General features: G+C 56.9%; 53 protein-coding genes (2 of these 53 cut by a window edge). 29 read left to right on the top strand and 24 right to left on the bottom strand.

The genetic code is table 11. From position 1 onward, the window contains the following. From HKD32_RS12850 to HKD32_RS12795, 12 genes are all read left to right on the top strand, one after another. A protein-coding gene (locus HKD32_RS12850; RefSeq protein ID WP_010503712.1) for a hypothetical protein crosses the window boundary here: on the top strand, positions 1–70 show its 3' portion. Its footprint begins 356 nt before the window's first position; only the last 70 of its 426 coding nucleotides appear in the window; its start codon lies off the left edge, out of view; its stop codon occupies positions 68–70. Then, entirely contained in the window at positions 67–387 is a 321-nt protein-coding gene (locus HKD32_RS12845; protein ID WP_061930613.1) for a hypothetical protein, read from the top strand. Before HKD32_RS12850 ends, HKD32_RS12845 begins: the two co-directional genes overlap by 4 nt. A gap of 355 nt (positions 388–742) precedes the next feature. Continuing rightward, the gene (locus HKD32_RS12840) at positions 743–1,456 is read left to right on the top strand and encodes a hypothetical protein (RefSeq protein ID WP_194258172.1); all 714 of its coding nucleotides are present in this window, start codon (positions 743–745) and stop codon (positions 1,454–1,456) included. A gap of 17 nt (positions 1,457–1,473) precedes the next feature. Then, positions 1,474–2,391: a hypothetical protein gene (locus HKD32_RS12835; RefSeq protein ID WP_062502898.1), complete on the top strand. Its 918-nt coding sequence runs from the start codon at positions 1,474–1,476 to the stop codon at positions 2,389–2,391. Between the two features lie 6 nt (positions 2,392–2,397). Further along, complete coding sequence (locus tag HKD32_RS12830; protein WP_194258171.1) at positions 2,398–2,607, top strand: hypothetical protein; 210 nt, start codon at positions 2,398–2,400, stop codon at positions 2,605–2,607. Further along, on the top strand, positions 2,604–3,668 hold the full coding sequence (locus HKD32_RS12825) for a hypothetical protein (protein WP_194258170.1): 1,065 nt from the start codon (positions 2,604–2,606) through the stop codon (positions 3,666–3,668). Before HKD32_RS12830 ends, HKD32_RS12825 begins: the two co-directional genes overlap by 4 nt. Continuing rightward, entirely contained in the window at positions 3,665–4,291 is a 627-nt protein-coding gene (locus tag HKD32_RS12820) for a baseplate assembly protein (protein ID WP_228119023.1), read from the top strand. Before HKD32_RS12825 ends, HKD32_RS12820 begins: the two co-directional genes overlap by 4 nt. Next, complete coding sequence (locus HKD32_RS12815; protein ID WP_194258169.1) at positions 4,288–4,647, top strand: phage tail protein; 360 nt, start codon at positions 4,288–4,290, stop codon at positions 4,645–4,647. The genes HKD32_RS12820 and HKD32_RS12815 overlap by 4 nt, the downstream gene beginning before the upstream one ends. Before the next feature lie 42 nt (positions 4,648–4,689). Continuing rightward, the gene (locus HKD32_RS12810) at positions 4,690–5,829 is read left to right on the top strand and encodes a baseplate J/gp47 family protein (protein WP_061930597.1); all 1,140 of its coding nucleotides are present in this window, start codon (positions 4,690–4,692) and stop codon (positions 5,827–5,829) included. Positions 5,830–5,874: 45 nt separating this feature from the next. Then, a complete protein-coding gene (locus tag HKD32_RS12805; RefSeq protein WP_061930594.1) occupies positions 5,875–7,113 on the top strand; it encodes a hypothetical protein in 1,239 nt (412 codons plus the stop codon). A gap of 2 nt (positions 7,114–7,115) precedes the next feature. Beyond that, positions 7,116–7,802, top strand: coding sequence for a hypothetical protein (locus HKD32_RS12800; RefSeq protein ID WP_061930591.1), 687 nt, complete (start codon positions 7,116–7,118; stop codon positions 7,800–7,802). After that, positions 7,802–9,058, top strand: coding sequence for a glycine-rich domain-containing protein (locus tag HKD32_RS12795; RefSeq protein WP_061930589.1), 1,257 nt, complete (start codon positions 7,802–7,804; stop codon positions 9,056–9,058). The genes HKD32_RS12800 and HKD32_RS12795 overlap by 1 nt, the downstream gene beginning before the upstream one ends. 55 nt (positions 9,059–9,113) lie before the next feature. Here the strand turns inward: HKD32_RS12795 and HKD32_RS12790 are convergent, their stop codons facing one another. The 9 genes from HKD32_RS12790 to HKD32_RS12750 all read right to left on the bottom strand — a co-directional run bounded on the left by HKD32_RS12790 (position 9,114) and on the right by HKD32_RS12750 (position 19,789). Continuing rightward, the gene (locus tag HKD32_RS12790; RefSeq protein ID WP_061930586.1) at positions 9,114–10,433 is read right to left on the bottom strand and encodes a c-type cytochrome; all 1,320 of its coding nucleotides are present in this window, start codon (positions 10,431–10,433) and stop codon (positions 9,114–9,116) included. Next, complete coding sequence (locus tag HKD32_RS12785) at positions 10,430–12,208, bottom strand: GMC family oxidoreductase (protein ID WP_061930583.1); 1,779 nt, start codon at positions 12,206–12,208, stop codon at positions 10,430–10,432. The genes HKD32_RS12790 and HKD32_RS12785 overlap by 4 nt, the downstream gene beginning before the upstream one ends. Before the next feature lie 12 nt (positions 12,209–12,220). Next, positions 12,221–12,931 carry a gluconate 2-dehydrogenase subunit 3 family protein gene (locus HKD32_RS12780; RefSeq protein ID WP_061930580.1) on the bottom strand — a complete coding sequence of 237 codons (711 nt, stop codon included), beginning with the start codon at positions 12,929–12,931 and terminating at the stop codon, positions 12,221–12,223. Between the two features lie 137 nt (positions 12,932–13,068). Further along, a complete protein-coding gene (locus tag HKD32_RS12775) occupies positions 13,069–13,884 on the bottom strand; it encodes a hypothetical protein (protein WP_228119022.1) in 816 nt (271 codons plus the stop codon). 24 nt (positions 13,885–13,908) lie between these two features. Further along, on the bottom strand, positions 13,909–14,973 hold the full coding sequence (locus HKD32_RS12770) for a hypothetical protein (protein WP_061930574.1): 1,065 nt from the start codon (positions 14,971–14,973) through the stop codon (positions 13,909–13,911). Beyond that, complete coding sequence (gene hslO / locus HKD32_RS12765; protein ID WP_061930685.1) at positions 14,970–15,851, bottom strand: Hsp33 family molecular chaperone HslO; 882 nt, start codon at positions 15,849–15,851, stop codon at positions 14,970–14,972. Before hslO ends, HKD32_RS12770 begins: the two co-directional genes overlap by 4 nt. A 47-nt stretch (positions 15,852–15,898) precedes the next feature. Beyond that, on the bottom strand, positions 15,899–16,828 hold the full coding sequence (argF, locus tag HKD32_RS12760) for an ornithine carbamoyltransferase (protein WP_061930679.1): 930 nt from the start codon (positions 16,826–16,828) through the stop codon (positions 15,899–15,901). A 41-nt stretch (positions 16,829–16,869) separates the two neighbouring features. Continuing rightward, a complete protein-coding gene (locus tag HKD32_RS12755) occupies positions 16,870–18,072 on the bottom strand; it encodes an aspartate aminotransferase family protein (protein ID WP_061930682.1) in 1,203 nt (400 codons plus the stop codon). Between the two features lie 151 nt (positions 18,073–18,223). Next, on the bottom strand, positions 18,224–19,789 hold the full coding sequence (locus HKD32_RS12750) for a D-aminopeptidase (protein WP_061930572.1): 1,566 nt from the start codon (positions 19,787–19,789) through the stop codon (positions 18,224–18,226). A 63-nt stretch (positions 19,790–19,852) separates the two neighbouring features. Between HKD32_RS12750 and HKD32_RS12745 the strand changes: the two genes are divergently transcribed. The 8 genes from HKD32_RS12745 (at position 19,853) to HKD32_RS12710 (ending at position 26,667) form a co-directional block, all read left to right on the top strand. Further along, positions 19,853–20,461 (top strand): regulatory protein RecX, encoded by a 609-nt coding sequence (locus HKD32_RS12745; protein ID WP_061930676.1) that lies wholly within the window; start codon positions 19,853–19,855, stop codon positions 20,459–20,461. Then, complete coding sequence (locus HKD32_RS12740; protein WP_061930569.1) at positions 20,458–20,928, top strand: CHAP domain-containing protein; 471 nt, start codon at positions 20,458–20,460, stop codon at positions 20,926–20,928. Before HKD32_RS12745 ends, HKD32_RS12740 begins: the two co-directional genes overlap by 4 nt. A 71-nt stretch (positions 20,929–20,999) precedes the next feature. After that, a complete protein-coding gene (locus HKD32_RS12735; protein WP_194258168.1) occupies positions 21,000–21,257 on the top strand; it encodes a twin-arginine translocase TatA/TatE family subunit in 258 nt (85 codons plus the stop codon). After that, entirely contained in the window at positions 21,257–21,883 is a 627-nt protein-coding gene (locus HKD32_RS12730; RefSeq protein ID WP_061930561.1) for a methylthioribulose 1-phosphate dehydratase, read from the top strand. The genes HKD32_RS12735 and HKD32_RS12730 overlap by 1 nt, the downstream gene beginning before the upstream one ends. A gap of 3 nt (positions 21,884–21,886) precedes the next feature. Further along, a complete protein-coding gene (locus HKD32_RS12725) occupies positions 21,887–22,441 on the top strand; it encodes a 1,2-dihydroxy-3-keto-5-methylthiopentene dioxygenase (RefSeq protein WP_061930558.1) in 555 nt (184 codons plus the stop codon). A 9-nt stretch (positions 22,442–22,450) separates the two neighbouring features. Continuing rightward, positions 22,451–23,131, top strand: a complete 681-nt coding sequence (mtnC, locus tag HKD32_RS12720; protein ID WP_061930556.1) for an acireductone synthase — start codon at positions 22,451–22,453, stop codon at positions 23,129–23,131. After that, complete coding sequence (locus HKD32_RS12715) at positions 23,128–24,051, top strand: bifunctional riboflavin kinase/FAD synthetase (RefSeq protein ID WP_061930553.1); 924 nt, start codon at positions 23,128–23,130, stop codon at positions 24,049–24,051. Before mtnC ends, HKD32_RS12715 begins: the two co-directional genes overlap by 4 nt. Before the next feature lie 222 nt (positions 24,052–24,273). After that, the gene (locus tag HKD32_RS12710) at positions 24,274–26,667 is read left to right on the top strand and encodes a TonB-dependent receptor (RefSeq protein WP_061930551.1); all 2,394 of its coding nucleotides are present in this window, start codon (positions 24,274–24,276) and stop codon (positions 26,665–26,667) included. Positions 26,668–26,711: 44 nt separating this feature from the next. On the opposite strand, the gene HKD32_RS12705 is transcribed toward HKD32_RS12710, so the two are convergent. Together HKD32_RS12705 and HKD32_RS12700 are read right to left on the bottom strand one after the other, a co-directional pair. Then, on the bottom strand, positions 26,712–27,464 hold the full coding sequence (locus HKD32_RS12705) for a tetratricopeptide repeat protein (protein ID WP_061930673.1): 753 nt from the start codon (positions 27,462–27,464) through the stop codon (positions 26,712–26,714). Between the two features lie 86 nt (positions 27,465–27,550). After that, complete coding sequence (locus tag HKD32_RS12700) at positions 27,551–28,561, bottom strand: TraB/GumN family protein (protein WP_228119021.1); 1,011 nt, start codon at positions 28,559–28,561, stop codon at positions 27,551–27,553. A 213-nt stretch (positions 28,562–28,774) separates the two neighbouring features. Here HKD32_RS12700 and ileS point away from each other — a divergent pair, with 213 nt between their 5' ends. The 5 genes from ileS (at position 28,775) to dld (ending at position 36,560) form a co-directional block, all read left to right on the top strand. Beyond that, complete coding sequence (ileS, locus tag HKD32_RS12695) at positions 28,775–31,621, top strand: isoleucine--tRNA ligase (protein ID WP_194258167.1); 2,847 nt, start codon at positions 28,775–28,777, stop codon at positions 31,619–31,621. After that, positions 31,621–32,133: a signal peptidase II gene (gene lspA, locus HKD32_RS12690; protein ID WP_082778436.1), complete on the top strand. Its 513-nt coding sequence runs from the start codon at positions 31,621–31,623 to the stop codon at positions 32,131–32,133. The genes ileS and lspA overlap by 1 nt, the downstream gene beginning before the upstream one ends. Before the next feature lie 49 nt (positions 32,134–32,182). Then, positions 32,183–32,758 carry a DUF3035 domain-containing protein gene (locus tag HKD32_RS12685; RefSeq protein WP_062504067.1) on the top strand — a complete coding sequence of 192 codons (576 nt, stop codon included), beginning with the start codon at positions 32,183–32,185 and terminating at the stop codon, positions 32,756–32,758. A 35-nt stretch (positions 32,759–32,793) separates the two neighbouring features. Beyond that, positions 32,794–34,662, top strand: a complete 1,869-nt coding sequence (mutL, locus tag HKD32_RS12680; RefSeq protein WP_194258180.1) for a DNA mismatch repair endonuclease MutL — start codon at positions 32,794–32,796, stop codon at positions 34,660–34,662. 182 nt (positions 34,663–34,844) lie between these two features. Continuing rightward, positions 34,845–36,560, top strand: a complete 1,716-nt coding sequence (gene dld, locus HKD32_RS12675) for a D-lactate dehydrogenase (protein WP_194258166.1) — start codon at positions 34,845–34,847, stop codon at positions 36,558–36,560. 40 nt (positions 36,561–36,600) lie between these two features. On the opposite strand, the gene HKD32_RS12670 is transcribed toward dld, so the two are convergent. From HKD32_RS12670 to HKD32_RS12655, 4 genes are all read right to left on the bottom strand, one after another. Then, positions 36,601–38,763, bottom strand: a complete 2,163-nt coding sequence (locus HKD32_RS12670) for a TonB-dependent receptor (protein WP_194258165.1) — start codon at positions 38,761–38,763, stop codon at positions 36,601–36,603. 154 nt (positions 38,764–38,917) lie between these two features. Beyond that, a complete protein-coding gene (locus HKD32_RS12665) occupies positions 38,918–39,814 on the bottom strand; it encodes an EamA family transporter (RefSeq protein WP_061930539.1) in 897 nt (298 codons plus the stop codon). Positions 39,815–39,816: 2 nt separating this feature from the next. After that, positions 39,817–41,832, bottom strand: coding sequence for a DNA topoisomerase IV subunit B (gene parE, locus HKD32_RS12660; protein WP_061930536.1), 2,016 nt, complete (start codon positions 41,830–41,832; stop codon positions 39,817–39,819). A gap of 78 nt (positions 41,833–41,910) precedes the next feature. Then, the gene (locus tag HKD32_RS12655) at positions 41,911–42,471 is read right to left on the bottom strand and encodes a hypothetical protein (RefSeq protein WP_026017579.1); all 561 of its coding nucleotides are present in this window, start codon (positions 42,469–42,471) and stop codon (positions 41,911–41,913) included. 199 nt (positions 42,472–42,670) lie between these two features. Between HKD32_RS12655 and HKD32_RS12650 the strand changes: the two genes are divergently transcribed. Continuing rightward, a complete protein-coding gene (locus HKD32_RS12650) occupies positions 42,671–43,333 on the top strand; it encodes a hypothetical protein (RefSeq protein ID WP_061930530.1) in 663 nt (220 codons plus the stop codon). A 132-nt stretch (positions 43,334–43,465) separates the two neighbouring features. On the opposite strand, the gene HKD32_RS12645 is transcribed toward HKD32_RS12650, so the two are convergent. From HKD32_RS12645 to gltX, 9 genes are all read right to left on the bottom strand, one after another. Next, the gene (locus HKD32_RS12645) at positions 43,466–44,614 is read right to left on the bottom strand and encodes an OmpA family protein (protein WP_010503656.1); all 1,149 of its coding nucleotides are present in this window, start codon (positions 44,612–44,614) and stop codon (positions 43,466–43,468) included. 141 nt (positions 44,615–44,755) lie between these two features. Continuing rightward, the gene (locus HKD32_RS12640) at positions 44,756–45,094 is read right to left on the bottom strand and encodes a DUF1491 family protein (protein WP_034880894.1); all 339 of its coding nucleotides are present in this window, start codon (positions 45,092–45,094) and stop codon (positions 44,756–44,758) included. A gap of 28 nt (positions 45,095–45,122) precedes the next feature. Further along, entirely contained in the window at positions 45,123–46,829 is a 1,707-nt protein-coding gene (locus HKD32_RS12635) for a S41 family peptidase (RefSeq protein ID WP_061930527.1), read from the bottom strand. 148 nt (positions 46,830–46,977) lie between these two features. Continuing rightward, a complete protein-coding gene (gene topA, locus HKD32_RS12630; RefSeq protein WP_061930524.1) occupies positions 46,978–49,683 on the bottom strand; it encodes a type I DNA topoisomerase in 2,706 nt (901 codons plus the stop codon). 20 nt (positions 49,684–49,703) lie between these two features. Next, positions 49,704–50,891 carry a DNA-processing protein DprA gene (gene dprA, locus HKD32_RS12625; protein WP_194258164.1) on the bottom strand — a complete coding sequence of 396 codons (1,188 nt, stop codon included), beginning with the start codon at positions 50,889–50,891 and terminating at the stop codon, positions 49,704–49,706. A gap of 41 nt (positions 50,892–50,932) precedes the next feature. Then, entirely contained in the window at positions 50,933–51,562 is a 630-nt protein-coding gene (gene plsY / locus HKD32_RS12620) for a glycerol-3-phosphate 1-O-acyltransferase PlsY (protein WP_061930520.1), read from the bottom strand. After that, positions 51,559–52,833, bottom strand: coding sequence for a dihydroorotase (locus HKD32_RS12615; RefSeq protein ID WP_061930516.1), 1,275 nt, complete (start codon positions 52,831–52,833; stop codon positions 51,559–51,561). Before HKD32_RS12615 ends, plsY begins: the two co-directional genes overlap by 4 nt. After that, a complete protein-coding gene (locus tag HKD32_RS12610) occupies positions 52,830–53,771 on the bottom strand; it encodes an aspartate carbamoyltransferase catalytic subunit (RefSeq protein WP_061930513.1) in 942 nt (313 codons plus the stop codon). Before HKD32_RS12610 ends, HKD32_RS12615 begins: the two co-directional genes overlap by 4 nt. After that, on the bottom strand, positions 53,764–55,167 hold the full coding sequence (gene gltX, locus HKD32_RS12605; RefSeq protein WP_061930510.1) for a glutamate--tRNA ligase: 1,404 nt from the start codon (positions 55,165–55,167) through the stop codon (positions 53,764–53,766). The genes HKD32_RS12610 and gltX overlap by 8 nt, the downstream gene beginning before the upstream one ends. Positions 55,168–55,379: 212 nt before the next feature. Here gltX and HKD32_RS12600 point away from each other — a divergent pair, with 212 nt between their 5' ends. The 3 genes from HKD32_RS12600 to HKD32_RS12590 form a co-directional block, all read left to right on the top strand. Continuing rightward, a complete protein-coding gene (locus HKD32_RS12600) occupies positions 55,380–55,967 on the top strand; it encodes a hypothetical protein (RefSeq protein WP_061930667.1) in 588 nt (195 codons plus the stop codon). Continuing rightward, entirely contained in the window at positions 55,964–56,689 is a 726-nt protein-coding gene (locus tag HKD32_RS12595; protein WP_061930507.1) for an NADPH-dependent F420 reductase, read from the top strand. Before HKD32_RS12600 ends, HKD32_RS12595 begins: the two co-directional genes overlap by 4 nt. A gap of 158 nt (positions 56,690–56,847) precedes the next feature. Beyond that, positions 56,848–57,671, top strand: the start of a protein-coding gene (locus HKD32_RS12590) for a ComEC/Rec2 family competence protein (protein WP_061930664.1). It continues 1,255 nt past the right edge of the window; the window shows 824 of its 2,079 coding nt (coding positions 1–824); the start codon lies at positions 56,848–56,850; its stop codon lies beyond the right edge, outside the window.

Genomic DNA, 57,671 nt, shown 5'->3' with positions numbered 1-57,671 from the left:
GTGGCAGTCTGATCAGATGGTTCATCAGACAGTTCAGTTCTTTGCTTCTACGAGGACAAAAATTTCGTGAGTATTCTTCCGGAAACTGTATCTCTTTCGGATGGTCGCTGTCTTGCGCTTAAAGAGATTGATCCGGCTGATATGTTGGATTTGATCGAAGCAGCAGGGTCGGCGGTCAATGGTCCTGCTGCGGCAACCTGGCTTGGTTATGCGGAAATGATCTGCTCTGTCACAGCAATTGATGGAGTTCCTGTACAGATGCCTGCAACAAAAGAAGAAATTCGTGAACTGGCACGCCGGTTAGGGAAAACTGGGGTGGCGGCGCTTCATCCTTTTTTCCAGCAAGGGCAGGATGAAGAAGAGATGGTTGCTACAGCAAAAAACTAAGCAGGCACTCTGCGTTCCAGGAGATGCTTTATCTTCTGGATCATGGAGTGCCGTGGAATATCCTGACATCGTGGTCACGGGCTCGGCGCATGGCAGCGTGTATTATTACAGCAGAACGCGACGGCCATATATTTGACTGGAGTCAAAGGCAATATCGGGAATAGAGATGCTTACATCTACAGTACAAGGAGGGGCGTTTCGGTTAGGTTTGCCAGTGGCACGGTATGTCTTCAGTGGTCGGTCCATAACATCGAGTGCCTCGTTTGTCCCCTTGCAGAATAGATACAAAAACTTGGTTCGGTTCGTTAAGACAGATCGTCCGAGATATTTGTCAGACACAGTGGCTGGTGCGAGTGTGATGGAGGCAGATGAACGGAATGGAATTCTGTCCAGAAAAGATAAAAAAATTGGTGCGTTGTCTGTCAAGCTGGAGCAGATAAATCCTAACAGCTTGGAAAATAACCAACCCAGCATGCAGGTAGCGAGAATTTTGCCAGGGGTGCTGGCTGAAAAATATAATTTTTCGCACCTAGATCAGGGTGAAAAGCGGTTTCCAAAGTTGGATTCTGTATTTTCTGAACGAAAAAGAGCGTTAGTTTCCCAGCGCTCTTTTGAACTTGTTTCTGCAGTAATACAGCCTCCAAAAAAAGAAGCAAAAAGACTCACGACCTCTCCGAAATGGAAGGTTATCCGGAATATTATTCCTTATCCGAACAGGAAAATTTTTCCTGTATCGCAGGAAAATACCCGCCTGAATTTCGGAGGGCATGCGCATGCTCCGATTGGAAGCAGGAGGGGGCTGGCTTCGGAAAAGAGTATGGCTCCTCCGCCGGGGATAAGAAATAGAAGTCTGGAAAATGCGATGCAGGAAAAAAACAGTCTGCATCAAGTTGGAAATGAAGACATCTCTCATGGTGACTTCAAAGCACAGTTTTCGTCATTCCGTACGGGATTATCTGTACGTCATGACCCTGAAAGAAATTCGAGGATCTCGGCGCGTCAGGGGCACGGAGGTGTCGATGAACTCAGGTTTCCGCAGTATCCCGGTCGAAGCATTGGAATAAGTTAAAATATAGGAGAGCATTGATGGGCTTGACGCTCTCTGCGATTGAAAATGCTATTGGATCTGTTGGGCGCTTGGGAGCAACGGCTCCGGTAATGCTTGGGGATCTTGTGCTAACCGGGATTGAAGTTCCGGATCGTCTGCAGGTCGGGGGACGGCAGATGATGGTGGTTCATCGGCTTCCTGGTGGCGGGCGTGTTGTGGATACGCTTGGCAATGATCCGGGGCGTCTGGAACTGGCGGGTAAATTTCTTGGGCCTAACGCCCAGACGCGAGCTCAGACCATTGAAAAAATGCGTCTCCGTGGTGTGCCTGTTGTATTTTCTGTGGCTGGTATGGCTTTGCAGGTCTGGATTGTACGCTTTGTCTATTCATACGAAGCGAAGGGTGCACTTTGTTCGTATGAACTGACTCTTGAAAGACCTGCGGAAAGTGTTGTGTCTCCCGATATGGGAAAGACGCTTTCGAATGTTCTAGGCACTGATGTCGCCAGTGGCTTAACGCAAATCAGCAGCGTTATTTCTGATGTTTCTGACGGTTTGTTTGTTGAAAGTGGGCAGGTTGGCTCGATTGTGGGGCAAATCATGCCTTTGGGAGCTTTGCTCGGTGTGGGTGGGCCTCTTGCAAAGGTTGGTGAGGCACTTACGACAACGAGCACTTTAAGCCAAAGTGTCACGAATTTGGCGGGAACATCTACAGCCCTTGAAAGTCTGTCTCAGCAACTCAGCGTTTCTGGGCAAGGGTTGATGTCAGCACTCGAAGTGTCTGGCCAAAATATTGAAAATATCCAGATTGGGAACGCCGCGTCTCTCTCTGCTGTCGTCGGAAATGCCGCGATACAGAGCACAGGAGCAGATGTGGGAGGGCTTGTTAACCGGTCAAATGCCTATGTGGGGCAGACACAGGGGCTTACCTCGCAAATTCCGCCAGTTCATTCGTGAGGATTCATGAAAGATATTATCGTAACCTCGGCGGATAGGTCTCTCTTTCATCTTGCCGCACGAGAATTGGGTGATGCCTGTCAATGGTGGAGGATCGCGGAGTTCAATGGGCTCAATGATCCTGATTTGTCATGGATTGAGACTGTTCTGACACTGAAAATTCCAGGAATCATATCGGAAAGTTCGTCAGGTCTTCCTGATGATAAAGGACAATGATAGATCGCCAACTGCAAGTTCGTATTCTGTGGGACGGTGTAGAAAATTCGATAATTTCTTTGAAGAAATTTGAAATTGATTCCCATAGATATGAAGGGTGTGACACAGCAGTTCTGACTTTTGTTCGTAACAACGTTGCAGAGAACGGTCCTGCACTTTGGTTTGAACAGAGTATTCTCAATAGCCCCTGGGTATCTGTGGAAATCCGGGATCTGAAAGAAAATAACGCGGCGTGGACCATGATTTTTTATGGGCTCGTTGATCATGTTCGTGTTTTTTCACAAAATTCCGTTGTGGAAATGGAATGTAGAGACGCCCTTGCTCGACTTATAGATTTGCGTATGCAGGATTCCTGGTTGAATCATACGGGGGCCGATCTCCTTTCTGTGTTGGCCAAGGCGTCCGGTTTGGGCGCTCGAGTGTCTTTTCCGGCTCATATGCCTGACCATATGTTGGGTCAGTTCTGGCAGATTGAGCATAAGCGTGGGTGTTTTCTGTCTCAGCATCGCTTTCAGACTGCAGCTGATCTGGCATTTTCTGTTGCCCGGGAAGCATTGTGTGATTTGTATGCAGACGGATCAAACCTGGTCTGTGAACCGATACAGAGTTCATACCAAAATCAAGATTTCATTGATGTGCGAGGAATGGTTTTTGATACGGATTTCGCTCGAGATTTGCAGCTATTATCCGGAATTATAGTGCATCTTGCGTCTTGGGATTCACGGCAGCGCAATAGTACGCATTTATATTACGATGGGAAAACATTTTCCGAGAGTGCACCTGTAACAGAGAAAACACTTCATACTTTCAGAGTTCCAGGGCGTCGAATGGAGGATCTTCGACGATTGGCGCGTGGGAAATATGAACGAATAGCCGCTCATGCCGTCTGTGCCCGAGTGTCGATGCCCGGTTTGATTGGGCTTGGCCCACGCCAGTTTATGAGAGTTGTAGTGGGGCAGACAGAGGAAATTCTTGGAGTGGATCAGGTTATTTCGCGATTTTCTCTGGAGGAAGGTTTTGTTCAGCATGTCGTGTTACGCAGAAGGGGAGGGCAAACATGACGCAAGGGCAAATAGCCACTGCGGCTTTGGTCAACAGGAGCGCTCACGCTGTTTTTGGGGTGGTTTCTGCTGTTGATCCTGTGAACCATGCCATCAAGGTTAGAGTGCAGCCTGATAATATTGAAACGGGCTGGATTGCAGATATTGGTGGTGTCCAGGCTGGAGATCTCAGGATTGCGTGCCCCTCCGAACCCGGAACGCATGTTGTTTTGCTTCCGATTGAAGGAGATGCGGAGCATCTTGTCGCGGTTGGCGCGGTCTTCGATACTGTTGTAACGGCGCCTGTATCGCCTCTTGATGGAAGTGTCATTCAACCGGGTGAGCTTTTGATCCGTGCGGGGTGTGGTGAGCCGCCTGTTGAGAATACGTTATCGGTTCCCGTGCAGAAAAGTGCGGAAGCGGGGTGGTGTCAGATTGACCGACAGGGCGTGACACTGGGAGCTGGTAATTCAAGGTTTATTATTTCTCAGGATCAGATTGTTTTGACGGTTGGAAATGTTAGGGCCGTTTTGTCCGCTAGTGGTTTGAAGGTTTTTTCTGGCGATATTCAGACTGAGGCTCATTCACTGGATAATCATATTCATCTGGTAGGAACACAGTCCACGGGAGGGCCGATAGGATGAGTTCCGTTGGTCATTTTTACGGTGGTGATCTGCTGCTTGCAGATGGCGGATTGGCTGTTGTTTCCGGTTCGGAAGAGGTTCGGCAACGCCTTTTGAGACGATTGTTGACCAACGTCGGTGATTATCTTTGGCAGCTAGATTATGGCGTTGGTTTGCAGGGCATGATTGGTAACGTCATTGTGCCATCAACAATGCAGGCTGAAATCAGGGTTCAGGTCCAGAAAGATGCAGGCGTAGATCCTTACTCTCCTGTGGAAGTCGAGATTAGCTCCGGCTCCGATGGGGTGTGTCTGTGCAAGATTTCTTATGTGGATGCTGAGACTGGGCAGCAGCAGACCTTGGATTTTTCTTCGTAAAAAGGATGTGCCTGTTTCAGTCGGGTGTATCTGGAGGATGTAATGTCTCTTTCTCTTCGCTCGTTCACCACGACGGTGTCTACCGCCGTGGTAACGGCGCAATCTTCCTGTACGCAATTACTGGATGTTTCTGTCGGGTCTCCGGTTCGTGCGCTGATGGAAAGCGTAGGGGGTATCGGATTATGGTTGCAATATCTGGTGTTACAGATTTTGCTTCGAACCCGTTTGGCAACATGTACTGCTGAGGATTGTGACAGTTTCGTCCAGGATTTTGGGATGTCACGTCTTCCGGGTACGGCCTCAAGCGGAATGGTCATTATGTCGTCGTTCTCACCTGCACAGCAATCGGCTGTTGTGGTGCCCGGCACGATTGTACGAACTGTTTCCGGCCTCTCTTTTGTTGTTGTGAAGGAGAGTATGCTCTCGGGGTGGTCGGAAACGGCCGGAGGCTACGTACGGACAGCTGGCATGTCGAATATTTCGGTTCCGGTTCAGTGTCAGAGTGCTGGAGGAATTGGGAATGTCCCGGTGGGTGCGATCTGTCTCATGGGTACAGCCATTTCTGGTATCGATACAGTGACCAATCCTGTGGCGTTCCTGAATGGTTCAGATCAGGAAACCGATGCAGAGTTGCGAACCCGCTTTCCATTGTGGTTGGCGGCAAAAGCATCTGCCAGTCGAGCCGCCGTGGGGAATGCCATTTTGGGTGTTCAGACGGGTCTTTCCTATTCGTTGCGGGACGGATTGGCAGCGGATGATACGGCCCGCTCTGGATATTTTACGGTCGTTTTGAATGATGGCAGTGGGGCTCCGGCAGATCAGTTGCTAGAGCAGATTTACGACGCAGTGAATGAGGTTAAGGCGCTCGGGGTCGGGTTTGGCGTGCGGGCGCCATCTTTGCTGATTCTGAATGTTTCCATGACTGTTGTGGTGCCTTTATCTGTCGGAATACAGCAGGCGACGACTGCCATTCAGAATGCCATTACGCAGGATATTGCAGGAACGACTGTAGGCAGTGGGTATGCTTTCAGTAGACTCTCCTATCTGGCTTATGTGGGCGCGGGCGTCACCGTTACGTCCGTTCTTGATGTGCGCCTCAACGGCAGTCAGTTGGATATTTCTGCGAACGGCGACCAGGCTTTGGCGGTTGGTAGTATTCAGATCAGCGTCATTCAAAACTGACAAACAGGCCTCTTGCATGAATATTTGCGGAGGATGGGGAAGACTATGCCTGTTTTTAATAGATATCCAAAACTTGAGGCGCTGACTGGAAACGAGGTTCTTGTCCTTGCCGATGCCAGTGGTCAACATACGGTTACGGCAACTGCATCGCAGATTGCCGGTGCACCTGCGGTTTCGACGCCGACAGGAAGCTTTTACGAGGATAAAGGGGCAAAAATCAGTCGGTTTGCGGATCGGGTTCTGATTGGAGATGCTGCGTCTAATCCTGGCTTGAGTGATCGTGACGCGGCATCAAAAAAGGACTGGCTTTCCCGCACGATGGGAGAGACGTCTATTGGGCCATGGGCATTACAGGACGCTCAGTGTGCGTCGGTTGCGCAGTTTGGTAATAGTGCTTTTGTCGCAGCATCCCGCACATCCGATGCAAAAACGGCACCTGCGACACTTGGTTTCCAGCCAAGTTCGATTGGCGTAGCGTCCTGGGGTGTTGCCGATGACACCTCTACCCCGACAACCACGACTGCCTATGCATATTATGGAGAAGCATGGCGTCTGGCAGGCGTGAATTATCAGCCGACATTCGTCATGGAACTGGAAGCCGTCAATTTTGGTGGGTTGGCTATTGGCCAGTCCAATCCCTACGCTCCTAATGTGGGCGGCGGTGTCTACGGTATTCAGCTTGGTGTAGGCGGAGGTCAGACGGATGGCACGTCGGATGCGGCTGCTGGAATCGTTTTTGTTTCGAATCCGAATTCGTGGCAGACGGGAATTGTTTTTGGTGCCACGTCCCTTAGTGGAACGGATGGAACAGACGACGGTTACGCCTCGGCACTTTCTCTGGCGCGTAATCATGCCATGGAGTGGCATACCCCAGAAGTAGTTTCGGGTGCTGTGGGTAGCAATGTCGGCGCCTTTGTACGTTCTACGGTTACGGAGCGCGCAAAAGGAGTACGCCAGGATTTTGTCGATAACGAGATTCTTTTCAGTAATATCGAAGGACATACTCTTTTTTCAGTTGGGAGCATCGCGGCCCCCAATAATGCTCTTCAGGTGCAGGCGGGTGCAGGAAGTCAGGCGGCTGGCCTCTATGTACAACAGGGTGCAAATGGATCCGCCAATCTGGGACTTTTTCCAGCAGAGGGTGGTGAATTGCAGATATCCTCTCCTGTCAGCGGTGAAGGGATGACCTTGCCGACAACTGCTGATGGCGGATTTTTGCATATCAACATCAATGGATCTGATTATCGTATTCCGTTGATGAGCCCGGCTCAGGTTGGAAGCTGACGATGGGTACGCTTTATGACGAAGAAGGGTTAGTTCTCCAGGCTACGGATGGAAAAGCCCTTTTGGATACCGGGCCAGTCCCGGGCTCTATTGAAGATTTTACGGCCCGCTTGCGTGCGCTCCTTCCCACTGGTTGGTTCCCGACCCCTCCTCAGGGGTTGCAAGAGGAAGAAGCACCGGTGCTGGTGGCTCTTCTGACAGGGTTTTCCACGGTTCTTTCTGGAATCTGGGCTCTTATGGAGAAATGCCGCAATCAGACGCGCCTTTCGACAATGAGCGATGCCTTTCTGGATATGCTGGCGGCAGATTATTTCGGTGTGGACGGGTTGCCGAGGAGAGTCTCGGAAAGCGACAGCGATTATCGCAAACGGATTGTGAGTTCTCTGGTCGCGCCGCGAAATACCCGGCAAGCCGTCAGAGATGCCCTGGTCGCTGTCACGGGTGTGGAGCCCGTTATTATTGAGCCTTTGAATGCAGCAGATTGTCATGCACAGGCGTCTTTTGCCTCACCGTCCTGTGGCGGAGGTTTTGGATATGGCTGTGCTGACTTACGGTATGGCAGCCAGTCTGGAGGGCAGTTTTTTCTGGAGACTGCTTTGGGTCAGGCTTCTGATGCACAGGCTATTTATCAAGTTATTGAACGGACCGCAGCCGGCGGTGTAACGGGCTGGGTTCGGGTGGAGCAGTAATGGATCGGGCGATTGTATATGCGGGGTCTATCCCGCTGGACACGGACCTTTTGCGTGTTGGAAAGTATGGCAAGGCTGCAATAGGCCATATGTCTGACATGTTATATGGCCGGGGTGTTATTGCGGCTTCCGGGCTTGGTTGTACGCCATCTTCTTCTTCTTTAGCCGTAACGATTGATCCTGGATCCATTACGGCTCCAGGGGTGATGGATGCGGCCCCTCTTGGAGGCGCTGGCGGTGGTTATCGCGCTGACCCGACACAAACCACCTGCCAGTATTCAAGTGAGACGGCAGTAACGGTTACTGTGCCGGGAACGGGGGCAAACTATACTGTTTTCGCAGTTTGTTCCGAACAGGATATTGATCAGACAGTTCTGGCATTTTTCAATGCTTCCAATCCGTCCCAGACACAGGCGGGGCTAAACAATAGCGGCAACGTACTTCCTACCCGTCGCTGGGCTGGAATGTCTTTTGTGATTGCAACGGATGCGCCTTCCGCTCCAGACGGTGGGACTGTGGTTCCGCTTTATACACTGGCAATTCCGCAAGGTGTGGCATCTTTGGCTGGTGTTCAGCCTCAACCGGGGCAGGCTTTCTGGCCAACAATTCCCGAACTTGCGACGCAGACATTGCTTCGTGCCATTGCAGAACCAATGCAGCTTGTGGCGAATGACACGTCTCTTTCCGTTCCGGCATGGGCAAGCCGCGTCGAACTGCGCGCGATTGGCGGCGGCGGCGGCGGGGCATCGTCGAGTTCCACAGCATTGACGGGGTCTTTTTCCGGTGGTGGAGGCGGTGGAGGCGGCGACGCATGGGGTATTTACACCGTTAGCGCCGCCAGTGGAGGCGCTTTGGGTGTCACCATTGGCCAAGGAGGAACGGCAGGGCAGACAGGAGGAACCTCTCTTGTCAGCTACAACGGTCAGACGCTTTTGCAGGCCAGTGGAGGCCATGGCGGATTTTTCTACGACAATACCGGCTCTGCCGGTGGTGATGGTGGGACCGCCTCCGGAGGAACGATCTGGAATCAGACTGGAAGTTGGGGAGGAGACGGGCAGAGTAACGCTTCGACCTTTGGCGGCTATGGCGGCGGCGGCCCATGGGGTGGCGGTGGCCGTTGCGGCAATCAGGTAGGGCGCGACGGAACCCGCTTTGGCGCGGGTGGTGGTGGTTCGTATTCTGCTGCTGTTGATGGCACTCCCACCACAGCTGGCGCAGGCTTTTCAGGCTGCGTAATGTATCGATTTTTACCTTGATATTCAGGGCATTAGGGAAGGAGGAGGATTATCTCCTTCCTTCTCCCGTAGACTATCAGTTTAGTGAAATCTCACCGTCCGCCATATTGCGTGGCGGCATATCTTTCCGAAGTCTCGCAACGTCTTCCGCACTGACAGCGGGAGCGTTGTTGCCCCAGGCGTGACGGATAAATGTCACCACATCAGCGACTTGCTGATCGTTCAGACGATGCATGAAATCTGGCATCGTAAAGGCAGACGGGGCTGTCTCGGTTTTTGGTAATGTTGCTCCGACCTGGACAATATGCACCAGAGACGCCGGATCTTTTCCCATGACAACAGGATTTCCCGCCAGAGGCGGGAAGACAGCCGGATAACCCTTTCCATCTGTACGATGGCATGCGGCACAGTTATCCACATACAGTTTTGCTCCGCGTGCAGAGACGTCTGCTTTGCGAAGAGCGTTGGTTGCAGTCGGATCATAGACCCAGTTTGTCTGTGTTCTATCGAAAGGTTGAAGCGCCCGCAGATATTTTGCCATGGCATGGAGGTCAGAGTCTGACAGGTGCTGTGTGCCATGTACAATGGCGGAAGTCATTGCACCAAAGCTCTCGCCTTGCATGTTGCGGCCGGTTTTCAGGAAATCGACAATATCCTGCTCACTCCATCGCCCCAACCCCGTTCGGTTCTCCTGGCGTAGGGATGTTGGGATCCAGCCGTCAATCAAGGCACCCCCCGCAAGAAAAGACGGGCTGTCTGAGGCGGTCAGCGCTTTTTCCTGCATGGCCAGACCGCGAGGAGAGTGACAGGCCCCGCAATGCGCCGGGCCTTCTACGAGATAAGCGCCTCTCGCCATCTGGGCATCAGCAAATTCGCGCAGGGTTTTCTCCTGCGCCTTTACTGGGGCAGGAGAAAAAGCCCATCGCCAGAACATGAGCGGCCAGCGCATCGAGAAAGGCCATTGAATACCATTTTCCGGCGTCGGAATGGCTGCTGCTGGAACACTTTCATGAAAATAGGTGTAAAGGGCATGAATGTCATGATCCGTCAGGCGTGCATAAGATGGATAAGGCATTGCAGGATAGAGCGTTGAGCCGTCCCGCCGAACGCCTTCACGCAATGCGCGTCCGAATTCCGCTTCGGTATATTTTCCGATGCCGTGATCCATGTCTGGTGTGATGTTTGTGGAATAGATGGTTCCAATCGGAAGTGTAAAAGATACGCCACCGGAATATTCTGGCTTATTTTTGATTGAATGACATGCTGCACAATCGGAAGCCGCTGCGAGATATCGGCCTTCCTCTCTCAGAGTGGTCTTGTCATCATTAGCGGATGCTGTTTGGTGGCTTAGAGCAAAGATGCTGCAAGCAAAGGCCAGGATTGGGAAAATCTTCATGCCTGCACCAGTGGTCCGGGAGATTTCAGGTAGGTTGTACGAATGTGGTAGGACGCCCAATAGGCAAGGGCTGCAACCATACCTGTCGGATTATAACCCATCCCTTGTGGAAAGGCATTTGATCCGATAACGAAGACGTTCGAAACATCCCAGCTTTGCAGATAGCGATTGAGAGCACTGGTTTGAGGATCAGTGCCCATGATGGCCCCTCCACCAAGATGCGTTGTCTGATAGTGGCGGGTATCAAACGGTTGGCCCGCATTCAGATGCACAAGATTGGCCTTTGTCGCTCCCATCGCTTTGGCAATGGGTTCAATCTTGCTGACAACATATTGGTTCATTCGAATATCGTTGTCTTTCCAGGTAAAGGTCATCCGGAGGAGGGGTTGCCCGTAAGCATCTTTCCATGTCGGATCTAGATCCAGATAGACGTCCCGGTAAGCCATGTTACTGCCATGGGCATCAACACCGATCGAGTGTTTATATGTGTCGATCAGCGCACCTTTGTAGGCTGAACCCCACCGCGGTGTGCCACCACCGCCTGTCCCGATAGCGGCGGCAATGGGTTTGAGACCTGCCTGATTCACCCAGACCGGTGAACCGCCAACAAAGCCAAGTGGCCCATGATCGAAATTCATACTGTTGAAGTCATCTATGGCAACACCAACGCCACCAGCACCGATGAACTGGTTGGTGTACTTGGATGGCGGCAACCAGATTCGGGAAGAGGTGATGGTCTGATAGACGAAATTACGTCCTATTGTGCCCGTATTGCTGACAGGGTCGTAAGGCTTTCCAATTCCCGACAGCAGCATCAGATGAACGTTATGGAACTGGAACGCACTTAGGATAACGAGATCTGCAGACAGGGAAACTTCCTTCTGCGTTTTGGTTTCCAGATAGGTGACGCCTGTTGCCTTGGAGCGTGTATCATCCAGATCCACACGCAGAACATGCGCATCTGAAATCAGCGTAAAGCCCGGATCCTGCCGCAGAGCAGGCAGAACATTCACATTGGGAGAGGCTTTAGAATAAAGGTAGCAGTCATATCCGCTACAGTACCCACAAAAATTACACGGCCCCATCTGGCAGCCATAGGGGTTTGTATATTGGCGAGAGGCATTTGCAGCCGGCAGGGAATAGGGATGGTATCCGGCTTCAGTCGCGGCTGCCCGGAATGTGGATGCGGTGAACGTATCCTTCATGGCGGGGAGTGGGAAATTGTCGGACCGGTCTCCATCAAAGATATTACCGTTTCCGACGATTTTTCCGTTTACTTTGTATGCCTCACCAGAGGTTCCAAAGACTTTTTCAGCCTTGTCGAAAAACGGTTCCAGCTCGGAATAGGTGACGCCGTAATCCTGAAGGTTCATACCTTCAGGGATGAATTTCTCGCCGTACCGCTCTACCACGGAACTGCGAAGACGCAGATCTTCCGGGGAAACCCGAAAATGAACGCCGGACCAATGAAGACCAGCCCCTCCAACCCCTTCGCCGGGCAGGAAGGCTGCCAGTTGCCGGTAAGGCAGGGCTGTCTGGTCAATCGTATTGCGAACAGTCACCGTCGTTTGGGACAGATTCTGGAACAGACGTTTGCGAATGGCACCTCGAAGTTCGTCAATGGATTCCGGATAAGCGCCTTCGACGGCAGTGGCGCGTTCCGAGCCGCGTTCCAGCATGATGACGGAAAGGCCGGCCTCCGTCAGTTCTTTGGCAAGAATGGAGCCAGCCCAACCTGCGCCAACAACAATGGCATCTGCATGTTTTTTGGTCATGATCTGTGCTCCTCAGGCCGTCTCACCCGAGATCGAAATCGGGCCAAAGGGATACGCCTCTCCGTCCTGATTGACCCAGTCCATGAAATCGGCGCGGGCACCCGGAAAGCCGAGCATGAGCCAGCCCCCCAGCCCTTTATTGCCGCCATAAAGAGGGTCGGCAAAAGCACCCTCCATCGTATTCGTGCGTAATTGCTCAAAGAAAACACGTCCCGGAACGTCGCCAAGTGGGACAGACCCGCCTTCAAGTGCTGTCAGAATTTGCTCTTGTGCGGCCAGGGGCAGATCGGCAAAAACTTTTCCATGCTGCTGATGAGTATAGGCCTCCAGCCCTGCGATACCTTTCCGGTACAGATCACGAGGGACAAAGGGGAGTTGATACCCAAGATTGGCCGGTCCCTGTACAAAAGGGGCGGACATGTACCAGTTGTCTCCATGCCCGTACGGAGACTCCATCTGTCGATCAATAAATTCGGCGACACCTAAGGCGCGTGCCCCTGATCCGTGCTGATCCTGTGGGAAAAGACGTTCCGTCGCAGCTTCCAGAAAACGGTATTCATCAGGCGTGAAGAACGTGGGCTGATAAGGCTTCTGTGCTTCCTGCGCCAGAGCCTCAGCCCAGTGGGAATGTCCACTCACCATCCAGAATGACGTAGAGCCCAGAAGGCCTTTGACAAAACTACGGCGACGGGGGCGCGTCAGGGTTGGTTCCTTCGGGGGCACAGTTGTCTCCAGAACGAGGGTGGGGCCATGTTCGGGAAATGAACATATCCGAAATGAGTAAGGGCATGACCCCATAGAATAAGCGTCAGGTCTGACGCCAGACCCTACGCGATCACAACCCCACGAGGAGGATGATTTTAACCGTTTGAACCAGAGGTCTGCGAGGAGGACGGTAATTGCAGAGTTCCCATGGGAGGGGATTTCTGTTTGGGAGCAGGAACCACGGACGTGCCATCATCGCCTGAGCCAGTCGGGAAAATGGCATCTGGCACACTGGGCTGAGTTGAGACGGGAGCTGCCTGCGGAACGCTGGTGGTCGTGGGCGGGGTTGTGACGGAGGGTACAACTGCCGGAGAGGCCACAGTACCCGGCGTGCCAAGAGATTGCTGTTTGACCCCGCCATCAACGAGTGGATTCCCGATGGCATCCGTCATCCAGCTCATCAGCTTCTTGCGGATCTGAAACTCCAGTTCGACATTCATGTCCTGCATCATCTGATTGGTCAGTTCATACAGGGAGGCACGTGAGGTGGCGCTCCTGGAGCCGGTGTCGAGTTTGCGGCTGATCCGGGCATGAATATAACCTGTGTGCAAGTTACCCGCATCCGCAACATTCAACTGCACATCCATCGCGCCAGAAATGGCATTCTCTCCTGTAGCAGAGATATAGGCCTGCTTGATGATGAAATCCGCCTGTCCGGTCTGCCCGCTGGCAACAAGACGCTGGCTGGCCATCTGTTTGAGCGCCTGATCAGGCGGAGTAGGGGCTTTGGCGCTCAGTGTGCCTGGGGAGGGAACGGCCTCGTCCTGAATATTGATCGTAGCAACATTCAGGTGAAGCTGGGACAGATAGCTATAATCGGCTGGTGGGAATGTCTGCGCAGGCTCATCGTCTGCACATCCCCCAAGAGCAAGGGAAAAAGCCAGAGCACTTGCTCCGATCCAGCGTCTCATACCCATCACCCAGTCTCCCGAAACCTACTTGCTATGGCGGTCCAAAAGGGATTTCAGTCGTCCGAACAGCCCCTTTTTAGGCTCTGACTTTAATACCGGAGCGGTCTCCAGTGGAAGCTCCGGTAAAAAGGATCTTTGTGGAGCCGCCACAGGCTCTGGCGCGGTCTGGGCCTCTGTGGGGTCAGGTCTTGAAGACGTACTGACAGAGTGTGCAGCCTCTGTAGAAGCAAGCGGAGCGGCGGGTCGATCATCCCGAGGGATTTTGGGGGTGCGCAACGACGACGCCTGACCTACTCCAAAATCTTCCGGAAGAAACGGACGCGCTGAACGGATTGTCTCTGCATGATCTGAATGACTGGCAAACCATTCCAGAATCCAACCGGGAAAGAGCGGTCCGGAAGGGGCATCGCTGATTAGCAGCGGGCCTTTGGGATAATAGAAAGACGGTCGACGGTCCGGCGCTGTTTCATCCCAGATAAGGTAGAAGACAGTGTTCTCGGCTTCGTCATAAAACCGGTAGGCAGTCGCGGAAACCCCCAGTTTCATCTCAATCTGGGCACGAACAGGCAAGGCCGAAAACGGCGAAGACACAATCAGTGCACCACCACTGCGCTTTGCAGAAAGCAGGGCTTTCATCCGTCCTTCTGCGACGGGTTTTCCGTCCGGGCAGGTCAGGGCTTCCCCGCTATCCGCATGGCCTGCCGCGATGAAGATGGCATGAGGGGCATGGCGTCCCAGCCAGGCCCCTGAAAGCTCACGAAAGGCAACTTCGGGAAGATCCGTTCTGAAGATGCGTGCATCTTCCCTGATATCCTCTCCCAGAACGCCTTCCGCCAAAGGCCAGAACAGAGGATCCATCGCGGTCAGAAGATCGTTCTGAACAGGTGGAGCCAAGGCCAGAACATGGCTACCCCTGTAAATTCCGTTCTCCAGCCACCAGCAGGCCTGTCTGCGACTGACCTCGTCTTGAAAAACAACAACTTCGAACTGCCCGACGACCGGCTGACGTTGGATTGCGACCCATCCGGGATAAAGCGCCCCGGCAGGCGCACCATCAATCTCGATACCATCCAGCAGCGAAGTCGTCATTCAGGCTTGTCTCCCAGTTCGTCGCGGGTGAAGCGGAAACCGACATTACAGAACTCACAGTTCATCGTGATGGCTCCGTCTTCAACCATATGGTCCAGATCGCCCGTGCTGAACCTGTCGAGTACCGCCGCAAGACGGGCGCGCGAACAGCGACAGCCATAAGCCAGAGCGCGGGGGGTCGCGATCTGCACATCCAACGTCCCGAACAGACGATAGATCAGATCCCCACTGCCTAGATCTTCATCAAAAATTTCAACAGGCTGGAGTGTTTCGGCAAACGTACAGGCCGTTTCCCACGCATCGTTATCCTGCGCGGTGGCTTCAATGCCACCTTCCGCAGCAATGCGTTCCAGAACCAGCGCACTGGCCCGCCAGCCTTCCAGCGTCTTCGTGCAGAACAACCGGATCAGACAATCATGCTGCTCGCTGGTCTGGAAGTAGTGCATGGCCATGCCGGAGAGTGTGTCTCCCGTCAGTTCCACGATGCCCTGATGGCGGTCCATATCCGCCCCCTGATCAATCGTGAACGCCATGAACCCATTGCCCAGAAGCTCGGGCGTTGTCTGCGGAAGATTCTCTGGATCCGCGTCTTCTGAAAGACGTGCCATAAAGCGCAGATCACCAGTATCCGTCGCATCCGCCAGCAGCATCGTGACCGGTCCATCGCCCTTGATCTGCAGGGAGAAAGAGCCTTTGAACTTCAGGGCAGAAGCCATGGCCGCCACAAGGGCCAACGCCTGACCGCCCAGTTCCAGAACAACGTCCGGCAGGTCATGACGGGCGAGGATAGCGTCAGCCAGTTTCCCCAGCCTGACAAGGCGCCCCCGCACCGGCGAGCGCTCCAGATGGAAGGGAACAATCCCTCCGGAAACAACCATGTTCGGGACGTTGGGACGGTCCCTGTCAAGAAATGGAGGTGTATCGATCACCCGTTTTCTCTCCCAAGGGCCCAGAGAAGCAGGCCCTTCTGCGTATGAAGCCGGTTTTCCGCTTCATCAAAAACAACCGACGCCGGGCTTTCGAAAACATCCGCCGTCACTTCTTCCCCGATATGGGCAGGGAGGCAGTGAAGGAACAGGGCCTCAGGCGCAGCTTTCGCCATAAGGGCAGCATCCACCTGGTAAGGGCGGAAGGCTTCAAGGCGTTCTTCGCGGTCCTTGTCCCCCATGCTGACCCAGGTGTCTGTCAGAACAGCATCTGCTCCGGCAACGGCTTCAGCCGGATTATGGAAGATTTCGATGGAAGCGCCATTTTCGCGCGCCCATCGTACCGCACGCTCACTGGGTGCAAATCCGGTAGGTGTTGCCAGACGCACATTGAATTTCAGCAGAGCCGCAGCTTCCATCAGCGAGGTCGCAACATTGTTGCCATCGCCAATCCAGGCCAGCGTCTTGCCGGTAATCGGGCCGCGATGCTCTTCAAACGTCAGAACATCGGCCAGAATCTGGATCGGATGGGACACCGGCGTCAGACCGTTGATAACTGGCACAGTGCTCCACTTTGCCAGTTCGCGCAGGTTTTCATCCTTGCCCGTTCGCAGAACAATCACATCCAGAAAGCGTGACAGAACGCGCGCGGTATCCGCAATCGTCTCCCCGCGCCCGAGTTGCATGTCCCCTGGCGACAGCACCGAAACCTGCCCGCCAAGCTGACCCATGCCGACTTCGAACGATACACGTGTCCGGGTGGAAGGCTGTGCGAGCATCAGGCCAAGGGTCCGACCTTCAAGGGGGCGCTCCGGATGAAGGGGGCGTGCACGATTGTTCTGCAAGGCTTTGACGCGTGCCGACAGATCAATGATCTGTCGGATGACATCTCCGCTGAAATCTCGAATATCAAGAAAATGCCGTGGCATCTGCTGTTCCGTTCCAACCGTCCGGGGGGCGATAGCCAGACTCACGACACTGTCTCCTGTTCCAGTTTCCCGGCAGCCACAAAGGCTTCGGCTGCCTCAATCAGTTTGTTGCACGCAATTTTGCAGTCTTCTTCCGTCACGATCAGCGGCGGCACAAGACGCAGAACATTGTCCCCCGCTCCAACCGTCAAAAGACCAGCCGCCGTTACAAACGGCATGACCTCACCGACCGGGGGCACACAGTGCAGCCCACGCATCAGGCCCATGCCGCGCACATCGTCAAACACCCCGGAAGAGCGTTTCACAACGTCCTGGAGCAGGGCGCCAAATGTTTCTCCAACGCTCTGAACGTGGTTCAGAAAACCAGGGCTGAGGACTTCTTCAAGAACGGTTGTCCCGGCCGCGCAGGCCAGCGGATTGCCGCCAAACGTCGTGCCGTGAGATCCCGGCGTCAGGTGCTTGGCCAACTCTTCCGTCGCCAGAACAGCCCCAAGCGGGAAGCCGCCACCAATCCCCTTGGCAATGGAAATGACGTCCGGCTTGATGCCATACCACTCATGCGCGAACAGCTTGCCCGTCCGGCCAACCCCTGTCTGAACTTCATCGAAGCCCAGATAGATACCGTGTTCGTCACAAACTGCACGAAGGGCCTTCATGAAGACTTCCGTCGCCGGCTTGATGCCGCTCTCACCCTGAATTGGCTCGACGATAATACCAGCCGTCTCCGGTGTGATGGCCGCCCGCAGCGTGTTCGTGTTGTTGAACGGCGCGTGGTCAAAGCCTTCGACAACAGGGCCGAAACCCTTCTGATAGGCGGGGTTCCCTGTGGCGGAAATCATGGCCAGCGTCCGACCGTGGAAAGCGCCGTCAAAGCACAGAACACGCGTCCGTTCCGGATGGCCGTTCTCAAACTGGGCGCGGCGAATCATCTTCACCATGCCTTCGTTGGCTTCCGCGCCCGAATTGCAGAACAGGACAGAGTCCGCGAACGAATTCTTCACCAGAAGATCCGCCAGTTTTTCAGCCTGCGGAATGCGATAAAGATTCGAGACATGCATAACCTTCGCAGCCTGATCCGCGATGGTCTTCACCAGCTTCGGATGTCCATGGCCAAGGGAGGAGACGGCAATGCCAGCCCCGAAATCCAGATATCGTCGCCCGTCCGATGCCGTCAGCCAGACGCCTTCGCCCTGCTCGAAAGCAAGGTCGGCACGTTTGTAATTGGGCATGAGGGCGGAGATCATGATGATCGACGATCCTGAATCGGGGTGAATGAAAAGCTGCAGAATCGGAAAACCCTGCCCCGGTCGCCCGGGGCAGGGCCAAAGATTCCGCAGACACATACTGTGCGGCAGAAATGCGATCCGTCAAACCCCTTGCGGGGAAAGAACGGCTTCAGGCACGCCTGTAAACGAGATCCCGGGCCAGCCAGCATCCAACGCGAAGCGCATTTACACCTGCGGCATCCCGCTCGAAGGCCAGTGTCCAGTCTCCCGGGGCAGTATGATCCAGAGCGCGCGGACAGGGCAGAACCCACACATCCTTCGCCAGTCTCTGGAGTGGCTCCATACGTCCATTTCCGAGAATGCCTGAGAAACCGCCGTAAACGACACCATTTGTCAGTGTGATGGTGACTTCTGCCTCATCCAGCTCTTCGCAGCGATAGACACCTTTAAGAGCGTCAATATCCTCGCCCGGCGTTTCATCACACGCCGTTAGAATACCGACCCGGTTCTCACCGGGACGCTCCATGCGAACTTCGTCGCCCTGACGCACCACACGGACGGTCTGCGTTTCTGCCCGTGAAGGAGCAACGCCTTCCAGCATTTCAGGAACCATCAGATAGCGAAGCTGCGCACCACCCGGTGCTGGTTCGATTCGGGCAGACAGGCCCGTTTCCTGCTCAAGATACGTCCCGTAAAGTTCAAGTGGCTGCTGGGTCGTCCGCTCCGGCTCATAAGGAACACCAAGGGCGGCGGCCAGAATCTGCGCCGCGGCTACTTGAGCGGGTGCCATGTGATTGAACATCACCACCACGGACAGTCGCTCCGATGCCACATGCAGACGATGCGAACGCCAGCCTCGCAGGGCACCGCCATGCATCGTCATATCCCGCCCGAACATGGAGGTGCGTTGTAGTCCAAAACCATAGGGGGCAGTTGTACCATCCAGAAAGGTCACCGGGCTTGTCAGGCGATTGTAAAGCCCTTCCGGATCGTTACGGGTAGCGTCAATGAAGCGCTCCCAGGCAATCATGTCATCCAGCGAGGCACCAAGTCCGGCATCGCCTGTCCACAGAACATTGTTGATCGCCGGTCGGAAGCCGCTTTCAACAGTGCCTTCATAGCCGACCGTCCCGTCCGGCATGGCGCGGGTCTCGGCCGCCAGAATGGCACGTTCCATACCGGCAGAATTGAACACGGACGTCTGAAGCAGTTCCGCAAAGCTCCGTCCCGTCCTGTCTTCCAGAATATCGGATAAAAGGCGGAAGTTCTGGTTCACATAGGAGTAGGACGTGCCTGGCTGGAACTGGAGGGTGCGTGTTCCATCAATAACGCGGCGCGCTTCCCGGTCTCCGAAGTCTCCTTCGATCGGTGCGCCATGCAGCATCGCCACGGCCCAGTAATCCCGCAGGCCTGACTGGTTATGTGCCAGATGCAGTGCGCCCGGAGCAGGCTCATCAAGCTGGGGCAGGCGGTCATCCACATCCCCATCCAGTTCTGTGGGGTCCTGAAAAAGATCCAGCATCACACCGCAGGTAAACTGCTTGGTGATCGAGCACATGCGGAACAGGGTAGAGGGCGTAAACGGAAGCCGCCGTTCCGCATTGGCGTATCCCCAGGTATGGCGCACCAGAACTTCGCCGTCCTTTACAACGGCAACAGCCCCGCCGGGGCCGGGATAGCGGGCAGGAATGGCGGAGACGGCCGCCTCGAGACGGGCTGAAAAAGAGTCGCTCATGGGGCGATGATGGCCTCATCCGATCTTGCCGTAAATGCCTACTTGGCAGCATACTCCCTCTCTATGGAGGACATTCCAACCGCTCCCGATTTCAAGGTGTTGCGTGAAACGGCTCTGGCTCATCTGGCCCGTTTCGCCACAACCGAACACGGCCTGCGCCAGATGCTGGACCGGCGTCTGCGCCGCTGGGCAACACGCGCTGTTCGAGCCGGTCTGCCTGAAGAAGAGGCTGAAGCTACGATCGCTTCCCTGCGTCCTGCCGTAGATGATGTCGTCTCCGCCATGACAGAACTGGGCGCAGTGGATGATGCCGGATTTGCACGTTCCCGCGCCCTGAACCTGACGCGCACCGGACGTTCCCGCCGTGCCGTCGCTGCCCATCTGGCGACCAAAGGCGTCGATCAGAACGTGACACAGGACGCGCTCAACGAATCGCTGGGCGAACGATCTGACGATTCCGCCCATGAGGCCGAACTCGCCGCCGCACTCGTTCTGGCGCGCAAGCGTCGTGTTGGGCCTTTCTGTCGTCCGGATCGACCGCAGGAAGACCTGATGCGCGTCATGGGAATCTTCGCCCGTAATGGCTTTTCACGAGACGTCGTGCAGGCAGCCCTTGAAATGGACCCTGAGGAAGCAGAAGACCGGATCATCGCATTCCGGAGCCGCCCGTGAAGAAACTTGCGCTCTGCCTGCTGTTATCCCTCACGGCCTGTGGGGGAAGCCGTGAATTCAGCCGCGCCAGTTTCAATGGTCCCCTCCAGTGCGCACCTTATGCCCGCTCCCGAACTGGCCTCCAGCTTCGGGGAGACGCAGCCTCATGGTGGCGTCAGTCCGCCGGGCACTACGCTCGCAGTCATAGTCCCATAGCGGGCTCGGTTCTGGTCTTCCGCGCGACGTCGCGCGTACCCAGCGGACACGTTTCCATCGTGCGACGACAGATTTCTTCACGTACGATCCTTGTGGACCATGCTAACTGGGAACCGGGACGCATTGATCGCAATGTTCCCATTACGGATGTTTCACCCGATCATGACTGGACGCTCGTTCGCGTCTGGTGGGCACCCATTCACGGCCTGGGACGCAGGGCCTATCCAACCTACGGCTTCGTTTCGGCCTCCGGTCCGGATGATGCGTCCTGAGCGAACGCTTGCACAAACGCCCAAGCCTTGCCACATGAAGGTGTAGCCTTGGCTTTTCGGAGTAATACATTATGGGCAGCATGAGCCCCGTTCACTGGCTGATCCTGGCGGTCGTCCTGCTCGTCGTATTTGGCGGCGGTGGAAAGATCAGCGGCCTGATGGGAGACTTCGCGAAGGGAATCAAATCCTTCAAGAAGAACATGGGCGAAGACGAGAGCATGACGCCGCCTGAAAACACCCAGCCGCCTGGTCACATCTCGCCTCCCAACCAGTCGCCCGGCTACAGCCAGACGACCACCAACAGCGATACGCACCGTACGCAGGTCTGATGTTGAACGCGACGTCTGATACGGCATGGACCGAGGCCGCCCGGCAGATTGTCCGGGCTGGCCAGCGGATGGATCAGCGCGGTTGGGTTCCGGCTACGGCTGGCAACCTGTCCATGCGTCTGGACGATGGCCGTATCGCCATCACACGTTCTGGGGGCCACAAGGGCTTCCTGATGGAACAGGACGTGATCCAGATCACTCCTGAAGGCGTGCCGCTCGACCCCGCCAATCGCGCCAGCGCCGAGACTCTGCTGCACACCCAGCTTTACGCGCATGATCCGTCGATCGGTGCTGTGCTGCATGGTCATTCCGTTGCGGCCACCATCCTGTCCATGGATGAGCCAACAGACGCCATCACATTGGCAGGTTATGAGGTTCTAAAGGTCTTTGAAGGCCAGACGACTCATGAGACCAGCCTTGATTTGCCTCTGTTTCACAACGATCAGGATATTGCCCGGCTTGCGACAGTTGTTGCTCCGAAGCTGCCGGATATGCGTCTGGGCTACCTGATCCGCGGGCACGGTGTTTACGTTTGGGGCAAGGACATGTTCACGGCTCTCGCACGTCTTGAGGGCCTGGAGTTCCTGCTCGCCTGTCATCTCGCCCGTCTTCAGAAGGCACGCTGAACCATGAGCAGACTGACCGTCTATCGGGACGATAGCCCCGACACGATCCTTCTGGACGTAACGTCTCCTGGCGAAATCGCGGAGACGCTGCGCCCGCACAACATCCGTTTCGAACGCTGGGCGGCACCTGTTACGCCCCCCAAGGATGCGACGACGGATGAAGTACTTGCCGCTTACCGCCCGTATCTTGATACCCTGATGGGCGAGACGGGCGCAGGCAGTGCGGATGTCGTACGTATCAACGCCTCCACACCCAATCTGCCGGAACTGCGCCAGAAGTTTCTCTCCGAACACACGCATAGCGAAGATGAAGTCCGTTTCTTCGTGCACGGTCAGGGCGCGTTCGTTCTTCATATTCATGGCCGGATCTATTCCGTCCTGTGCACCGCCGGAGACCTGATCTCCGTGCCGGAAGGCATCCCGCACTGGTTCGATGCCGGCCCGTCGCCTGATGTGGTCGCCCTGCGTGTCTTCACCGATACGACCGGCTGGATTGCCAAATATACTGGGGACGACATTGCCGAGCGTTTCCCCGCAGATGTCTCACCGGCCTCCTGAAAGCCCAACATGATCCGTCTCGTCCTGCTTGATATCGAAGGCACAACCCTGCCGATCTCTTTCGTGCGGGACGTCATGTTCCCTTATGCGGCCAAGGCGTTGCCAGCCCTGATCGAAGACCATACGAACCCACAGGTTGTTGCTGCGCGGGCAGACATCGCGATCTCCCATCCCGGCGAAGACCCGCTAAAGGTTTGCCAGGACTGGATGGCAAAGGACGAGAAAGCCGCCCCGCTTAAGACGTTGCAGGGCATCACGTGGCGGCAGGGCTTCGAAGATGGCACCCTCCGGGCGGATCTTTACAAAGACGTGCCGCCAGCCCTGAAGGCATGGTCCAAAGGCGGTCTGCGTCTGGCGGTGTATTCTTCGGGCTCCGTTCCATCCCAGAAGCTTCTGTACGGCTATACGGAACAGGGTGATCTGACGTCTCTGTTCGACGGTTTTTTCGATCTGTCGACAGGCGGCAAGAAAGATGCCGCGTCCTATACGGAAATCGCCAAGGCCTGCGCTCTGAAGCCAGAAGAAATTCTTTTCCTGTCCGATATCGGCGCAGAATTGGACGCCGCGAAAGAGGCTGGACTTCAGATCTGTCAGCTTGTGCGCTCGCAGGATAAAACCGTCCCCCATGAGGGTGCGCCTCACGCGGCTGACCTGAACGACGTCACCCAGAAGTTCAGTCTCCCCGTATGACCCTGCATACGGACTGGCGATCCATACCAGAAAGCGCGCGCGGGACCGTCGCAGCCCTCGGTAATTTTGATGGTGTCCACCGCGGGCATGTTCATCTGCTGCACGCTCTGCGCGCTGCCCGCCCGGATCATCCGCTGTCGGTCGTCACGTTCGACCCGCACCCAAGAGAACTGTTCCGTCCGCAGGACCCTCCCTGTCGCCTGATGCTCCCGTCCGTTCGGGCGCAGACGCTGGAAGAGCAGGGCGTTTCTGAAGTTTTCCAGATTCCGTTCGATGAGGCTTTTTCACATCTGAGTGCTGAAGCCTTCGTAGAGGATATTTTGCTCCGCCATCTGGGTGTTGTGCATGTTGCCTGCGGGGCGGATTTTGCTTTCGGGCACCGTCGGACAGGAAATACGGAGACTCTCGAAGCCCTTTTGTCCCCCCATGGGGTTGGACTCACGATCGTGCCTCAGCTTACGGATGAAGGTGGTCCCATCTCTTCCAGCAGGATTCGTCGCCTGCTCCAGGAAGGCTATCCCGAACGCGCTGCTCAGGAGCTGGGAAGACCTTGGTCCATTGTCGGTCCCGTCATACACGGGGACCAGAGAGGCCGTCTTCTCGGTTTCCCAACGGCCAATATCCCTCTCGGGCAGCATCTTGAACCCGCTCGGGGCGTCTATGCGGTTCGCGTGACCTTGCCTGACGGACGCATCATTCCCGGCGTCGCCAATCTTGGCCGTCGGCCAACGATCAATGATGGTCAGGAAAGCCGGCTGGAAGCACATCTGTTCGACTTCTCAGAAGACCTGTACGGCAAGACTCTCAGCGTTGCTCTGATCGCCCTGCTGCGTGAAGAAAAGCGCTTTTCCGGTTTGGATGAACTTAAAGCCCGGATCACTCAGGACGCCGAGGAGGCTCGGGCTCTCCTGTCCGCTTGATTCGCGCGTCGTCATGATACTGCTTTAGAAAGCCGCTTCTCATTTCGAGAGCGGCTTTCTTTTTTGCGCTCTCCCGCTCAGCTCAAGCCTGCGTGGTAAATATGTCACTTAATTTCTATATTATGATTTAATGTGTAAATAAGGCCATTCGCTATATTGCGAATAATTCGCATTATCTCTCTAAGGAAGTCGCTTTTATCCTCACGACAGGATCCTGATGCGATGTCCTCGAAACACTCTAACCGCCCTCTGGGGGCCGTTTCCCTCGCGGCAAGCCTAACTCTGGTCTCTTCTGCGGCCTACGCCCAGAGCGGTTCGCCACATCATAAAGTCAAGCATCCGCAAGGACGTCGCCATCAGGCTGTTGTGCCTCCTGCACCTCAGAAAACCCAACCTGAACCCGTTGTGCAAAAGCCAGTCTCCACGCAGGCGAACAGCATCGAAGCTGCCGCTGCCGAGACAGAGCATCTGCATGTTGTCGGTTCTCCCATGAACATTCTGCAATCGCCCCTGGGCATCAGCCGCATGCCTCAGGACGTTCTGCATACACCGCAAACCATCAACGTGGTCCCCAAGGCCCTGATGGAGCAGCAGAACGTGAAATCCCTGGATGAAGCCCTGCGGAATGTCCCGGGCATCACAGCGTCTGTTGGGGAGGGCGAGGGCGGAATGGCGGGAGACCAGTTCCTGATCCGCGGTTTTCAGGCCCAGAACGACATCTACGAGAATGGATTGCGTGATTTCGGCGTCTACACACGCGATAGCTTCGATTACGACCACATTACCGTCATCAAGGGACCATCTTCGGAAGTCTTCGGCAATGGTACGACCGGTGGCGCCATCAATATCACCACAAAAGTCGCGCATCTGGGGGACAGCTACGGTGCCAGTCTTTCAGGTGGATCTGGCGACTATGCGCGTGGAACGCTCGATTTCAACAAGCAAATTGGTGAGTCCACAGCCATCCGCATTACCGGCATGGGAAACGAGAACAATACGGTTGGCCGGAACGATGTTTATTCCCACCGGTGGGGCATAGCGCCCTCCATTGCATTTGGCCTCGGCAAGCGAACGACGTTTACGCTCGAATATTTCCACCAGACCGATAACCGTATTCCGGATTACGGCGTTCCAGTGATTACAAAACCGGGAACAGCCATTGCGAAGCCTGCTACGGAATATGGCCTGAACCGGAACAACTGGTATGGAACGAGTTATGATCAGGATGTCTCGAACGTGGACATGCTGACCGGCCGCCTCAAGTTCGATCTCAGCAAATATATCACCCTGTACAATGATTTGCGCGGCGGACTGTACAGTCGGTATTTCTCAGCTTCCCAGCCCGGCTGCGACACGACCTGCGCGGCTGAATTTTTCACAAACCCTGCTGCTGGCCAGGTCAATCGTCGTGGACATCTTGGTGGGCCGGAGCCCTACCAGCAGAATGACTGGTCCGTGCAAGATGTGTTTTCTGGCGTCGCAAAGTTCTCGACCTGGCGCCTGCGTCACGAGATCATTGCCGGTGTGGATATCGAGCATGTGTATGACCGGCGCACGAACCAAGCCTATAATTTCAATGGCCAGAACGGCACGCAGAAAGACACCACAAGCCTGCTGCACCCATCGTCCACACAGCCGGGACTGCTGCTTGGGTCGGTCGGGCAGTATAGTGGAAATCTCGTCAATATTTCCGGTGTCGGACATGCGCTGTACAAGACAGGTGACGCCACGGATGTCGGCGCGTTCTTCTCTGACCAGATCTGGTTGACGTCCTGGTTCTCCGTACGAGGCGGCTTCCGCTGGGATCACTGGGACAGCCACTACTCGGCCAACGGCGGAACGACCGGGGCAGGCGTGTCCTACGGGCAGACGCAGGATACTTTCAATCCGACTGTCAGCCTCATGTACACGCCGACCAGTAACATCATGGTCTATTTTAACTGGGCACAATCTACGACCCCTATGGGCCTGTATGTGACCAACAGTTCCGAGCCTCTGAAATCCTCCACGCAGGGATTCAGCCCGGAGCGCAGCAGCCTTTATGAACTCGGCGCCAAATATAATGCGTTTCAGGGGCGTATGGGATTCGCAGCCTCGGTGTTCCGTCTTGAAAAGGGGAATGCCCTCATGACGGACGCCTCTACGGGCACCGTTTCCTCATCCAGCGACAGCCAGCGCAACCAGGGCGTCGAACTCAGTGTTTCAGGCGAAATCCTGAAGAACTGGACCATGATCGGCACCTACGCCTACTACGATGCGACCACCGTCAGTTCCCTGACGGCAGCAAACGTGGGTAAGCGGATCCAGTATGCTCCCAAGAACTCCGCGACCATTTGGTCCACCTACACAATCGCGCCCAACAAGCCCTGGAATCTTACCTTCGGCGGTGGGCTGACATGGCGTGACGGGGTGTGGCTCAACGCGGCCAATACAGCGCGCGTGCCTGCGACGATGGAGTGGGATGCTGTTATTTCCCATAATTTTGGCAAGCACTGGCGTATCGCCATGAACGGCTACAACCTCGATAACCGTCTCAACTACAGCAATCTTTTTTCGGATCGTGCGACGCCGTCTGTCGGTCGCTCGTTCCTCGCGAATATTTCCGCAACATACTGATCTGAAACATCAGGCCGGGTCATGCCGGCCTGATAACCGAACGGTTAGGGCGCGGGAATACCAAGTTCCTGCAGCCGTTTTTGGACTTGGGTTTCCAGCGCCGTATCGCGCTTTTCCCCTAACAAAACGAGCTTCTGGTTCATCGCGAGCAGAATGTCAGACGTGGCATCCACAACAGCCTTGCGCCACCAGTCCAGAGCCTCATCAATCTTACCCGTATCCGCGAGTGCCGTCGCGAAGTTATGCTGTCCCCGGTAATCCCCGCCTTCAGCGGACTTCCGATACCAGTCCAGAGCCGCCGCACGATCCTGCGACACAACCCAGCCTTCCTCCAGAAAGCGCGCATACAGGTTCATGGACTTTGCATGGCCGTTCTGTGCTGCTGTTCGGAACAGATCGAGTGCCTTGGGCAGATCCTGAGGCTGACCGATCCCGCGCATGGTTAGAATGCCCAGATTGTATCGGCCCCACTCATCCCCAGCTTTGGCCGCTTCTTCATAACAGCGTGCCGCTTCGGTCAGATTCTGGTCGCATCCCCATCCAAACTGGAAGCACCGGCCTCGCATGTTATGGCCCGGCCCAAACCCTGCTTTTGCAGCAATCGTAAACCATTCCAGCGCGCCAGCGGGATCCTTGGGAACATACACACTGTCCAGCAGAACCTGCCCCCACTGCACAATTTCCAGATGATGCCCTTTCAGGGCTTTCTGCCGGATGTCCTCAATATTTTCAGGCAGCGGCGGAACTGGAGTTGGCTCTTTCCGAAGCGGAAAAACTTTTCTGAAAACACGCTTCATGTCGAACTCATCCATGCCAGCCGAAGCAGAGGATACTGCGAGCTCAGTGTATCCTCTGCGTCAGGTCTGGCAAAGCCGGTATCAGGTTAAAGCGCGCTGGGACCAGTCGCGGCTGGAACAACCTGCTGGATGTTAAAACCATCCTGTTTCAGCAGAGCCGGAAGACCTTTGGATCCCGCCATGTGCAAGGAACCAACGGCAACGAACAAGGATTTCCCGGATTCGTGCAGCGACAGGATTTTCCGTGCCATCTCAATGTTCCGGTCATCCAGAAGACGCTTGGTTTCGGCCCGCTCTTTGGGGGTGCGAAGGCATTTGCACCATGCATCGTAGTGCTGGAGCTGTGTCACATCGCTTTGCCCCCATATCTCGACGATGCGTTTCTCATCCGTGCGGGCTTCGCCAGAAGAGATATTTTTGATGGTGGTATCAATGAAATCGTCTTCATCGGCCTGATTGGCAGCAATGACCAGATCGCGCTGGGTCTGGGCCTCTTCCAGCGCAATGAGATCTTTCTTCATGCCGCCTGCTATGCCTTGAATCACAAGATCAGCAGCATAGTCCGGATAATATCCGTCCACACGCCCCACGGCTGTACTCAACCCGGCAGCCTCCAGCCCCACAGCCGTTTTCGAGAAATTGGCGACTGGCAGGCATAGCGTTTCCGCCAGATCATCCAGCTTCTTCTTCCGCCCTGTCTGGATCAGATGTTGCAGGCGGTCTGGATCTTCTGGTTTGCGCAACGTTGCAAGCGTTGCCGGGTCCTGAAGATTCAATTCCAGAGCAACGATATTACTTTTCATCATGGCCATGCGTGTCAGGGGGCCGGGCAACATCCATTCCTGCCGGGAGGCATGAATGGTCCCATAGAGCCAGGAAGAATGACCATCTTTTGTGATTTTCCAGAGAAAGCCACGATCCTGCGCTGTCATCAGAAGGTGCAGAAGTTCAGACTTTGGGGGGACGGAGGTCGGTGCGGGGCAGCGCGACGCCTGAGCCATTGCCTGCATGGGAACCGCAAAAAGAAGGGCGGCCAGCCAAAGTCTTTTCATCAGAATGCTTTCAACGCAGAAATAATACGGTTTGAAGCCCACCATGACGGCCCTGCCAAAACAATCCAGCGGAAAGTTTTTTCACGGAACTGCCGCATTCGCCGTGAAATTTGCTGAAAAAGCGTCTCCGGCACACATAAAGACGTCTTTCCGCTGTTTGGAAGCAGGGGTTTCCTTCGAGAAGACTTGACCGCATCCCCGCCCAATCTCCATATGGTCCCCCTTATTTTGTGTGAATGACCAAAGTTGGCCCGTCCCATGTCCGACAAGTCCGATACGACCTTTAAAGAACAGCAGGATCGCTATCGCGACACCGTGTTCCTGCCGCGCACCAGCTTCCCCATGCGGGGCGGCCTGCCGAAGCGCGAGCCTGAAACGCTGGCTCGCTGGGCCGCCATGGACCTGGACGGCAAGATCCGTGAGGAAGGGAAGGGACGCCCGGTCTTCACGCTGCATGACGGACCGCCCTACGCCAACGGGCACATTCACATTGGCCATGCGCTCAATAAGGTGATGAAAGACGTCATCAACCGCGCGCATCGTATGTCTGGTTTCGAAGTCCGCTATCAGCCGGGCTGGGACTGTCATGGTCTGCCGATCGAATGGCGGATTGAGGAACAGTATCGCAAGGCCGGCAAGGACAAGGATCAGGTGCCCCTGCTCCAGTTCCGCGCGGAATGTCGCCAGTACGCCGCCGAATGGGTGAGCAAGCAGGCGGAAGACTTCAAGCGGATCGGCGTTCAGGCGGAATGGGCTAACCGTTACGTCACGATGGACTTCAGCTCCGAAGCCAAAATCGTGGCGGAAATCGGCAAATTTCTGCTGAACGGCGGTCTGTATCGTGGCCTGCGTCCCGTCATGTGGAGCCCGGTTGAAAAGACCGCTCTGGCCGAAGCCGAGATCGAATACCACGACGTCGACTCCACCACGATCTTCGTCGCGTTCCCGATCCTGAAAGACCCGACCCCCGGCGATGCGCTGGAAGGCGTCTCAGCCGTCATCTGGACCACGACGCCCTGGACCATTCCGGCCAACCGTGCACTGGCTTACGGCCCGGACATCACCTATGTGGTTCTGCGTGCTGACGAGATCACGGAAGCCAGCGTTGTGCCGCAGGGCGCGCGTCTCCTGATCGCGGAAGACCGTGTCGAGGCGTTCTGTGCCGAAACCGGGATCAGTGCTCATCATATCCTCTACACGCTGCCTGGCAGTGCGCTGGAAGGCGCCATCGCCGCCCATCCGCTGCGTGGCCGTGGCTACGAATATGATGTCCCGATGTTGCCGGGCGATTTCGTCACGACAGACGCTGGTACGGGCCTTGTGCACATGGCGCCGTCGCACGGTCAGGATGACTTTATCGTCTGCCGCCAGTTCGGCATCGAAGTACCAGAACTGGTGCAGGATGACGGTCGCTACGCCTCATGGGTGCCGCATCTCGAGGGTATCCATGTCTTCAAGGCCGCCGATCCAGTCTGCGATCTGCTGACGGAAGCCCGCCAGTCTGCTGAACATGATGACGCCCCTGCAGCCGGCCTAATGGCCCGCAGCAAGATCCGTCATTCCTATCCGCATTCCTGGCGCTCCAAAGCTCCGATCATCTTCCGCGCTACGCCTCAGTGGTTCATTGCGATGGATGGCGAAACCAAGCTGCGCGAGAAAGCCCTCAAGGCGCTTGATCCCGTCACGTTCGTCCCGGAAGCCGCCCGTCGCCGTCTGACCTCCATGGTCGAACAGCGTCCGGACTGGTGCATCTCCCGTCAGCGCGCCTGGGGCGTGCCGATTGCCGTCTTCGTCGAGAAGCGGAGTGGCGAAGTCCTGCGTGATACAGAAGTCATGGGCCGTATCGTCAAGGCCTTCAACGAAAAGGGGGCGGACGTCTGGTACGATACAGACCCAGCTGTTTTCCTCGGCCCTAACCGTGATCCTGCGGACTACGAACAGGTCTTCGATATCGTGGATGTCTGGTTCGAATCCGGCTCATCACACCAGTTCGCGCTGGGTCAGGAAGGCCTGAATTTCCCGGCAGACCTGTATCTTGAAGGCTCTGATCAGCATCGCGGCTGGTTCCAGTCGTCCTTGCTGGAAAGTGTCGGCACCCGCGGCGTCTCCCCTTACAAGGCTGTTGTGACGAACGGCTTCGTGCTGGACGAGCAGGGCCGCAAGATGTCCAAATCCCTTGGCAACGTCATTGCTCCGGCAGATGTGACGGACTCGCTGGGCGCTGACATTCTGCGGTTGTGGGTTCTGAACTCCGACACCAACGAAGATCTGCGGATCGGTAACGAGATCCTCAAGCAGCAGGGCGAACTCTATCGCCGCCTGCGCAACACCCTGCGCTGGTTGCTGGGCGCGCTGGATGGCTTCACGGAAGAGGAAGCTGTCTCGTATGCCGAAATGCCGCCGCTTGAGCAGTATATCCTGCACCGCCTGTCTGAACTGCGTGGCCTGATCAGTAAGGCGGTTGAAACGCACCAGTGGGTCGGCGTCTACCCGGCGCTGCACGGCTTCTGTACAACAGATCTGTCGGCCTTCTATTTCGATATCCGCAAGGACGCGATCTACTGCGATGCGCCGTCTGACCCAACGCGCCGTGCGGCCCGCACGGTTCTGGACATCCTGCACCGCGCGCTCTGCACATGGCTTGCTCCGGTGCTGGTCTTCACAGCGGAAGAAGCCTGGAACGCCCGTTTCGGTGAAGAAAGCAGCATCCATCTGGAGCAGTTCTTTGAACCGGATGCTGAGTGGAATAACCCGGAACTTGGTGCAAACTGGGACGAAATCCGCGCCTATCGTCGCCTTGTCACGACAGAGCTGGAAACAGCCCGCCGTGACGGTACGATCGGAGCTTCCCTCGAAGCCAGTGTCACTTTGCCGATCTCGCAGGAAGAAGCCGCGTCTCTCACGGGGGTCGACTGGGCTGAACTGCTCATTACGTCCCATGCAGAGATCGAACTGCTGCCTGGCGAGACGGCTCACGGGGGGCCGCAGGTCGAGCGTGCGCCTGGTCACAAATGTGCCCGCTGTTGGAAGGTTCTGCCTGATGTTGGTGAAAACACTGAACATCCGCATCTGTGCAACCGCTGCGTCAGCGTGGTGAGTGCCTGATGTCCCTCTGGCAGGAAGGTATGAGCCGCATGGGGCGGCTTGTTCTGGGGCTTGCCCTTCTGGTTCTGGTCCTCGTTCTGGATCAGGCCAGCAAGGACTGGATTCTCTACGGCTATAATTTGCCAGAGAAAGGGTCCGTCCAGATTCTGCCATTCCTGAACTTCACCATGGTCTGGAACCATGCCGTGACGTTCGGAATGTTCGGTGGCTTGGGCAGCAAAGGCCCACTGGTCTTCTGCACGGTTTCGCTGCTGGCTGTCGGCCTGCTGGTCTGGACCATGACGAAGACCCGCCGCACGCTGGTGGCCGGAGCCTGTGGCGCCATTGCTGGCGGTGCTATCGGCAACGTCATTGACCGTCTGCGCTATGGCGCGGTCGTGGACTTTCTGCACGCGCATGCGTTTGGTTGGTCCTGGTATGTGTTCAACGTGGCGGATGCCGGTATCGTCTGCGGCGTGGCCGTCTGGCTGATCGACTCCCTTCTTGCTGAACGTAACAGTCAGCCGCGCTGAACAAGCGGAGCTTGCCCCCACGCGGCGCGGACTGTAGGACTATCCCATCATGATCGCGTCCCAGGGTCCCTCAATGCGCCGTAACCGTCTTCCAGTTGCCCGTCTCAGCGTACAGATGGGTGCAATCGCTTCATTTGGCCTGATGCTGTCCGGTTGCTCAGGGAGTGATCTGGAGCGCGCCTTCGGCATGGAACGCTACATGCCGGACGAATACACCGTCACGACGCGTGCACCGCTCTCCATGCCGCCTTCAGAGAAAATGCAGCTTCCGGGCGCTGATGATGCCCATCGCCCGGACGAGAGCCCGCGTATGCAGGCGCTGGAAACCCTCTCGCCTGATACGGCTCTCCACCCGATCACAGGTGAGAACAGCAGCGGTCAGTCCGCGCTGGTTGGTCAAGCGGACAAGGCCTCCAATGCGCCGAACAATGCGGAACTTGGAGCAGCCGACGCTGGTTTCGTTGATAACCTGATGTTCTGGAAGGGCGGTCAGGCTGGTTCTGTTGTGGATGGAGACGCCGAAAACCGTCGTATCCGTGAGAACTCGGCTCTGGGGCGCAATCCCGCTACAGGCGCCACACCGACGGTCAAGAAAAAGGCCACGCATTTTCTGGGCGTGCTGTAAGACAGCACGTTCCTCCAGGATCGTGAGACACAGTCCTGTCTGAAAAATCGTCAATTCTTCGCCCTGTTATCCGCCGCCTCTCAGGTCATGTCGTTGACCTGATTGCGGCCGGTGAAGTCATCGAACGTCCTGCGGCGGCACTCAAGGAGCTTGTCGAAAACGCGATTGATGCCGGGGCCACGCGCCTTGTCGTCGCATTACGCGCAGGGGGCACAGACCGTATCGACGTGACCGATAATGGTTGCGGCATGACGCCTGAAGAGCTGGAAATGGCTGTTCAGCGTCACTGTACCTCCAAATTGCAGGACGAACGGCTTGTCCAGATTCGTACGCTCGGGTTCCGCGGGGAAGCACTCCCTTCCATCGGCGCCAGTGCCCGGCTGTCCATAACCTCCCGCACGTCCGAGGCCGATACGGCATGGTGTCTCCGTGTCGATGGCGGCATCATCACGCCACCACAGCCGTCTTCTGGCCCCGTCGGGACGCGGATCGTGGTGACAGACCTCTTTTTCGCCACACCCGCCCGTCGCAAGTTCCTTAAAAGCGCACGCGTCGAGAACAGTCACGCCGAATCCGTCATGCGGAGACTGGCTCTGAGCGCACCGCAGTGCGCCATGCGGGTTATTCTGGACGACAAGCTTCTGTTCGATCTGCCAGAACAAAGCCCGGTCGCCCGGGCCGCTGCGGTTCTCGATACAACGCCTGACACACTGATTCCGCTGGACGAAGAACGGGGCCATATCCGCCTGTCCGGCTTTGCCTGCGGCCCGGCAAAAACCCGTGCGACCGGATCGGGCCAGTTCATTCTCGTGAATCATCGCCCGGTGACAGACCCTATGCTCCGGACGGCGATCCGTGTCGCCTATCGTCCTGTCATTGAGCGTGGCCGCTTTCCCGTGATGGCGCTCCACCTCAAGGTGCCGCTGGAACGGCTGGACGTGAACGTCCATCCCGCCAAAACGGAACTGCGCTTTGCAGACGAAGCGGAAGTGAAGGCGTTGGTGATTGGCGGACTGGGCCGCGCCCTGGGACATGGTTCCAGCGGTGGCGGCGGTATTCATGCCAGCTTCGGCATCCGTCCTTCGCGCCCATCCATTTCCTATCCGCCCCGTTTGGACGTGCCGGTCAATCCGCCTGTTCGCGCTGATGCTCCGGCCACACTTCCTTTTGCTGCTCCTTCACTTTCTCGCCCTTCTACTTCATCGATACCGCAGACTGAGCGTTCAGGGTTTGCAGAGCAGGACGCCGGATTTACCCCTGCCGCGCGTCCGCCTCAGCCTGTTCCGGAACATCTGGACCCAGCCTTTCCGCTGGGGGCCTCCGTCGCACAGGTTTTCGATACCTACATCATTGCCGTCGCTCCGGATGGTGATCTTGTTCTTGTGGATCAGCACGCCGCGCATGAACGTCTGACGCATGAACGTCTGCGGGAACAATACGCCAGTGGAGCGCTTCGTTCGCAGGCGCTTCTTCTGCCGGAAGTCATTGACCTTCCCCGCCGTGAGGCAGAGGCGCTGCTGGCACGTTCCGAAGACCTGTCCCGACTGGGAATGGATCTGGAGTCTTTCGGACCGGGGAGCGTATTGCTGCGCTCCGTTCCCGCCCTTTTAGGGACGAAGGATGTTCAGGGCCTTCTGCGGGATGTCGCGGATGAACTGGCCAATGATCCAGACCTTGAGGCTGGCAATACGGACAGCTTCTCCAACCGGTTGGATGCTATTCTGGCCCGCATGGCGTGTCATGGCAGTATTCGGGCCGGACGACGCCTGAAACCTGAAGAAATGGATGCGCTCCTGCGGGAAATGGAACGCACGCCCCGCGCCAATACCTGTTCTCATGGTCGCCCAACCTGGTTGAAGCTGACGCGGAGCGAAATCGAGCGGCTGTTCGGGCGTATCAAATAGCGGCCATAATCCTCTCTTAATCGTGACATGCGTCTTTGACCTGAGGCATGGACGATACGCGTTGCAGAGGCTTGTTTTGTGGCTTTGCCTTTCGACAGATGTTTACCTCTGAACTCAACACGCCCTGACAGCCCTGTGGTTAATTCTACGGGGCTGTCTGTGGCATAAGGAACATTCCAGACATGTCGACCACGTCCAGCGATAACGCGGCTTTCCTCGACACTCTTCGCTCGGTCGTGGGCCGACGCCACGTTCTCACCAAGCCCAACGCGACATACCGTTTTCGCAAAGGTTACCGTTTCGGCCTTGGAGACGTTCTGGCCGTTCTTCAGCCGGGAAATCTTGTCGAACTCTGGAAAACCTCCAAGCTCTGTGCGGAGAGCGGAAAAATCATCATCATGCAGGCCGCTAATACGGGTCTGACAGGTGGCTCTACGCCGGACGGGAATGATTATGACCGCGAGATCGTCATCATCAGCACGAACCGACTGGATGGTATCCATTTGATCGGTGAGGGCAGGCAGGTTGTTTGTCTGCCAGGCTCCTCCTTGCACGCTCTTGAAGAAAAACTTGCCAAGATCGGTCGTGAACCGCATTCCGTGATCGGGTCTTCCTGCATCGGTGCCTCCGTTCTGGGGGGAGTCAGCAACAATTCCGGTGGCGCCCTTGTCCAGCGTGGGCCGGCTTTCACGGAAATGGCCCTGTTCGGTCAGATGGGAGCAGATGGAAAGCTGCATCTCGTCAATCATCTGGGCATCCGGCTGGACGGTGATCCAGAACAGATCCTGTGCGCCGTGCAGAACGGGCAGTTTCCTGAAAATGCCATCGACTGGAACGCGGGTCGCGGTCATGACGCGGGCTATGCCCAGCACGTCCGGGACGTGGATGCCGAAACCCCAGCGCGCTTCAATGCGGACCCGAACCGCTGGCATGAAGCCGCAGGATGTGCAGGCAAGCTGGTGGTCTTTGCTGTTCGCCTCGATACGTTCAAGGCCAACCGAAACCCGGCCGTGTTCTACATCGGCACCAACAGCACGCATGACCTTGAAGACCTGCGCCGTCATATCCTGACCAGCTTCGATGAACTGCCGATTGCGGGCGAATACATTCATCGCGATGCGTTCAACATCGCCGAGGTGTATGGCAAGGATACAACCGCCATCATTCGCTATATGGGGACGCGATTCCTGCCGACGTTCTTCGGCATGAAATCCCGGTTCGACATTGCCGTACAGCGTATTCCCGGTATTTCTGGCCATCTGAGCGATCTGCTGCTTCAGGCATTCAGCAAGATCATCCCCAAGCAGCTTCCCGCCCGGATGTGTGAGTTCCGGGACCGCTTCGAACATCATCTGATGCTCAAGGTCTCTGCCGAGCTGGCCGCACCCGTGAAAGCCTATCTGGAAAACTGGCGCTCACAAACGGGAGGGGATTTCTTCGCCTGTACGCCAGAAGAAGGAAAGCTGGCCTTCCTGCATCGTTTTGCAGCAGCCGGAGCCGCCATCCGCTATCGGGCCATCCATTCAAAGACGGCAGAAGACATTGTGGCGCTTGATGTGGCACTGCGTCGGAATGACCAGGACTGGTTTGAGGCGCTGCCTCAGGACATCGAAGACAAAATCATTGTCAAACTCTATTACGGTCACTTTTTCTGCCATGTGATGCATCAGGATTACGTGGTGAAGAAAGGCTACAATGCCATGGCCGTGGAACATTCCATGTTGCCAGGGCTGGACGCGCGCGGGGCACGATATCCAGCCGAGCATAACGTCGGTCACCTCTATGACGCACCGGAAGAAATGATAGAGCATTATCGCAGTCTCGATCCCTGCAACTGCTTCAATCCTGGCATTGGCAAGGCGACCAAAAAGCGGAACTGGGTCGCCGAGAGCGTTTGATCGGACTATGATCTGGTGTGGTGAACACACCAGATTTTCTTTAGAAGCCGACTTCAATCCCGACATGGACGGTTCGGCCCTGCCCCCATGAAACGCGCATGGGCGTACCTGCCGTAGAGACAAAATAGGCTTTGTTGGCAAGGTTGGTGGCATTGACCTGAAGAGACGTGTCGTGACCCAGCAGGCGCCCCGTATGCCACGATGCAAAAGCATCAACCGTTGTATAGGCTGGCAGCCAGAACGTGTTGTTCAGATCTCCCGCCCGTCGACCGACATACCGAGCCCCAGCGCCAATGCGCATGGTTGTCTTGAGCCAGGGAAGAGGCGTTTCATAAGTCAGGTATCCACCTCCCGTATGCTTGGCAACATTGGCGACAAGCTTTCCTTCATCCGCCGGTGTATCGCGTAGGATGCGGGCATAAGTGAAAGCGTAGTTGGCAAGAATGCTCAGATGACGGGTCAGCTTTCCTGTCATGCTGGCTTCAATGCCCTTGGACCCAACCAGTCCAGCCAGGCGCTGGATTGTGTTGCCGGAGTCATCCAGTCCGGCAGACTGCTGAACGTTCTTTTTGTGAATGTTGTAGAGTGCGACATCAGCCGTCAGGAAACGGTTCTGGTAACGGGCACCAACTTCAAACTGACGCCCCATGGTCGGCTTGTACCCGCCTTCCAGGATACTTCCGGCATCAAGCTGGTTTGGGATGAAGGATTGGGAATAATCTCCGTAAAATGAGACGTTTTCCCCAAGCTGGTAAACCAGTGCCACGAAGGGCAGGGGTTTCGTGTAGGAAGAATCGGTCGTCTGCACATAGGGGCGACGACCCCCATAAGTAATATGGAACCACTGATAGCGTAGCCCTGGCGCCAGAATCAGCCCATGACCCAGATGGATGTTGTCCTTGATGTAGCCAGAGGCATTGTTGATATGCTGGCGCCAGTCACTGTTGTTAACATTGACCGGGCCAACCGGCTTCAGCATCCCGTACACGGGGTTTGAGGGATAGAAACCGCCCTGTCGGCTGCCATCAATGAAAGCCCCCTGATTTTGCTGGCGGTTTTCGTAATCCGTTCCCACAACAAGATCATGCTTCATGCCCCACAGCACATGATCGGAAATGTAGTCGAGAGACACATAGCCGTTGGCACGTATCGTGCCTGTATTGCTGCGATAACGCCGCGTTAGCACACCGGTCACAGCATTGTAGGCGGAAGGATCAGCCTGTTTGTCGTGGTAGTTGTCGTGGTTCCAGCCACCGGAAAGACGAATGCGGTCATGCTCGGTCAGGCGGTACTGGAAACCTGTCGCCAGCAGATGTCGGTCTCCGAACGAGCGTGCCCAGCTTTCATCCAGTCGTTTGCTGGGACCGCTGATGGCGTGACCGTTCGAGAAGACGGCACCCCGGTCCAGAGTGTTGTCATATTCGGCCCATTCATAGGAGAGATCGGCTGTAAAACGGCCTCGTTCGAAATGTAGGGACGGGGTAACCAGCTTCTGTCGGTTCGAACCGAAATTCCGCCAGTAATTTTCGTTTTTGAAAGATCCGATCAGCCGGAAGCTCAGTTCACTCGTCAGTGGTCCCCCAACATCAGCCTGCCCGTACCCACCGCCAAGGGAAGACCATGTGGTTCCAAGACTGCCACCCCAGGTCTTGCGTGGCTGTTTGGTAATGACATTGATAACGCCCCCCGGCTCCTGCATGCCGTAAAACAGGGAGGCAGGTCCCTTCAGCACCTCAACCCGTTCGGTTGTCGCAAGATCGAAGTTGCGGCCTGTTGGCATCCGTACGCCGTTCCGCAGGATGGAACCATCATCCGTGGCTCCGAAACCGCGCTTCATCAGATCATCCTGCGTCCCGCCGAAATTATTGCCGATGGAGATGCCGGGCACATATTTCGCGACGTCTTCCATGGTTTGGGGCGTCATGTCCTCAATGACCTGATGCGTGACGACGTTGGTCGTCTGTGTCTGCTGCAGGAATGTCGTCGGAAGCTTGTCCGCGATGCTGCTGGTAGTTGCGGCATAGGAGTGAGGGTCCGCATGAACATGAATATGCTCACTTCTATGAGAAGCTTTTGCGGAAGACGGTTTCCGGTTCTGGCTATCTGTGATGGAATTTTGCTGTTCGGAAGCAGCCTGAACTGTGTTGCTCACAAGGAGAGAAAGACCTGCACACGCAAGGGCCGTCGTCTTGAACGTTGTCATCTATCTTTCCGTAAATGATAATTATTCTCACTTACGTCACGTTACAGATTCATTACCATGAGAAAGTTATGACAAACGATATCGGGTGTTTTCCAAATAAGCCGGATGGATAAACGCAATCTCGCGAAGAGAGCACCTTACTGCTCTCCGACGGTTAGTGAGCAGCGACCTTTTTGGCCGTCAACACGTTCCCGAGCGACGCAACCACAATACACAGCACGCCCATCCAGCGTGCAGCAGACAGACCTTCCCCTAGGAAAATCCAGCCTGAAATAGCTCCAAGCATTGGCTCCATACTGAGCAGGATGCCCAGATCCCTCGGCTTCAGACGACGCATCGCCATCATATCCAGAATATAGGGAACAGCCGAAGACAGAACCGCTACGCTCAGGGCAGCGCCTCCCTGCCAGGGATGGGTAATGACGGTCGGGATTGTCGGAATGAGGCAGGGGAGCAACAGGATACCTGCTGTGGTCATGCCCAGCGTTGTGGCCTGCCCGGCATCCAGGATTTTGCCCATTCGTGTCCCCGTCAGGATGTAGACAATCCATCCACAACCGCTGAGTAGTGCCGCACAGATCCCGAACAGATCCAGGTGGTGCAGAGTCCCCGGCACAACCGCTGTTTCAGGGCGAAGGAGCAGATACAGGCCGGCAATGACAAAGAGGGCCCAGCAAAGATCCAACCAGCGGCGCGACCCGGTCAGGGCAAGGGTCAGCGGGCCAGTAAACTCCAACGCTACCACGATGCCCAACGGAAGCCGAACAAGTGCGACGTAGAAGCAGAAATTCATGACCGCGACGGACGCACCATAAGGCAGCAGGAGCTTCCAGGCCGCAGGCGTCAGGGTCATGCGGGTGGGGCGCCAGATTGCCAGAAGGATCAGCGCCGCCATACAGACACGCAGCCCCACCATCCCGGTCGGGCCGAATAACGGGAAAAGCCCCTTGGCCAGGGTGGCCCCGATCTGGAAGGAAGAAATCCCCCCGATCAAAAGCCCTACAGCCTTGAGTTGACCGTATTTTTCAACGGATTGCACACCGCTCTTCACATTCAGACGTCGAGATCTTCAACAGAACGGGCATGTTCCTGGATGAAGCGGAAACGAAGTTCCGGTTTGCGTCCCATCAGACTTTCCACGCGTTCGCTGGTGAGCGCCCGATCCTCGGGCGGGGCTATAACGCGCAAAAGAGTCCGGCGGGACGGATCCATTGTGGTTTCCTTGAGATCCTTCACAGGCATCTCACCCAACCCTTTGAATCGGGACACTTCCACCTTGGCGTTGGCCTTGAAATCCGCCTTGATCCGACGATCCCGGTCCAGATCATCCATGGCATAGATCGTCTTTGCGCCATGCGTCAGGCGATAGAGCGGCGGTTGCGCCAGATGCAGATGACCGTGACGGATCAGTTCCGGCATCTCACGGTAGAAAAACGTCATGAGCAGAGAAGCGATATGTGCGCCATCTACGTCAGCATCCGTCATGATGATGACACGACCATAGCGCAGGCGGCTGATGTCGAATGACGATCCCAGCCCACACCCCAGCGCTTCCGTCAGATCGCGCAGTTCCTGATTCGCCCGTAGCTTGTCAGCCGTGGCAGACGCCACGTTGAGAATTTTGCCACGAAGCGGAAGAACGGCCTGTGTCTCACGATCACGCGCCTGCCGTGCGGAACCACCGGCGGATTCGCCCTCAACGAGGAACAGTTCCGTCTCGGAGGCATTTTCCCGCGTACAGTCGGTCAGCTTACCAGGAAGGCGAAGCTTGCGAGTGGCACTTTTGCGGGCCGTTTCCTTGACCTCGCGGCGGCGCAGACGTTCTTCCGCGCGCTCGATCATAAAGGCTAGAAGATTGTCAGCCTGCTGGGGATTTCCACCCAGCCAGTGATCGATTCGATCCCTCAGCGCGCCCTCGACAAGGCGTGAGGCTTCCTGATTGGTCAGCTTGTCCTTGGTCTGTCCCTGAAACTGCGGATCGCGGATGAACACGGATAGTTTGGCCGCAACGGATCCCAGAACGTCCTCAGCCGTGATGGCTGCTGCCCGCTTGACCTTGCGCTGATCGCCCCATGCCCGAAAGCCTTTGACGAGTGCCGCACGGAAACCCGCTTCGTGTGTGCCGCCCTGCGGCGTTGGGATGGTGTTGCAGTAAGAGACCAGAGACGCGTTGCCGCTCTCAAGGAAAGCGACTGCCCATTCTACCTTGCCGCCTGTCCGGCCATCAGCAGCAAGGGGGAGCTCAGCTTCACCCGCCCAAAGGGGAGTCAGAAGCGCTGGGTCCGGCCCCAGTTCCGCTGTCAGCGCATCTTCCAGCCCATTTGGGAACTGGATCAGAGCCTCAGTAGGAGTTTCGTCACCGGTCTTGATAAGGTCTGGTTCACACTTCCACTGAATGGCCACACCACGGAACAGCGCCGCCTTGGAGCAGCAGAGCCGATAGAGGCGCGCGGCGGAAAAATGGATAGTCCCGAAAATTTCCGGGTCCGGCGTGAAGCGGACCGTAGTGCCGCGTCGGTTCGGGGCATTTCCGACCTCAGCCAGCGGACCAAGGGGAATACCGCGTGAGAATTCCTGTCGATACAGCAGGCGATCCCGTGCGACTTCAACTTCCAGCTTTTCGGAAAGCGCATTGACAACCGAACTGCCCACACCGTGCAAACCGCCAGATGTGTCGTAGGCTTTGCCAGAGAACTTGCCACCCGCATGAAGCGTCGTGAAAATCACTTCAAGAGCGGATTTCTTGGGAAATTTGGGGTGAGGGTCGGTTGGGATGCCTCGACCATTATCCCGCACCATAAGAGTGCGTGGCCCTTCCAGTCGCATCTCAATGCTGCTGGCATGACCCGCCACGGCTTCATCCATGGCGTTATCGAGAATTTCGGAAGCCAGATGATGATAGGCGTTATCATCCGTCCCGCCGATATACATTCCAGGGCGACGGCGTACGGGCTCCAGCCCCTCCAGGACTTCAATGTCCTGTGCGCCATACTCTGTGCCAGCAGCGTCCTTACGGTTTCTGGACGCCCTGGTGTTTCCTGCTTTGCCTGACTCGAACAGATCGCTCATGTCTGCGTTGTCGCCGCCCCGGTCCGGAACGTCAAGCGAACGCTTCCGGATGAGGCAGAACGACGATGTTTTCGCAGATCAGGCGCGATGCGTACGGCGCGTGGTGGTGCTCTTCGTCACACCATGGCGCGAACGGCGATCAACCGTGGCAGGGGCTGCACAGCTCTCGTAGGAAGCAGGCTGTGCCACGTCCTTCGCTTCAGCGTAGTGAGCAAGGTCAGCACCAGTCTCAAGCGCATCGATTTCATCGAACATGGCTTCACGCTGCTCACAGAAGACCGTACCGGACTTCAGGCCGCCAAGGGACTGAACGTCGGCCAACTGCGTAATGTAATCATCATGCTCAGCCTGAGCGCGACGCCCATAAGTTGTGCGGAAATAGCCATCCAGACGGGTTTCCGCATCCATCAGGGCCGGACGGAACTTGGCGACGAACGCATTGTAGCGGTCCTGGGCTTTGCAGGAGAGGGCTGTTACCATCAGCTCGGACTTCAGGCCGGCGACGTCGAAAGCTTCATGAGCAGGGGAATTGCCACATTCCGCAGCAAAGGCTGAGGACGGATGAGCAGCAAGAAGTGTGGTGCAGGCCAGACCAGCACCCGCCAGACGAACAAAAGAACGACGGAAGAACGAAGACATCGACAGACTCCACAAGGCCGGGACATTTGGCCGGAAACAGACAGACAGCATAATCCGGGCTTGCGGCCCGCGGAAGATGAAACTCAATGTGAGAAACATTCAGCAAACTACTTACCTGCAACATAATTTCGTGGCGGAAAATGGGCGCAGCCGCACTCAACTGTAATTTATTGCTCTATGGGCATAAAAAGCCGTCAAAGTGCTTTTCCTGATGGTTGACAGTCTTTCACCATGCTTCGTCCTGTTCTACATCCGAACGTCTGTCTTGCCGCGGGAAGCGCGGCATCATCTGTCACGAGCGTTGGAGTTGACCGTGCGCCTGCGAGGTTCCGTCGTTACCCTGGGATCGGCTTTTGCCCTTTCCATGCTTCTTTCCGGTTGCGCCCAGCAGCCGATTGTCCAGCGTTCTGTGGCTCCGAATCCTTTCGGATACCAGAAGGTCTCCGCAGTCTGTCATGTCTCGCCAGTGACCACCGCAGCAGACGGCACGATGAGCGTGAACATGACAGTCCGTAGCGATGACGGCCTGTGCGCAATTTCCGTCCAGAAGCCTGGCACTGGCAGCTATGCCTCCTTTGGCGTGAGCCCCGCACCGGACCACGGCAAGGCTTTCCTCTACAATTATGACGGCCGTACCTACGTCAACTACACCCCAGCCACTGCTTACGCTGGTGCGGATACGTTTACGGCAGAACTGATCCCGGGTGGCGGCAAGAAGCGCGAGCATCTTGTGGTGCATGCGACAGTCGATGCAACGGGTGTGGTTGTTGCCAAGCCTGCTGTTGTTGCTCCGACGCCGAAAGCCGCAGCCTCTACCAAGAAGACTGCGGTTCGGCACACGACAGCCCGCCGCAAGAAGTAAGACGCCTGACGTTATGGAAAAGCGAGGGTTCTACCCTCGCTTTTTTTGTATCCTGTTTTTGAAGACACCATAAAAAAAGCCCTGCCTTTGTAGAAAAAGGCAGGGCTTTTGTCGTCTGGTCAGGCCAGAAGTTTACTTGAAGTCGATTTCCACACGGCGGTTCTGCGGCTCACGGGCGTTCGGGCCAGTCGCGACCAGAGGATGCGCTTCACCGTATCCCTGCGTCACGATCAGGCCAGCCGCGACACCGTCACGGATCAATTCTGCCTTCACATTTTCAGCACGACGCTTCGAGAGAGCCAGATTATAAGCCTGTCCACGTGGGCCCGGCTGTGCAGCAGAGCTGTCCGTATAACCGTTGACCTCAATATGCGTGATCTGCGTTGCGGTGGAGTTCTTTGCAGCCTCTGCAACAACAGATTTTGCGCGGTCACTCAGAGCCGCCGAATCCCAGTCAAAGAACACGAGATAGGTTCGTGTTGGAGCGGGCGCAGGAGCGGCGATCGGAGCAGGAGCTGGAGGGGCTGGCGGCGGAGCAGGATTGAACTCGTAACGCAGGCCCAGCATCAGGGAGTGGTTGAAGTCAGTCCGGGTATTCCGGTTGCCTTCAGAATAACCGTAAGCCTGCTTGTGATCCCAACCACCATAAACGCCCGTAGCTGTCGCGTGGTGTCCGTTCGGTCCGAGCAGGGAATAGAAACGATACTCCGTCGTGGCGGATAGGCCAACAACCCACGGAACCGGGAAAGACAGACCGAAAATGCCCTGATAGGCGAAGTTGCCCGCCGTGCCGCCAGTATGCTGATCGAATGCGCCGTTCGGTGCCCGGACATAGGTGTTCATGGCCTGCCAGCCGTAACCGATACCTGCACCGAAGTACGGATAAACCCAGGACTGGCCGATATCCATGTCGAACAGCGCGTTGGCCATCACGCCGTACTGCTGCTGACGTCCCCCGACGGAAGACGGGAACAGGCTGCTGCGGAATTGCTGGAGGCGATTGTTGCGGTAATTGCCTTCAACTTCGACACGGAAGCCGTTTCCAAGACCCCAGCCAACACTTCCGATTCCCGTGACGCCTGCCTGATAATGGTCGCGACCGCTCGGGAAAACAGGAGAAAGACGAACTGTCTGATCCTGATTGAAGCTCGCGCCACCTGCACCTGAAATATACAGGCCCTTAACGGGCTGGGCCTGCGCAGCCCCCATGACCAGCATCGATACGCCAGCAGTGAGCCCGGCCCGGGCAAGCCAGGTTCTGACAACGGATCGCTGCATCATGTCATTTCTCTCCAACCAACCCAATTGAAAGTCTTCTTGCTGAAAGTGCCGGGAATGGCAACGCGCACCAGTTCTTAATGGCTGACGCAGAAGTTTCACAGTGGGCAGGTTCGTTGCTCACTGTGTCTTCCGTCCCACAGTTCAGTGCATGACGTCCAGATCGGCACGGCGCGACCCCAGTGTCCGTTCCAGCGGAGTCTCTACAGTCCGAACTTCAAGCTCGATCAACCAGAGGTCTGGATCATACCGGCGCTGACGCTCCAGATATTCCTCCAGACCAGATTTCTGAACATCGGCGCGAACCCAGTCAGAGCCGTTTTCCCGCAGGACAGCAATATTGTCCTCCCGGTCTCGCAGAACAATCAGAACAGCTCCGGCGTCTTCATCGCCTTTTTTCAGAACCATGGCGGACGTTCCATCCGAGGAAATACGACGAATAACGGCGCGGACCCAAAGCCCTGTTTTCAAACGTGCACCCATGAAAATATCTCGTCCATTCCTGAAAAATTTAATGCAGAGGTGCGGTGTTCTCGTCAGGAACAGCCTCTAGGGCTGCTTTGTATGCCGTTGCAGAAGACAGCAGGAACCGCGCCGTGTCCATGTCTGCATCCGTCCCGATCGCCGCCGGACAATGACGTCTTATGTCAAGAATCCGGGAAACTGGGACCGGATAGCGGGCGGCTCTTGCCATTTGCACGGCAGCAGCCTGAGGAGCCGTCCCTCCCTTAAGGGCAGCAAGCTGTCCATGCAGATCGTCACCCCCTCGCGAAGTACATACCTGAGGCATGATGCCCAGCCCCTGAATGGGCCATCCAAGTGGGGCCTGATTCCGACTCCAGGTAACAAACAGTTCCCCGCCATTCGGCATTTGCCCAATGACCTGAACCAGCCCCTTGCCCAGAGTTTCGCTTCCCACCACAACAGCCCGACGGTGATCCGAAAGTGCCGCCGCGAGAATTTCAGCCGCACTGGCCGTTCGCCCATCGACCAGAATGACAATCGGTGCACCGCTGGTCATGTCGCCACCCTGAACCGCCCAGATATGGTTGGCCTGAGGATCTCGTCCATGCGTGGTGACTGCAACACCATGATCAAGGAACAGGGCCGCTGCCGTCACGGCTTGCTGAAGCACCCCACCCCGATCTCCACGCAGATCAATGATGATTCCTGCAGGCCGTTTCAGGGGTGTTCTTGCTCTGGCAGAAGACTGTCCGTCAGGCGTCTCGTCTTCAACCACCTGATCGAGGTACTGGCTGATCTCCTCGGCTGTCTGGATCGAAAAAGACGTGATCCGGAGAAGGGTATAGGGCCCATCCGTCGAAGCAAAAACCGTCTCAGGCGGAACCTGTGCCCGACGCAGTTTCAACGTCGCAGGCTGCTGCCCATGAGAAGCGAGCGCCAGAGAAATGGACGTACGGTCTTCGCCTTCAAGCCAGCTCTGAACAACTTCAGGAGACTGACCTCGGGTAGATCGTCCGTTCACGGCGATCAACCGCTGACCCGTGTCCACGCCTGCTTCCCAGGCTGGTCCATTCGCATTGACAGCCGTCACGATGATCGCATGGCCCTTTGACCCAAGCGTCAGGCCGACAGTGCCACTCTGGCCGGTCCGTTTGGTGCGGTCAGCAATGGCTGGGGTGGGGCCCAGATACCGCGAATATGGGTCCATATGGTTGAATAGTTCATCAAAAAATCCCTGAAGGAGCGCATCAGCCCCTGCATCGCGGATCGTTGATGAGTGTTCCCAAGCTGACTGCATGGCCGCAGTCACAAGGTCTGACCAGCCTGACCGGCTTTCATCCGCAGGAAAGATTCGTTTGAAAAGCAGGGTTTGACCCTGCGTAATCGTCAGTGTTTCGGGAATATGCTGCTTGTCATGATCTTCTGCCGGATTGTCCGTTACGGCAATCGTCGGGTCGATGGCTGTCAGGCCATCCAAGCCCCAAATGCAGAATTCGCGCGGCGAATGAGCCTCAAGGGTTCTGGGACCAAGAAAGCCCAAAGCCGCAAAAAGAACGTCCCGGGTCATTCCTGTAGAGAACGCCTGATTTGTGGAAGGTGCCCCCGCAGATGTCGATGCTGTACCCTGCGCCCAGCCATGATGAAAAGACGTTCCCGCTGCCAGAACTGTCAGGCCAAGGGCAAGGGTCCGGCGCCGCGTCATTGAACAGAACTGCGACAGAAACAGGGAAAAGTAGCGTGCGGCGTGGCGCAAGAACGAGGTCCTCGAAGGCGGGTCAGCAAAAGCGCTTTTTCAGCCCTTCCATCATGAGACCACGCCACAAACTTTAGCCCCGGTAAAGACACACAGAAGACATTGTTCAGGAGAGTGCAGCCGGGTCACACCCTCCTGAAGAAAGAGGTCAGGCCCCGGAGGCTGGGTCTGCCGCCGTTTTCCGTTTCTTCGTTGCAGAAGTGGTTGTTTTCGTGGCCTTGGAAGTTTTTGTCGTGGCGCGCTTTGTTGTCTTTTTAGGCGCCGCGTCCTCAGAAGTTGCATCTGTCGCAGCAGATTTTTTGCTTTTCGTCGTTTTGGCTGCGGTCTTCTTGGCCGGACTCTTTTTTGCTGCACCTTTCAGGGGCTTCCCCTTTTCTGCAAGCAGCGCCACGGCGTCCTCCAAGGAGACGTCATCCATCCCCTGATCCTTTGGCAGGTTGGCAATGAGCTGGCCATGCTGTGCATAAGGGCCAAAACGGCCCTTGCGGATCATGACCGGTTCGCCATCCTTCGGATGCGCGCCCAGATTGCGAATGGACGCCAGCTTCTTCGCCAGACTGTCCACAGCGCGGTTCAGGCCAACGGTCAGGACATCATCATCCTTGTCCAGCGTGCCGTAAATCGCACCCATCTTCACATAAGGCCCAAAGCGGCCCAGACCAGCCTCAATCTTCTCGCCGGTCTCCGGATGAAGGCCAACAAATCGGGGAAGGGAAAGCAGTCCCAGAGCCTGTTCCAGCGTGATGGTGTTACCATCCAGCCCCTTGGGAATGGTCGTCCGCTTCGGTTTTGCTTTCTTGTCTTCCGGGTTGGGCTCACCCTTCTGGATATATAGTCCCCACGGCCCACGGCGAACCGTGATGTCTTCACCGCTTTCCGGGTCCTGGCCCAGAATCTTGGGACCATCGCTGAGACCTTCAGCATCTCCATCGTCCGCAATCAGACGGCGTGTAAACTGACAGGTCGGGTAGTTGGAACAGCCAATAAAAGCCCCAAACTTGCCAAGACGCAGTCCCAGACGCCCCGTTCCGCAGGACGTGCAGACGCGAGGATCGGACCCGTCTTCCTTTGGTGGGAAGAAATGTGCACCCAGATCTTCATCCAGAGCGTCAATGACGTCTGAAATTTTCAGATCCTTGGTTTGAGCAACCGCCGCGGAGAAGTCATGCCAGAAAGCTGCCATGACATCGTGCCAGTCTGCCCGACCGCCGGAAATGTCATCAAGCTGCTCTTCGAGAGAGGCCGTGAAGCCCGTATCGACGTACCGTTCGAAGAAGGACGTCAGGAACGCTGTCACCAGCCGCCCACGATCTTCCGGCATGAAACGCTTTGCATCCATGCGGACGTAATTGCGATCCCGCAGAACCCCTAGAACAGACGCATAGGTGGAGGGACGTCCGATCCCGATCTCTTCCATCTTCTTGACGAGAGATGCTTCAGAATATCGCGGCGGTGGCTGCGTGAAGTGCTGCTCGGCATCCACACCTGTGGTGGAGACGCGATCCCCTTCCTTCATCGGCGGAAGAAGTTTGCCATCCTCATCTTCGGACTTCGTATCGTCCCGGCCCTCGATGTAGAGCTTCAGGAAGCCATCAAACGCGATTGTCGACCCTGTAGCGCGCAGCAACGTCTGGCCGCTTGCATCTGCCAGCGTCACTGCGACCTGATCCAGCTCCGCAGACTGCATCTGGGAGGCTACAGCGCGCTTCCAGACCAGTTCATAAAGCCGCTTCTGCTCAGGAGACAGGGCATGAGCAACCTGTGCGGGCGTCCGGAAAACATCCGTCGGGCGCACGGCTTCATGCGCTTCCTGAGCGTTCTTGGCCTTGGTGGAATAGGCACGCGGATAGTCAGGAACGTATTCGTCCCCGAAAGCCTTGCCGATATGTCCTCGGATTGCCCCGATGGCTTCCTTGGCCATCGTGACACCATCGGTTCGCATATAGGTGATGAGACCGATCGTCTCACCGCCCAGATCCACACCTTCATAGAGCTGCTGGGCCGTACGCATCGTTGTCTGGGCGCTCATGCCCAACTTGCGGGAGGCTTCCTGCTGCAACGTGGAGGTTGTGAATGGCGGGGGCGGGTTCCGCTTCGTCCGCTTGCGTTCAACGGACCGGACCGTGAACTGACCGGCCTGCACAATATCGCGGGCTTCAAACGCCAGTGTCTCATTATTGAGATCGAACTGGTCAAGCTTGTTACCCTTGAGGTGCGTCAGGCGCGCCTGAAAGGCCGCCTTGGCGGGCGTGTTGAAGCCACCTGTGACGGTCCAGTATTCCTTGGGCCGGAAGACCTCGATCTCCGCTTCACGCTCACAGATCAGCCGCAACGCTACGGACTGCACACGGCCAGCGCTCTTGCTGCCCGGCAGCTTGCGCCAAAGAACCGGCGACAGCGTAAAGCCCACAAGGTAGTCCAACGCGCGTCGGGCCAGGTAGGCGTCAATCAGCGGCTGGTCCAACTCACGGGGACCAGCCATGGCGGCCGTAACGGCGGCTTTCGTGATTTCGTTGAAGGTGACGCGATGGACGTCGATTCCCTTCAGAAGTTTCTTTTCTTCCAGAACACTGCGGACATGCCAGGAAATGGCTTCTCCTTCGCGATCCGGGTCAGTGGCAAGATAGAGGTTCTTGGCCCCTTTGAGCGCTTTGGCGATGGCCGCGATCTGCTTGGAGCCACGGTCGTCCGTCTGCCAGCTCATGGCAAAGTTCTCGTCCGGGCGGACGCTGCCATCCTTTGGCGGCAGATCCCGCACGTGACCGAAGGAAGCCAGAACGGTAAACCCGCTTCCCAGATACTTGTTGATCGTCTTGGCCTTTGCCGGGCTCTCGACTACCACAACGTCTGTCATTGCCACTCCGGTTTTCCGCGTCACTTCCTGTTCGGCTGTAACGCCACGCGCCCGCCGGGCACGAACTCAACGACACCTCCAAGCTCAAGCTCGGTAAGCACCGACAGTACTGCCGAAACGGAGAACTGGCAGCGGCGCACCACCTCGTCAACTGTTACCGGTATCACAGAAAGCAGCGGGAGCACTTTTTCAAGGACCAGATCAGGGTCTTCCCATGGCTCTGACGCGTCCATGCTCCACGCTGCATAAGGTTCTGAAAAGCCTTGGAAAAGCGCAGTGCTCTGCCGACTTTTCATCCACGGTGGAAGGAGGGGGTCGGGGAGTTCCGAAGGCAGGCACGAAAGAATATCCTGCACATTTTCCGTGAGCGTCGCTCCGTGTCGTAAAAGGTCATTTCCGCCACGAGACCGTGGATCCAGTGGTGAGCCGGGAACGGCGTACACTTCCCGATCATAGGAGAGAGCCAGACTGGCTGTAATCAGCGTGCCGGAGTGCAGAGCCGCTTCCACCACCACACACCCTAGCGAAATCCCCGCAATCAGCCGGTTCCGGCGCGGGAAATGTCTGGCTTGGGGAATCGTTCCTAGCGGCGCTTCCGTTACGAGACATCCGCGTTCTGCAATGCTGGCCTGAAGCTTCGCATTTTCGGGGGGATAGACGTGATCCAGCCCTCCGGCGACGGCAGCCGTCGTCAGGCCCGGATAAAGCGCCGCCTCATGAGCCGCCGAATCGATGCCGCGTGCCAGACCTGACACAACACAGATGCCCGAATCCGCCAGTTCGGCAGCAAGGCTTTCCGCCATGCGAATCCCTGCTGCGGACGCATTTCTTGCGCCAACAATGCCAACTGAACGCAGCAATAGCTTGGCAGGATCACCCTGAACAAACAGGACAGGCGGTGCATCCTTGATGAAAGACAGCATCAAAGGGTAGTCCGCATCGCCTCGAATCAGAACGTCTCCGCCCATGCGATGCAGGGCTTCGACTTCAGAAGCCATCTGGGCAGCAGAAGGAATAACCGGAAGATCAAGCCGTCCAGCCTGACGTATCCGTTCTGGAAGCGCCTCGACCGCTGCCGTCGGACTGCCATACTGACAAAGCAGTCGGGAAAAATTGATCGGCCCAACGCCAGGCGTCCGGGCAAGCCGCATCGCGTCGAGTCGGTCCTGATCAGACATCCGGAACGGAGGAGCGGAAAACGTCGTCATGTTTTCGCTCCTACCCAATAATCCTTAACGATCCCTTAAAGTCAGGAAGATTTCGTTTTTGCGTTCACGCGTGGTTCATTGCCCGTCAGCAGACGAACAATATTGCTGTAATGCCGAACCCAGATCAGCAGCGCGATGAGAGCTGTTGCAACCGGAATCGGGGCATTTATGCCCTGACCCTTCGTGACCACCATCAGGATGGGAGCCACAAGAAAGGCGGATAAGGCTCCGGCTGAGGAAATCCGGCTCAGACGCGCCACAATCAGCCAGACAACGCAGCAGGCCACACCGACAGGCCAGCTCAGAACCCAGATTGTCCCAAGGCCGGTCGCCACACCTTTGCCCCCCCGGAATCCAAGCCAGACCGGGAAGCAGTGCCCGACCACAACAGCGACTGCTGCCACGGCCATTGCCAGTGAAGGCTGATCGCCACCGAGTCGCAGAGCCAGAAACACGGCCAGTGCGCCTTTGAGTGCATCCAGCAGTAGCGTTGCAGCCGCCAGACCCTTGCGGCCAGTCCGCAAAACATTCGTGGCGCCGATATTGCCGGACCCGATCTGGCGAATGTCTCCGCCGCCTGTCGCTGCCGTGAGGATCAGTCCGAAAGGGATACTACCAAGGCCATAGGCAATCGCAGCGATCAGGAGCAGGCTTGGATGAGACAGAGTCATGCCAGCCCCTCAGCCGTGAAAACCTCAACACCACGACGGAAGGTCCGCAGCACGCGGCCCTTTAACTTCTGGCCATCAAAAGGCGTATTCTGAGCACGCCCCGGTAGTTCGCCAGCACGAACTTCCCAGACTGCTTCCGGATCGAACAGACAGAGATCCGCATCCTGACCAACGGCCAGCGTGCCGGCTGAAATCCGCAGCAGGGAGGCCGGAGCACAGGTCACAAGGCGCAGAGCCTCGATCAAAGGCAGGCCAGCGCCGAGAGTAACGCCAAGAAGCGTAACCAGCCCTGTTCCGCCTGCGCGCGCCTGCGCAAAGGGGAGGCGTTTGTCATCCGCATCAGCAGGGGCGTGATCAGAGGCCACCGCATCAATCGTTCCATCAGCCAGCGCTGCACAGACAGCAGCCCGATCCGATTCGGAACGGAGAGGCGGAGAGAACTTCGCATAGGTACGGAAATCCCCGATGTCCTCTTCCGTCATGGCAAAATAAGGAGGCGCCGTGTCGCACGTCACCTTGATGCCTCGCGCTTTGGCCGACCGGATCAGATCCAGCCCTTCAGCGGTGGAAACATGGGCGAAATGCAGACGGGCACCCGTCATGTCCGCCAGACGCAGATCACGGGCAATCATGATCGCCTCAGCGGCGGCCGGAACCTGCGGCAGACCCAGACGCACAGCTAACGCACTTGCGGTCGCGCAGGCACCCTTTGCAAGAGAAGGCTCTTCCGGATGCTGCACAACAAGCGCATCGAGAAAGCGGGAATAGGACAGCAGATTGCGCATCTGCTTGGCGTCCGCGATAGCGCGCGTGCCGTCCGTGAAGGCTACGGCACCGGCGTCCTGCAACAGACCCAGCTCTGCCATGTCTCCGCCCTCGCAGCCACGCGTCAGCGCGCCGTAAGGATGGATGGAGACCATGCCCGTCTCTTCACCGCGTACCTTCAGAAGATGCACCAGAGCCGGATTGTCGATTGCCGGAGAGGTGTTGGGTAAAACGGCCATGGTGGTGATTCCGCCGGCCACGGCAGCCCGCGCGCCTGACTTGACGCTCTCACGGTATTCAAAGCCCGGCTCGCCCAGAGCCACACGCATGTCCACAAGTCCAGGGCATAGAACCGCTCCCTGACCATCAATCACGCATGCCCCGTCAGGCGTCTCCGGGCTGTCGATAGCGGCAATACGGCCATCTTCAACCGTCAGGCGTCCTACGCCATCCCGACCGGAGGCAGGGTCAATCAGGCGGACATTCTCAAAAACAGTTATCGTCATAGTGGTATCCGTGCCCGGGACAGGCGATCCAGAACGGCCATACGCACGGCCACACCCATTTCCACCTGCTCGGCAATCACGCTCTGGTCCGAATCGGCAACATCAGATGCAATCTCGACACCCCGGTTCATGGGGCCGGGATGCATGACCAGCGCACCGGGATTCGCTAGCGCCAGACGCCGCCGATCCAGTCCGAAGAACCGGAAATACTCGCGGGAACTCGGGACAAGGCCAGCGCCCATGCGCTCCTTCTGAAGACGCAGGGACATCACAACATCCGCGCCCCTCAGGGCCTCATCCATGTCTGAATAGAGCGTGACATTCCCAAGTTCTGCCATGGCGGCCGGGAGTAGAGTCGGCGGTCCAACCAGACGCACCGAGTTGCCCAACGCCGTCAGGAGATGGATGTTGGAGCGTGCGACACGGCTATGGCCAACATCGCCACAGATCGCGATTGTCAGACCTTCCAGACGTCCAAAATGACGGCGAATGGTCAGGGCATCCAGCAAGGCCTGCGTAGGATGCTCGTGGGTGCCATCGCCAGCATTCACAACGCTGGCTTCGACTTTCTGGGACAGCAGGGCCGGTGCACCGGACTGACCATGACGCACGACCAGAAGATCGCAGCGCATGGCATTCAGCGTGGAAGCCGTATCCAGCAGCGTCTCGCCCTTGTTCACCGAACTGGTGGCGACCGTCATGTTGATGACGTCCGCCCCAAGGCGTTTGCCTGCCAGTTCGAAACTGGTGCGGGTTCGGGTGCTGTCTTCGAAAAACAGATTGATGACCGTCCGGCCCCGCAGCGCTTCACGCGGTGCGGACCGGGAACGGCTTAGGAGCGCATAGCTCTCCGCCAGATCGAGGAACGGGGTGATCTGCCCCGCTGTCAGCCCCTCGATTCCCAGCAGATGCCGGGGGACGGATGGCCGCTCAGGCACTGAGCACACTCGCAATACGGGCCAGAACCTCGTCACGGCCAAGAGCGGCCAGTGTCAGGTCAATGCCGGGAGACGTGGTGGATCCTGTCATGGCAGCGCGCAGAGGCTGGGCAACGGAGCCGAGTTTCAATTCGTTCTTCTCGGCGTAGGCGCGAAGAGCGCCGTCGATCGCTTCCGCTGTGAAGTCTAGGAGCGCGGCCAAGTCATGCCCAACACCTTCAAGAACCTTGCGGCCGTTCTCGTCCAGAAGCTTCTCGGCTTTGGGCGTGAAGGTCAGGGGCAGGGTGAAGCCTGCGAAGGCTGCGTTATCCGTCAGTTCGACCAGCGTCTTCGCACGTTCCTTGAGGCCGGACATCATGGCCAGAACCCGAGCCCGCGTGCGGTCATCCGCGACAACGCCTTCACGGCCCTGCAGACGCTCCATGACGTCATTGGTCAGACGCTCATCATCCGCCTGACGCATCCAGACGCCATTGAGATGCGCCAGCTTCACATAGTCCATACGGGACGGGGAACGACCAACGCCATCCAGATCGAACAGCTTGATCTGCTCTTCGCGGGACAGGATTTCCGCGTCCCCATGACCCCAGCCCAGACGCAGCAGGTAGTTGCACAGGGCTTCCGGCAGATACCCTTCCTCGCGGAAATCCACGACGGACTGTGCGCCGTGACGCTTGGAGAGTTTGGCGCCATCTGGACCGTGAATGAGCGGTAGATGAGCGAACTGCGGGAGATCCCAGCCCATGGCGCGATAGATCATGGCCTGACGGAACGTATTCGTCAGATGGTCGTCACCGCGCATGACGTGGGTGATGTTCATGTCATGGTCGTCACAGACCACAGCGTGCAGATAGGTCGGCGTGCCGTCGGAGCGCAGGATGATCAGATCATCCATCTCCACATTGGCGACACGAACTTCGCCCTGCACCAGATCCTTGATGACCGTCTCTCCCTCACGCGGCGCCTTAAGGCGCACAACGTAAGGCGCACCTTCCGGCGCTTCGGATGGATCACGGTCACGCCATGTGCCGTCGTAACGGGGCGGACGCTTCTCAGCCATGGCCTTCTCGCGCATGGCGGTCAGTTCTTCGGGCGTGCAGTAGCACTTGTACGCCTGACCTTTGGCCAGCAGTTCCAATGCCACTTCCGTATGACGGTCCTGTCGGGCGGACTGGAAGACGGGTTCCTCATCCGCCGTGATCCCCATCCAGGCGAGACCATCAAAGATCACGTCCACCGCGCGTTGCGTGGAGCGTTCCTTGTCGGTGTCCTCGATCCGCAGGAGGAACTCACCGCCATGGTGGCGGGCGAAGAGGAAATTGAACAGGGCAGCGCGGGCGTTGCCGACATGCAGCAGGCCCGTGGGCGAGGGTGCAAAGCGCGTACGGATCGTCATGCGGCTCTCATATCACGCTCGTGCGGGAGGGGCTATCCGCATCATTCTGGGATGATTTGTGTCGTTGTTTTTCTGGGGCGTGCAGTCAGGTGTCACAAGGCTGTTACATGCAGGGCATCCCTGCTTTTCAAGCGGGTGTGATTTCCTGCACCGCTCGTCGGGTCCCTATCCTGAGGACAGGATTTTCAACAGTGGCCGAGCTGGAGGCGAGCATGGACAGGCGTGATTTCAATGTGATGCTGGCCGGCATGGGCCTGACGATGGGACATGGCCGCATCCGCAAGGCCTCCGCCAGCACAGCGCGTGTTGAAGCTTTCACACTTCACAGCAACGACTGGGTGCCCAACAACTCCCGTCTGCCTGTCATCGTGTATCGCAACGCCCTGGAGGCCGGATCGGGGCGTGAAAGCGTGTACGAAGATCTGTTCAACCGGAATGGCTGGCCCTCCCGGTGGCGGAACGGCGTTTATAGCTTCCATCACTATCATAGCCTTGGTCACGAAGTTCTCGGCTTTTCCAATGGGGCAGCCCGACTCATGCTGGGAGGCCCCTCGGGCAGGACGGTGGAGGTGCGAGGAGGAGACATCGCACTTCTTCCGGCCGGGACAGGTCATTGCAATCTGGGCTCCGATGCCGATTTCACCGTGATCGGTGCGTACCCCCCCGAGCAGGACTTTGACATCCTGCGCGCTGCGCCTACACCCGAACAGCTTGCACGGATCCAGTCCCTGCCATTCCCGATGACAGACCCCGTACAGGGTAAAAGCGGCGCACTCTCACGCGAGTGGCACCCTTCATGAGAAGTTTCCCGCTCCGAAGACGCCCCTTCCTCGCCGCTGTTGCAGGACTGGCTGCCGTCAGTGGAACGGCAATGGCCGATTCGCCTCGGCCGTTACCGAAAATCGGTATTATTGGCGCCGGTCAGGTCGGGCGGACTCTGGCGACGCTCTGGGTGCAGGCTGGCTATCAGGTCATGGTCTCTGCCCGAACACTGGCAGATGCAACGACACTGGCCGCGTCGCTGGGGTCATTGGCCTCCGTAGGGACCCCGGCGCAGGCGGCGGCTTTCGGATCAATCGTTGTTCTGGCTGTTCCATATGGAGCCATTCCGGCTCTGGGACGCGATCTGAACAGAACGCTGACGGATAAGGTCGTAATCGACGTCGCCAACCCTTACATCGGGCGTGATGGATGGATCGCAGATGTGGCATTGCGGGATGGGGCAGGCGTTACAACTCAGCGCTACTTTCCGTCCGCACATATAGTGCGGGCCTTTAATTCCATCGACATGGTCTCGCTGCGTGCCGAAGCGCACCGGCCAGACCCGAAACTGGCCGTTCCCATCGCAGGAGACGACATAGCGGCAGTATTGCAGGTCAAAGACCTTGTTTATGCCGCTGGACTTGATCCAGTTGTGACAGGTGGTCTGGCCACAGCAAAACTGTTCCAGCCGGGCAGCACGGGCTTCGAACTGGAACGTGATGCTGTTGGTCTTCGAAGTGCACTGCACCTTCATCATTAAGAGACGCTGAAAACACGCGCGCCTGACGAACGAAAATCCGTTACGGTCGCGCCGTGCCCAGTCCTATTCACCCTGACGATCCTTTTCTGCCTGAGGAAAACACGTTCTTTCCCGCGTCAGAAGACATTTATCCGCCTGTCTCTGGGCTTGAGCGGATCATGGTAGAGCAGGGACGACGCCTGTTCGGGTGGCTTCCGGTCGTAATGGCCCTGGGTGCTCTTGCATTTCTCATGCCCCGTTTCACGCCGCCAGTCTGGCCTGTTTTGATCGGCTTCATGATGGCGGGAACAGGAGGGTGGTTTTTCCGGACCCAGCCTCTTTTACGCTTCGGAGCGTTTCTGCTTCTCGCGTTCACAGGTGGGTATCTCGATGCCGCATGGCAGACGGAACGCCAGTCACCAATGCCTGCCCTTCCCACGCACGCTACAATTCTCACGGGGCGCGTTCTTGCTCTGGAAAGTCTCCCTCCCCATTCCGATGACGACGAAGGAGGGCGGCGGATCATTCTGGCTCACGCTACATTCGACACGCCCGTAGATGCCGGAATGGCACCGCTTAAACGAACGCTCAGGCTGAAACTCCGGGACGATGATCCTGCCGTTCCCCAACCCGGAAGCCTTATCCAGATCCGGGCCATGCTCCGGCCTCCATCTCCACCCTCTTTCCCCGGAGGACGCGACCTTCAGCGGGAAGCATGGTTTTCCGGGACCGCAGGAAGCGGATATGCGCTCGGGCAATTGAGTATTCTGAACAGTCAGTCTTCATCCCGTTTGGAAACACTCCGGGAGAAGACCGCAGCCCGAGTTGAAGCGATACTTCCCGGTCAGACGGGCGCCATCGCTGCCACTCTTCTCGTCGGCGAAACCGGGCGCATCAATGCCACAACCCGACAGGATTTTTCCGCTTCGGGCCTGGCCCATCTTCTTGCCGTTGCAGGTCTGCATCTGGGGCTGGTCATGGCCGCCGTTGCAGTTTCCGTCCG

The organism is Gluconobacter japonicus (assembly GCF_015244665.1).
GTDB classification, from domain to species: domain Bacteria; phylum Pseudomonadota; class Alphaproteobacteria; order Acetobacterales; family Acetobacteraceae; genus Gluconobacter; species Gluconobacter japonicus.
This window is presented reverse-complemented; position numbering and strand designations above follow the sequence as displayed.

Coding starts and splice junctions, on each gene's coding strand:
- HKD32_RS12835 (WP_062502898.1), top strand. CDS start 1,474: ATGGGCTTGACGCTCTCTGCGATTGAAAATGCTATTGGATCTGTTGGG.
- HKD32_RS12830 (WP_194258171.1), top strand. CDS start 2,398: ATGAAAGATATTATCGTAACCTCGGCGGATAGGTCTCTCTTTCATCTT.
- HKD32_RS12825 (WP_194258170.1), top strand. CDS start 2,604: ATGATAGATCGCCAACTGCAAGTTCGTATTCTGTGGGACGGTGTAGAA.
- HKD32_RS12820 (WP_228119023.1), top strand. CDS start 3,665: ATGACGCAAGGGCAAATAGCCACTGCGGCTTTGGTCAACAGGAGCGCT.
- HKD32_RS12815 (WP_194258169.1), top strand. CDS start 4,288: ATGAGTTCCGTTGGTCATTTTTACGGTGGTGATCTGCTGCTTGCAGAT.
- HKD32_RS12810 (WP_061930597.1), top strand. CDS start 4,690: ATGTCTCTTTCTCTTCGCTCGTTCACCACGACGGTGTCTACCGCCGTG.
- HKD32_RS12805 (WP_061930594.1), top strand. CDS start 5,875: ATGCCTGTTTTTAATAGATATCCAAAACTTGAGGCGCTGACTGGAAAC.
- HKD32_RS12800 (WP_061930591.1), top strand. CDS start 7,116: ATGGGTACGCTTTATGACGAAGAAGGGTTAGTTCTCCAGGCTACGGAT.
- HKD32_RS12795 (WP_061930589.1), top strand. CDS start 7,802: ATGGATCGGGCGATTGTATATGCGGGGTCTATCCCGCTGGACACGGAC.
- HKD32_RS12790 (WP_061930586.1), bottom strand. CDS start 10,433: ATGAAGATTTTCCCAATCCTGGCCTTTGCTTGCAGCATCTTTGCTCTA.
- HKD32_RS12785 (WP_061930583.1), bottom strand. CDS start 12,208: ATGACCAAAAAACATGCAGATGCCATTGTTGTTGGCGCAGGTTGGGCT.
- HKD32_RS12775 (WP_228119022.1), bottom strand. CDS start 13,884: ATGAGACGCTGGATCGGAGCAAGTGCTCTGGCTTTTTCCCTTGCTCTT.
- HKD32_RS12770 (WP_061930574.1), bottom strand. CDS start 14,973: ATGACGACTTCGCTGCTGGATGGTATCGAGATTGATGGTGCGCCTGCC.
- hslO (WP_061930685.1), bottom strand. CDS start 15,851: ATGGTTGTTTCCGGAGGGATTGTTCCCTTCCATCTGGAGCGCTCGCCG.
- argF (WP_061930679.1), bottom strand. CDS start 16,828: ATGCCACGGCATTTTCTTGATATTCGAGATTTCAGCGGAGATGTCATC.
- HKD32_RS12755 (WP_061930682.1), bottom strand. CDS start 18,072: ATGATCTCCGCCCTCATGCCCAATTACAAACGTGCCGACCTTGCTTTC.
- HKD32_RS12750 (WP_061930572.1), bottom strand. CDS start 19,789: ATGAGCGACTCTTTTTCAGCCCGTCTCGAGGCGGCCGTCTCCGCCATT.
- HKD32_RS12745 (WP_061930676.1), top strand. CDS start 19,853: ATGGAGGACATTCCAACCGCTCCCGATTTCAAGGTGTTGCGTGAAACG.
- HKD32_RS12735 (WP_194258168.1), top strand. CDS start 21,000: ATGGGCAGCATGAGCCCCGTTCACTGGCTGATCCTGGCGGTCGTCCTG.
- HKD32_RS12730 (WP_061930561.1), top strand. CDS start 21,257: ATGTTGAACGCGACGTCTGATACGGCATGGACCGAGGCCGCCCGGCAG.
- HKD32_RS12725 (WP_061930558.1), top strand. CDS start 21,887: ATGAGCAGACTGACCGTCTATCGGGACGATAGCCCCGACACGATCCTT.
- mtnC (WP_061930556.1), top strand. CDS start 22,451: ATGATCCGTCTCGTCCTGCTTGATATCGAAGGCACAACCCTGCCGATC.
- HKD32_RS12715 (WP_061930553.1), top strand. CDS start 23,128: ATGACCCTGCATACGGACTGGCGATCCATACCAGAAAGCGCGCGCGGG.
- HKD32_RS12710 (WP_061930551.1), top strand. CDS start 24,274: ATGTCCTCGAAACACTCTAACCGCCCTCTGGGGGCCGTTTCCCTCGCG.
- HKD32_RS12705 (WP_061930673.1), bottom strand. CDS start 27,464: ATGAAGCGTGTTTTCAGAAAAGTTTTTCCGCTTCGGAAAGAGCCAACT.
- HKD32_RS12700 (WP_228119021.1), bottom strand. CDS start 28,561: ATGGTGGGCTTCAAACCGTATTATTTCTGCGTTGAAAGCATTCTGATG.
- ileS (WP_194258167.1), top strand. CDS start 28,775: ATGTCCGACAAGTCCGATACGACCTTTAAAGAACAGCAGGATCGCTAT.
- lspA (WP_082778436.1), top strand. CDS start 31,621: ATGTCCCTCTGGCAGGAAGGTATGAGCCGCATGGGGCGGCTTGTTCTG.
- HKD32_RS12685 (WP_062504067.1), top strand. CDS start 32,183: ATGATCGCGTCCCAGGGTCCCTCAATGCGCCGTAACCGTCTTCCAGTT.
- dld (WP_194258166.1), top strand. CDS start 34,845: ATGTCGACCACGTCCAGCGATAACGCGGCTTTCCTCGACACTCTTCGC.
- HKD32_RS12670 (WP_194258165.1), bottom strand. CDS start 38,763: ATGACAACGTTCAAGACGACGGCCCTTGCGTGTGCAGGTCTTTCTCTC.
- parE (WP_061930536.1), bottom strand. CDS start 41,832: ATGAGCGATCTGTTCGAGTCAGGCAAAGCAGGAAACACCAGGGCGTCC.
- HKD32_RS12655 (WP_026017579.1), bottom strand. CDS start 42,471: ATGTCTTCGTTCTTCCGTCGTTCTTTTGTTCGTCTGGCGGGTGCTGGT.
- HKD32_RS12645 (WP_010503656.1), bottom strand. CDS start 44,614: ATGATGCAGCGATCCGTTGTCAGAACCTGGCTTGCCCGGGCCGGGCTC.
- HKD32_RS12640 (WP_034880894.1), bottom strand. CDS start 45,094: ATGGGTGCACGTTTGAAAACAGGGCTTTGGGTCCGCGCCGTTATTCGT.
- topA (WP_061930524.1), bottom strand. CDS start 49,683: ATGACAGACGTTGTGGTAGTCGAGAGCCCGGCAAAGGCCAAGACGATC.
- dprA (WP_194258164.1), bottom strand. CDS start 50,891: ATGACGACGTTTTCCGCTCCTCCGTTCCGGATGTCTGATCAGGACCGA.
- plsY (WP_061930520.1), bottom strand. CDS start 51,562: ATGACTCTGTCTCATCCAAGCCTGCTCCTGATCGCTGCGATTGCCTAT.
- HKD32_RS12615 (WP_061930516.1), bottom strand. CDS start 52,833: ATGACGATAACTGTTTTTGAGAATGTCCGCCTGATTGACCCTGCCTCC.
- gltX (WP_061930510.1), bottom strand. CDS start 55,167: ATGACGATCCGTACGCGCTTTGCACCCTCGCCCACGGGCCTGCTGCAT.
- HKD32_RS12600 (WP_061930667.1), top strand. CDS start 55,380: ATGGACAGGCGTGATTTCAATGTGATGCTGGCCGGCATGGGCCTGACG.
- HKD32_RS12595 (WP_061930507.1), top strand. CDS start 55,964: ATGAGAAGTTTCCCGCTCCGAAGACGCCCCTTCCTCGCCGCTGTTGCA.